Raw genomic sequence first — 57671 nt, forward strand, 5'->3', positions numbered from 1 at the left:
CAGGCTATTTAAAGAAAATGATAAAGGCAGGTAATGATAACCACATGGAGTGAAGCAATTATGCAATGTAAAGAGGTCGTCTCGACATACAGTATGAAGAGTAAAATCTCGCGAAGAGGCCTATTACCTGTTTTGCTGTTTGCGTGTTTGAGTGCTTTTATATCAAGTCGCCCCTTTGCAGCGATTAATGAAATTAATACCCCAAAATCCTTCACTGTCATTGCACATCGTGGCGCATCTGGCTACTTACCAGAGCATACGCTTGAAGCGGCAACGCTTGCGTTTTCTCTCCGGCCGGACTTTATTGAACAAGACGTGGTTATAACCAAAGACGACATACCGGTGGTTTTACATGATATCCACTTGGAAACCGTTACGGATGTTGAAGAAGTCTTTCCTACACGGCACCGGACTGATGGCAGATACTATGCGCGAGACTTTACGCTTGCAGAGTTAAGAACGTTGCGGGTTCATGAACGAACAAACAGCGATGGAACGCCAGTATTTAAAGATCGTTATCAAGGTCAGCATGCTAATTTTAAGATTGCTACTTTAGCTGAGCATTTTGAGCTTATCAGTGAACTTAACCGTCAGTTCGGCACTTCTGTAGGTGTTTATCCTGAAGTTAAATCTCCAGCCTTTCACAGCAAGGAAGGCGTCGATGCAAGTAAAAGTGTGATCTATGCCCTCAATACGTATGGCTTCGGCGAGAAGAACAGCAACAGCTATATTCAATGCTTTGATTTCAAAGAAGTGAAGCGTATTCGGGAAACGTTGGGCTATGAAGGCAAGATTGTCATGCTCATAGGCGAGAACAGCTGGGGTGAAAGTGATACTAATTATGACTGGATCCGCACTGAGGATGGCATGAGAGAGGTGGCCACTTATGCTGATGGTATTGGGCCTTGGTTAGGACACATTTTCAATAGCGAAGCAATGGCCCAAGGGAAAATAGAGGCGGCAGCATGGCTTGACTTCGCCCACAGTCACAAACTGACCATTCACCCTTATACGTACCGAGAAGATGCCCTACCAAAAGGCATGACTGGTGAACAAGTGTTAGAAGCCCTAGACAACGTGGCGGATGTTGACGGCGTTTTTACTGATCACTTGGTGCCTGTATTGTCATGGCGCGCCTATAAGCCATAGAGACAAGGGCATAAATGCGCTTCTTATCCTGCTATTAGTGAATCTAAAATAAGCAAACCGTCTCTAAGATTTAGACAGTCGCACCACTACCCGCCGGTTTTGAGCACGGCTTTCTCGCGTATCGTTTGGCGCGACATGACGTTTTTCACCATGACCGGTTAGCTTAATTCTATCTTCAGGCACACCCAAGGTCGTTAGGTAGCTTTTGACTTCACTCGCTCTTCGTATCGATAGCTGCTCGTTGTTCCAACGGCCTCCGTAGCTGTCGGTATAGCCATCTAAGAGTACCAGTTCTAACTCGCTGTCTTCTTTCAAATACTCACCAATCATAGTGAGACGTTTTTGTGAGTATTTAGTCAGTTCTGTGCTGTTATTTTGATAAGACAACACGGTGTAAGCGATATCGTCAAAATTAAAAGGAAGTAAGTTAGATACACACTTAACGAATTCACGGTACACGCCAGAAAAGTTGCTTGCGTTTAACGCGACGCTTACCTGATCGTATTTGTTGTACCAGTCTTGATAGTAGATAGTGGGCCAAAAACCCTTTTCAAGTTCCGATAGCATTGTCCAAGCTGCGTCTTGAGGGAGGTCACCGTTATATTGCTTACGGATAGACATATCTGCGATAGGCTTAGGTGCTACGCCTGGCATCCATTTAGGTGGCACAGAATAAACCGCTGCCATATCAAATTTACTGGGCAATAAATGCATGTCCAGTTCAAATTCCATATTCAGCTGTTTTGACGCGCTGCTTGTGAACATGGCTTCGCCATACCCTGGTAATTCGTGATTAAGGGTGCACTGAAGGCGCGTATCGGTTCCGATTCGCCAATTAGAACTCTCTATGGTCGCAGAATATTGCCGCATAGCTGCATGGGAAGAGAGTGATCCTACAATCCCCATCAACGCGATAAATTTTAATTTCGACACCATTTCGACACCATAACGAAAATCAAACTAACCAAGGTGCAGGTTGTGTTTATCATCAACCCACCTTTTTGCAAACCTGCCTATGCGTGTAAGCCATTAAGCACAACCCCGCACAATGTGCGTGTTCTATAACTAACGCCAAAACGTAACGCGGCGGCGTGCATTACTACCTTTAATGTAGTTATCGTCCAAAGTGTAGAAAAGTTTAGCCTCTAATACCATCCACTTTTGTGGTTTTTGTAACTCATTGACACTTCGAGTGACAGTATTCAAATTGAAACTAGTAACTAAGTAGCATCCTTGCGATAATTCGTCACTCACGTACATTTCGTATGTTGGTGTGCACGTACGCCACCAGCCAGTTTTCCCAATCTAATCTACAAGAGTGTTTATGTCTGCTAACCCGTCTCTTTTATCTCAGCGCTTTAGAGGTTATTTCCCCGTCGTTATTGACGTTGAAACAGCCGGATTTAATGCAGGTACCGACGCCATGTTAGAGCTAGCCGCGGTAACGGTAAAAATGGACGAAAACGGTATTTTGCATCCGGATCAAACATTTCATTATCATATCGAACCTTTCGAAGGCGCTAACTTAGAGCCTGCAGCGCTAGAGTTTAATGGTATCGATCCTAACTGTGCTTTACGCGGTGCTATCAATGAGAGCGACGCAATGAAAGATCTCTGCAAAGGTATTCGCAAAGCACAGAAAAATGCAGATTGTCAGCGCTCAGTCATTGTGGCGCATAACGCGACTTTCGACCAAAGCTTCGTCAACGCGGCAATAGAACGCTGTAATATTAAGCGCACGCCTTTTCACCCTTTCGTTTCATTTGATACGACAAGCCTCGCTGGATTGGCATTAGGGCAAACTGTTTTAGTAAAAGCCTGCCGAGCAGCGGGTATTGAATTTGACCAGAGTGAAGCGCATAGCGCGCTGTATGACGCGCGAAAAACTACTGAGTTATTTTGCTATATGGTGAATCGATATAAAGCGTTGGGCGGCTGGCCGATTGAGAGTGGGCAATAATCCCCAAGGTAGATATAGATATTGGTATAAGTATTTACGTTACGCCAGCTTTTTGAAAATGCATCGGACAAACAAAAACAGCGCCATCTGGCGCTGTTTTGCGTTCAACCTTACAAAGCGGACTTATAGCTTGTCAGCTTCTTCAGATAAATACTTCGCAACACCTTCAGGCGACGCATCCATACCGGCTTTACCTTCAGTCCAACCTGCTGGACACACTTCGCCATGCTCTTCATGGAACGCGAGTGCATCAACCATACGCAGCATTTCGTCAACGTTACGACCAAGTGGAAGATCATTCACTACCTGGTGACGTACCATGCCTTGTTCGTCGATAAGGAATGAGCCACGGAAAGCAACGCCATCCTCTGGATGTTCAACATCATAAGCTTGGCAGATGTCATGCTTAACATCGGCAACCAACGTATATTTAACTGGGCCTATGCCGCCTTGATTTACCGGGGTGTTTCTCCATGCATTGTGTGAGAATTGAGAGTCGATAGACACACCAATAACCTCTACACCGCGCTTTGTGAATTCGTCGAAACGCTTGTCAAAAGCAATGAGCTCAGACGGGCAAACAAATGTGAAGTCTAGCGGGTAGAAAAACACAACGGCTTTTTTACCTTTGATGGCTTCGCTTAACGTAAAGGAATCTACAATTTCACCGCTACCAAGTACTGCCGCTGCAGTAAAATCTGGCGCCGGACGCCCAACTAATACACTCATGAGTCTCTCCATTTATACGTGGATTGTAATAATAAAAATGATTACGTTGCGCAATCACTTAAGATAAATATCTATAGATTGGAAAGTAGGTACGTTTATTAAAATAACAATACTAATGATTGTTTTTTTTAACAGATCATACCAATGAGAGATAGATACCTCTCCAGCTCGTTCACTCAGTAAGCTATTTCTTAAAATTAAATTTTAATTATCTCCTTGCCAAAAGAATGAATAACAATTATTATCATTTACAGATTCATTTGGAGTACGTTTAATGTTCGTTTGTATGTGCTACGGAGTAACAGATAAAAGCATTCGCGCGGCGGTTGAAGAGAACGGCGTGGGAAATATGCGTGAGTTACGTCAACATTTAGAGCTTGGCTCTCAGTGCGGCAAGTGTATTACTATGGCACAGCAAATTATTGATCAAACAATCGTCGACGAAACGTTGTTCAAAAACGTTGGCTAAGTACTTCAGTTAGTCTGACAGCACGGCCTACCGCGCTCCTCAACAACACCCGCTACTCTTTTGAACAAAAAGATAAACGCAATTTTGCATGACGCCTTTCCACCCCTTTTAATACCTTTAGTGAATAATTACTTGAAGGCGTATTCAATCCCCGCGTAATAGAAAGCGCCATTAATACCACTTGGTGATGTAGGTGGGTAGAGTGCCCCGACCTCCCCCTGAAACGGGTTTTCCTCTGGAAGTGCGTCAAATAAATTTTGCGCCCCAAAGGTCAGTGTAGCGTGGGGCTGAATCTTCCATGCCACTTGAGCATCAAACGTCGTGAGAGCACGCCCAAAAATGTCCATGCCTGCTGAGGCATCAAGGTGATCTTCGTAAAACTCGCCGTAATAATTTAGGCGCCAAGTAAATGCCCAATCACCTTTGGACTGCTCCAGAGTAATACTGCCTCGATGGCCCGGCAGGTTATCTTCTAGCATTCTCACTCTTGCTTGCGTAAGGTTTGGTAACAGTTGTAATTCGTCATTTATAAACGTTGGATAAAGAGTAACACGCTCAACTTGCGTGTCTGTCCAGTTATAAGCAATGAGCAAAGCATTTAACCAGTCTTCGTGCGAAAAGTTATAATTGACGACAATGTCGACCCCCTGCGTTTTCGTATCGAAATCATTGGTAAAATATTTAGCAGAATTATATTTGGCCGCATCAGAACGGCCTTTTGATATTAGTGTAGCAATATCATCTTCGGTCAAGGGTATAGCTGACGTGGTACTAATTCTATCTGCGAGACGAATATTGAAATAATCGAGCGTGGCAAAGAAGGTCTCGCTGGTCTGCATCACCAAACCTAAACTGAAGTTCACCGACTCTTCTGGTGTCAGTGGCGTTGCGCCAAGCTGAAGGGATATTAAGTCGGTGGGCGGCAGCGTTGCTTGGTCCTCTAGGCCATTAATACCGTAAGCAGTGGTGACATTGATTACGTTACTTTGCCCTACCGTTGGTGCTTTAAAGCCAGTATTAATCGAGCCTCGCAATGCAAACATTTCGTTTAATTTATATCGAGTACTTAATTTTCCATCGAATGTTGAGCCAAAATCACTGAAATGCTCAACGCGCGACGCTACGCCAAACTGCCACTCATCAGAAACGAAAAACTCAACGTCGGCATACACCGCCCAATTGCTGCGACTCCAGTGACCTGCAGACTGGGGCTGATAACCAGGGAAGCCGTTTGACCCGATAGAAAAACCTTGATACAAACCTAGTGGAGGCTCAAGTGCGTAAGGGCCCGCAACATACGACGCTTCATCGCCCGCTTTCTGAAAATACGTTTCTCTGCGCCATTCAATGCCAAGGGCGACACTAATAGGGTCTTCAAAAATCGATTGAATTAACTTGTTAAAGTCAACATTAAGCGTGCGCTCTACTTGCGAAACGCCACCGGGTGAAAAAGCCGTTGGCGTTTGTGGCCCCAGCGATGGATTCACCGTGTTTGAAATGCTGTACTCTATATCGCTGTATCCAAATGTGGCGCTGGCATCCACTGCCCAGCCTTCAGGTAATTCATGCTTTATTCCCATAGCAAGAGAAGCATCCGTTATCGTTCCGCCAAATCTGGGCGTAAAGCCACCGGGAAACCATTCATTAAAGGCAAAACAGTTTGCACCAAGGTCCGTTGAGTTATCAGCTATCAATTGGTAGTCAGAATTTGATAGGACATTGCTGTTTGAAAGCGTAATGGAGGGACAGGCAATACCGCTATCCAATCCATCTAGGTCAGCAACAATAAGACGACTTTCTCCTGTATTAGGGTCAGTGCGACTAAACACGCCTTCACGGGTTTGTGGGTTTCGAAAATAAAATCCCCCGTTTATTTCCCGACGTGCAGCCGTGGCAAAGCTGTACCATTGTGATGAGGAAGAGAGGTCAGCGCCGGCATTTAATGCCAGTTTAATATCTTCATTCACATCTAACGCCCCCCAAACTTGTGAAGGTGTTTGAATGAACGTATTCCCTTGCTCGAACAGAGTTTGAGCATCACTGCGCTGAACAGAACGAGACGTGCCATTTTGCTGTCTATACTCTGCCGTCAAATTGAGAAAACCGGTTTCTCCTAGCGCAAGTCCTTTATTCGCCTGAAATTGAAACAGCTCGCCATCCCCTTCACTGTATCCACCAAGCTTCAAAGCAATGCTGCCCTCTTCCCTTTCATCTTTCAAAACAAAGTTGATGACGCCGGCAATAGCATCTGAACCGTATTGGGCAGAGGCGCCATCTCGAAGCACCTCGACTTGTTTCAATGCGTAAGCTGGAATAACTGATATATCAGGCCCTTGTGCACCGTCTGATAGTCCGCCTCCTAAGAAGGTAATAACCGCAGAGCGGTGTCTGCGTTTTCCATTAAGCAGCAGTAATGTATGATCTGACGACATACCTCTCAGGTTAGCTGGTCTTACTAAGCTACTCGCGTCATTAATAGGCTGGTCGTTTACATTGAGCGATGGAACCATCACACTTAGCATAGAAAGTACGTCGGTATTACCTTGAGAACTGAGCGCGTCAGAGCCAATCACATCTAAAGGAACCGGTGAATCCACAGCGCTTCTAGGTGAGTTTCTGGTACCAACTACCGCGATTTTCTCAAGTCCATTACTCTCTTCTTCAACCTTTTGCAGGTTGTCATCGCTTGGTTTTGGTTGAACCAAAAGTGATGAGCGAGACCGAATACTCACTGCGCCTGTTTCGTCAGTAATAACGGCAAGCTCAGTTCCCTCGAGAAGCTGAGCCAACGCTTCGTTCAATGTGAAGGTCCCTTCAAGGGCATTAGTCTTCACTTTTTTTGCTAAATCAAAGGGAAACAAAAGCGTCGTATTGGCTTGTTTAGCAAGCTCGGTAAGCGCTTCATTTGCATTTTGTGCGGGAATAGAAAACGAAAAAGCGCCAGGAGAAGCATTCAATTCTGAATGCGTATGGGATTCACTGGTACTCTGCGCAAACAGAACGCCTGTTGACCCAAGGAGTAGAAAAATGCCCGAAGCAATACGAACAGGTAAAAGCGCGCTGAATCTGAAAGGTTTAACCGTTCTTTTTAGCCAAAGACACGGAGCGGCACACTTGAGAGCGTGCCGTTTTTCATTGCTTTTTTTGATTAGCCTGCTTATCGCAAAAGTGCTGTACTGCAAGATATAAAATCGATGTGCTTATTATTTTAATTATATTGTCACATTAAATAAATTGATGCCAACTAGGAATCATAGAAAGCACCTCGCTTTCAAAAATATTTAACTTTTCGCTACGCTTAACTCAATCGTTGTTTCTGTGACTTTCTCGGCGTTGATGTTGAAACTACTCTTCAGCGCAGACAGTAAGCCGTCGATATCGCCTACCTTGAAATATCCGGCCACCCTACGTTTGTTAAGGCTGTCATCTGAAATATGAAAACGGACAGGCGTATAACGTCCAATCTCAGCGAGTACAGCGTCCAAGGGTTCGCCTTTAAATACTATCATGCCCTGCTGCCACGCTAAATCATCATCAATGTCAGTTTGAGACATACTTTCTCGCGCTTCCACTTTACCTTGAACCGTCGCTTTTTCGCCCGCAAACATAAGCAAGCCTTCTTCTGCTACCGGACGCTTTCCAAACAGCGATTCGTTTGATGATGACGCTTTAAAACGGTCTTTAACTAACACTTTTCCATCAGTCACCACTAATTCAAACGCGTTGTCGTCGACATATTGCATATTGAACGCAGTTCCGACAGCAGTGACGGTATTGTTGCCAGCAGTGACAGAAAATGGCCGCGTTTTATCATGCGCCACCTCAAAGTGCGCTTCACCTTTCAGCAGCACGATGTTCCGTGCCGAGGATGAGAAATCTACCGTGACAATAGAGTTCGTATTTAAGTGAAGTAATGAGCCATCTTCTAAGGTCACATTTTTTTGTTCACCAACCCCTGTTTGCACTTTTTGACTCACAGCGGCAAATTCAGGCGTACTGTTTAGCCAAGTGCGCTGGACAACCACACCTACGGCTATCGCTATTACTAAGAAAGAGGCCGCTATACCCCAAATGACGTTTTTTGGCAGTGCACGTTTTTTAGAAAAATGACGACCTGTTGGTTGCGGGAACAAACCACTCAATTCATTTAAGACCGACATGTCATCCCACAAGCTTGCCGCATCTAGTAAGGCAAGACGATGAGCATTGCTCTCTGACAACCACGCGTCTAGCGCTATTTTTTCGTCACTTTTTAAGCCGCGATCGAGACGGCTTATCCAAAGGCAAGCTTGCTCTTGGATATCTTCTTTGCTTGAAAACTGGCGAATATTGTTCATGTTAACTACTGCTTATGTCCTGAGTCGCGGTATCAGTGACTCGGGGGGATGCACTGTCCTTTGAAAGCTCAGCTAAATATTTAGCGCACATCATTAAACCTTTGGCGACATGCTTTTCTACGGTGCTTTCGCTCAGCCCCACAAGATCTGCAATGTCTTTTTGTCGCATGCCATATACTTTTTTAAGTAAAAATACGCGTTTTACATCAGCTGACAGGGTGTCTGTCGCTCGGCAAAAATGAATAAAGCGCTCTTTACTTTCTACGTTCTTTTCTAAACTGTGCCCCACTAGCTCGTAAGGCAACATATCCATGTCATCGAGTTGCTGCTTGTTTTTATTTTCAGCCTTCGCAACATGATTCAGCGCTAAATTACGCGCTGTTTTGAGCATGTATGTTCGCTCGTATTGTATTTCTTGTTTTAATTCTGCTTCATAGCTCTTTATAAAAGCTTCTTGAACTATATCTTCAATGTCGTCGGCGCCAACAATAGAACCTACCGCGCGCATTAACTTAGAGCGGTATTTTAAAAAGGTTTCAGCGACTGTCGACTTTCTCGTCATAATAATACAAGTTGTGTGTTTCGATTTACTTACATTGACAATAATAATGCCTGTTTCTTTGTCACTTTTCACGCAAATGATGCTCGAAAATCCAAATAAAAGGGGAGCTAATGCTCCCCTCCACTTCGAAACATTGTGAAAGTTGTTTTCGCTAGTATTAGCGATTAAAAAGAATAAACACCTCTTAGATAATAGAAGCCACCGTTAATACCGATTGGTGAGGTTGTTGGATACAACGAACCTGCAATACCGGCATACTGTGTATTCTCATCTGGGTATTCATCAAAGGCGTTTTTCGCGCCTACCGTTACGGTAAACTCTTCAGTGAAGTTATAAGCCACTTCTAAGTCCACAGTAAATTCTGAACCTACCTTGTCGATAGGTAATGCAGAATCTAAGTGATCTTCAAAAATGCTACCGTAATAGTTCAAGCGCGCAAGGAAACGCCAGTCACCGTTCGTATGATTCGCTGTAGCACTGTAACGAACTGCTGGAAGGTTATCTTCTAGCATGCGAATCCGCTCGGGTGAAATGTTTTGTGATGCACGGTCAACTTCTGTTGATGTCCAGTTATAAGCCAATGAGAACTTAGTCTCGCCGCCCATCATATCCATTGAGTAGTTCGCCACAACGTCAACGCCTTCAGTCGTTGTATCAAAGTCGTTAGTGAAGAAGCTGATCTCTTGGAAGCTAGACGCATCATTGATGCCTTGCGCAAGTAGTGCTGCGATATCGTCTTCAGTCAAGGCAATACCAGACGCCGTACTAATACGATCAGTCAGTTCAATGTTGTAGTAGTCAGCAGTAATGAACAGGCCATTTTCAAAGTCTGCAACTATACCAAACGTGATACTTTCTGATTCTTCAGGCGTTAACTGCTCGCCACCTTTCAGCTGAGATACAGGGTCTGTTGGAGGTAGCGTCGCACGGTCAATAAGTTGACCACCCGTACCGAACGCAGTGGTTACGTTACGGACGTTACTTTGACCAAGCGTAGGCGCTTTAAAGCCCGTTGAGAACGCACCACGGAACGCGATGTTCTCAAGCGCTTGCCAACGGAACGCAATCTTACCTTTCGTCGTATCGCCGAAGTCAGAGAAATCTTCGTAACGTAGCGCACCGGCTAACATGAAGTTTTCAGTGATATAGGCTTCTGCGTCAACGTAAAGTGCGATGTTGTTGCGGGACACACGACCTTGGCTATTGGCCGCCAAGCCAGGGAAACCATTTGAGCCAATGCCAAAGCCTTGTGTCGCCAGCGGACCTATTTCATAAGATGCTGTGTCACCTGCAACGCTTTCATAACTCTCGTTGCGGTATTGGAAACCTGTTGCTACGAATAGCGGTTCATATAAACCAACATCGAAAGGTTTGGTAAAATCAATGTCAAGGGTTTGCTCAGACTGCGTGTAGCGACCTGGGCTGAACGAAGTTGGCGTGTCTGGACCTAAAGATGGGTTGATAGTGTTGCTGATAGCGAAATCAACTTCGTTTTGACCCAAGTTTAAACTCACGTCATACGTAATGTCGTTATCCAACTCGCCTTTGGTACCAAAGACAAGAGACATATCCGTTACCGTACCGCCGAAGCGAGGGGTAAAACCACCAGGAAGAATTTCGTTAAACGCGAAACAATCTGGGTTGTTTGCTACTTCATTAATGTAACGTGGATTAGTAAGCACGTTATCACCAACCACGATATCAGTTGGACAGTTGCCTGACATGTCGCCAGTTAAATCACCGACAAGAAGTAGTTGCTCATTGTTTTCGTTTGTACCACCGTCGTTAACACCACCGCGATTGTGTGGGTTACGGAAATAGAAACCGCCTTCAACTTCACGTTCAGCGAAGTTACCAAACATGTACGCTTCCGACGTAGCAGACAACTCAATACCAGCGTTAGCAAAAAGCTTGATGTCGTGCTTAATCTCAGGAGAACCCCAAATTTGTGCAGGGTCTGCCACAAACGTGTTACCTGCAGCAACAAGTGCCGCAGCATCATCACGCTGTACGCTACGCGAGGTATCATCAGCTGTACGATATTCAGCTGACAAGTTAATGAAACCGTTTTCTGAAAGCGGCAAGCCTACATTACCAGACAACTGAACCATGTCACCGTCGCCTTCATAGTAAGAACCGTAACGCGCTTCAAACGTTCCGCCTTCAGAGGCATCGCTCAGTACGAAGTTAATTACACCTGCAATGGCGTCTGAACCGTATTGAGCCGCCGCACCATCACGAAGTACTTCAACTTGCTTCAAGGCTGCTGCAGGAATAACTGAGATATCTGGGCCTTGTGCACCGTCTGAAAGACCACCGCCAAGAAAGGTAATAACCGCAGAGCGGTGACGGCGCTTACCGTTAACCAATACAAGAGTATGGTCTGACGCCATACCGCGAAGGTTAGCAGGACGAACAAGCGTCGATGCGTCGTTAATTGGCTGGTCGTTCACGTTAAATGACGGAACAACGGTTTGCATCATAGATACCATATCGGTGGCACCCTGCTGCTTGAACTCTTCGTCAGAAATAATATCAATTGGCACCGCTGAGTCTGCCACAGAGCGTGGCGCTGCGCGTGAACCAACGACGGCAATTTGCTCAAAATCTTCAGCTTTTGCACTCTCTTCTGCTTCTTGTGCAAAGACTGGTGCTGTAGCCATTACTGAAAACGCGGCAGATGCAGCAAGAACGCCGCGCACGCTTCTGGTCAATAAAGACAAGGTTGTATTCATGGTGGTTTCCCGGATTTTCTCTAAAATACTTTCAGCGCTATTTACACAATAAAAAAGTATTTTGAGGAGTTGTTGTTTTATACCTTCAACACTGACTCATTTGTGGTCAGATGGCATTGTTTATAGATCGCAAGATATTAAAAAACAAACCTTTTTCGACAAAATAAAATTATTTTTTCAAGCCGTAGAGGATTTAGATTTCTGACCTGTCTATATAGATTTCGTGGGAATAAAAGTGTGTGGATTTTGGCGGTTTTTGATGAAAAAAGCCGACTAATAGCCGGCTTTTAAATCGATTTTCACAAACTTAAAATTTGTGCATTGAAACGGTATTTATTCTGCTTCTTTATACTTCGCTGCAGTTTCTTTAATAAGTGGCTGAAGCTCGTTCTGCTGAAACATTTCAATAATAATGTCGCAACCACCAACAAGCTCACCTTCTACCCATAATTGTGGAAATGTAGGCCAGTTCGCGTATTTAGGCAGTTCAGCACGGATATCAGGGTTTTGTAGAATATCTACGTACGCAAATGGTTCGCCACATGACATCAACGCTTGCGATGCTTGTGAAGAAAAGCCACAGCTAGGTAGTTTTGGTGAACCTTTCATGTACAACAAAATTGGGTTTTCTTCGATTTGCTGCTTGATTCTATCCAGCGTTGATTGATTTTCAGTATTATCCATTTGATTCCTCTGAGCACAAAAGTGTATTCCCCCTAAGATGGGAATGCATGTATGATTTATCAAGGTGGAGGGTATCATAAAATTACCTTTAATTACTCACCACCAAATTGATCTTTTCATACCCTGTATTGCTATTTACCATTACATCAGATCATTATCTACGATGACGAATTCGACTTTTTAAAAAATTTCACAATTTTGTCATTGAGTTATAGGACTTTATCCCCACATTTGGGATATGCTTCAGGGTCTAGAGTGATAATTTTCAACCAAGCGTTGATAGGCACTTATTGAACAGGCGAAGATAAGTGTGCTTTAGACTACAATACTAAACTAACATGGAGACCGTCATGGCTTTTGAATTACCAGCATTACCATACGAACAAAATGCACTAGAACCGCATATTTCTGCTGAAACGCTTGAATACCACTATGGCAAGCACCACGCTACTTATGTAACTAAGCTTAACGGCCTAGTTGAAGGTACTGACATGGAAAACAAAAGCCTAGAAGAAATCATTAAATCTTCTGAAGGCGGTGTTTTCAACAACGCAGCGCAAGTCTGGAACCACACGTTCTACTGGCACTGCCTAAGTCCAAATGGTGGCGGCGAGCCAACAGGCGCGCTTGCTGATGCGATCAATGCAAAGTGGGGCTCATTTGCGGACTTCCAAGCAGCGTTCAACGACAAAGCAGTTAACAACTTTGGCTCTAGCTGGACTTGGCTAGTAAAAACTGCTGACGGCAGCCTAGATATCGTTAACACGAGCAACGCTGAGACGCCTATTTCTGGTGATGACCTAACGCCAGTACTGACCGTTGACCTTTGGGAACACGCATACTATATCGATTACCGTAACGCGCGTCCTAAGTACCTAGAAAACTTCTGGGCACTGGTTAACTGGGAATTCGCAAGCGCCAACTTTGCGTAAGTTGGACGGTTAAGCGCTAGGCACTTTTGCGTGCAGCAGCGTTTGCTTCAAAATAACAAGCCCCGCCTTCGAGCGGGGCTTTTGTTTACAAAAAACCTTCATTAAGTGACACTAAATTCTTATTAAAGTTGCATTTTTCATTAGACGAAAAGATTAAAAACTATACACAATAATTACTATCCTTTTCCCAAATACCGACTAAGCTGAAATTACGGGGTTCCGTATTTAAGGGGTATTCATGGGTATTTTTGAACACTATCAAAGTCGCTATGAAGAGCGAAAACAGGAAGAGTTCACCATTGGGGAGTTCCTTGAAATTTGTAAAGAGGATCAAACCGCTTATGCAAATGCAGCAGAACGTTTGCTACAAGCTATCGGTGAGCCTGAATTAATCGACACTGCAAATGACCCGGCACTTAGCCGAATTTTCTCAAACCGCGTTATTTCTCGTTATCCAGCTTTCTCAGAATTCTATGGCATGGAAGAAGCCATCGAACAAATTGTGTCCTACCTTAAACATGCCGCACAAGGCTTGGAAGAAAAGAAACAAATTCTCTATTTGCTCGGTCCTGTAGGAGGCGGTAAATCGTCACTGGCGGAAAGGCTTAAAGAGCTTATGCAGCATGTACCTATATACATGCTGAAAGGCTCACCCGTAAATGATCATCCTTTCTGCCTGTTTGACGTCAAAGAGGATGGCGATATTTTGCAAAAAGAGTACGGTATTCCAAAGCGTTACCTGAAAACTATCATGTCACCTTGGGCACGCAAACGCCTGCATGAATTTAACGGTGATATCACTCAGTTTAAAGTGGTTCGCGTGTACCCATCAGTGCTCGACCAAGTAGGTATTGCTAAAACCGAACCAGGTGATGAAAACAACCAGGACATTTCATCACTCGTGGGGAAAGTGGATATTCGCCGGCTAGAGCAATATGCACAAAATGACCCTGACGCGTACAGCTATTCCGGCTCACTGTGTAAAGCCAATCAGGGCTTGATGGAATTTGTTGAAATGTTTAAAGCACCGATTAAGGTGCTTCATCCACTATTAACCGCTACACAAGAAGGTAACTACAATCCGACAGAGGGTTTTTCTGCCTTACCCTTCGATGGTTTAATTTTGGCGCATTCTAACGAATCTGAATGGCAAACATTTAGGAACAATAAAAACAACGAAGCCTTCCTTGATCGTGTTTATATTGTAAAAGTGCCCTATTGCTTGCGGGTACGTGAAGAAATTAAAATTTACAAAAAGCTTTTGGATAGCAGTGAACTCAACGGTGCGCCCTGTGCTCCTGATACGCTAGAGTGTTTAGCGCAATTTACCGTGCTTTCGCGCCTGAAAGAGCCTGAAAACTCTAGCTTATTTTCAAAAATGCGCGTGTATGACGGTGAGAGCCTTAAAGACACCGACCCAAAGGCCAAGTCATATCAAGAATACCGCGATTACGCTGGTGTTGATGAAGGCATGGAAGGCTTATCCACGCGTTTTGCATTCAAGATCCTCTCTCGAGTGTTTAACTTCGACCATCAAGAAGTGGCCGCTAACCCGGTTCATTTATTTTATGTATTAGAACGTCAAATAGAACGGGAGCAGTTCCCGCAGGAGACCGCTGATAAGTATTTGGAATTCTTAAAAGGTTACTTAATTCCTCGTTATGTGGAATTTATTGGCAAAGAAATTCAAACCGCTTATTTGGAGTCATATTCTGAGTATGGACAAAATTTATTTGATCGCTACGTCACCTATGCTGACTTCTGGATTCAGGACCAAGAGTATCGAGACCCTGAAACAGGTCAACTGTTCGATAGAGCCTCGCTTAATGCCGAGTTAGAAAAAACAGAAAAACCTGCGGGTATTAGTAACCCGAAAGACTTCCGCAATGAAATAGTTAACTTTGTATTGAGAGCCCGAGCCAATAACGGTGGGAAAAACCCTTCGTGGACGAGTTACGAGAAACTCCGCACTGTAATTGAAAAGAAAATGTTCTCTAACACAGAGGACCTACTGCCGGTTATTTCTTTTAACACCAAAGGCTCTGCAGAGGAGCAAAGAAAGCATGACGACTTTGTTAATCGTATGACTGAGAAAGGTTATACGCAAAAGCAAGTACGATTGCTTTGTGAATGGTACCTGCGCGTCCGTAAAGCGTCTTGACGCAAGAAGGCGCGTCCTGCTAAAGCGCGCTTCGCGCTCTAGCAGGGGTATTGTTAATTCACAACAAGATAAGCAGGTGGGTATGGCGCATTTTATTGACCGAAGGTTAAACAGCAAAGGTAAGAGCACGGTGAACCGCCAGCGCTTTATCAAACGCTATAAACAGCAGATAAAGCGCGCGGTGTCTGATGCAGTGGGCAACCGCTCTGTCACAGACGTAGATTCTGGCGAACAAATCAGCATTCCAGCAAGAGACATTTCCGAACCTATTTTTCATACCGGACGAGGCGGTAGCAGAGATATCATCCATCCTGGTAACGATCAATTTATTGCTGGCGACAAAATTGACAGACCGCCGGGCGGTGGAGGCAAAGGTGCAGGTGAAGGTGACGCCAGCAATAAAGGTGAAGGCCAAGACGAGTTTGTGTTTTCGATATCTAAAGACGAATATTTAGACTTACTATTTGAAGACCTAGCACTACCAAATTTAAAGAAAAATCAGTTTGATAAAGTCACCCAATTTGAAACCTATCGCGCCGGTTACCAGACCGATGGCGTCCCGAGTAACTTAGACATTGTTCGTTCACTTAAAGGTTCTGTAGCTAGACGTATAGCCCTTACTGGAAGTGATAGAAAAGCACTTAGGGAGCTTGAAGAAAAACTCGCGCTACTTGTTGAAGATAAGCATGACAACACGCTCGCCATTGGCTACTTGTTGAAGATAAGCATGACAACACGCTCGCCATTGTCGCACTTGAGAAAGAAATAGGTGCTCTAAAAGCAAAAATCGCGCGGGTGCCGTTTATTGATACCTTCGATTTACGTTTTAAAAATTATGACAAGCGCCCGCTTCCCTCAAGTAAAGCGGTCATGTTTTGCTTGATGGATGTGTCTGGCTCAATGGACCAAGCCACTAAAGACATGGCAAAACGGTTCTATGTGTTGCTGTATCTGTTTTTAACACGAACCTACGAAAATGTGGATGTCGTCTATATTCGTCACCATACCCAAGCCAAAGAAGTAGACGAACAAGAGTTTTTCTATTCTCAGGAAACCGGAGGCACCATTGTTTCAAGTGCGCTGAAATTAATGGATGACGTTGTTCGTGAGCGGTACAGCGATGGGAATTGGAACATCTACGCAGCTCAAGCGTCAGACGGCGACAACTGGGCAGACGACTCACCACAATGTCGCGATTTATTGACCGCTAAATTACTGCCTGCCGCTCGCTATTATGCCTATATTGAAATAACCGAGAGACAGCATCAAAGCTTGTGGCGTGAATATGAAAAAGTAGCAGCCACCCACGACAATTTCGTTTGTAAGCACATACAAACACAGGCCGACATCTATCCAGTATTCAGAGAGCTATTCAAACGCTCTGAAAAAGATGCGCAGCAAGGAGCCTAATATGACAAACGACGTTTTAGCAAAAGAAAGCCGCAAACCAGAATCTCCAAAACGTTTTTTATTGAGCGACGGCCCCGATTGGACGTTCCCGCTAATTGAAGAATATGAGCAGCACATCGACCGCATTGCCAAGAAATTCAAGCTAGACACCTACCCCAATCAAATTGAAGTGATCACAGCTGAGCAGATGATGGATGCCTATGCCAGCATAGGTATGCCGCTTAACTACACGCACTGGAGCTTTGGTAAAAAGTTTATTCAAACCGAGCAGCAGTACCGTCGTGGGCAAATGGGGCTGGCTTATGAAATCGTAATTAACTCTGACCCCTGCATTGCATATTTAATGGAAGAGAACACCATTACTATGCAAGCCTTGGTCATGGCTCACGCATGCTATGGTCACAACTCATTTTTTAAAGGTAACTATTTATTTAAGACGTGGACTGACGCGAGCTCCATCATCGATTACTTGGTTTTCGCCAAAAACTACATTGCCAAGTGCGAACAGAAATACGGCTATGAAGACGTTGAGAATGTGCTCGACTCCTGTCATGCGCTGATGAACTACGGTGTTGACCGCTACAAACGCCCGCAGAAGATTTCTTTACAAGAAGAGAAAAACAGGCAGGAAGAGCGCGAGGCCTACCTGCAATCACAAGTAAACGAACTTTGGCGAACATTACCTAATAACCCACATAGCAAACACAAAGAAAAAATTCGTTTTCCCCAAGAGCCCCAAGAGAACCTGCTTTATTTTATAGAGAAAAACGCGCCGTTGCTTGAGCCGTGGCAACGTGAAATTGTGCGTATCGTAAGGAAAATTTCACAGTATTTTTATCCGCAGAAGCAAACGCAAGTGATGAATGAAGGCTGGGCGTGTTTTTGGCACTATCACATTTTAAACGAGATGTACGATGAAGGATTGGTGAGCGACCGCTTCATGATGGAGTTTTTACATAGTCACTCCAGTGTGGTCATGCAGCCGGAATACAATAGCCCGTATTATTCAGGTATCAACCCATATGCCCTTGGGTTCTCTATGTTTATGGACATTAAACGGGTATGTCAGTCTCCCACCGAGGAAGACTACCAATACTTACCCAGCATTGCAGGAAAAGATTGGCTGCAAACCGTCCACTTTGCTATGGAGAACTTTAAAGATGAAAGCTTCATCAGTCAGTTTTTATCGCCCAAAGTTATTCGCGATTTTAAGTTGTTCGCTCTCGAAGATGACACCACAAAGCCCTTTATCGCGGTGAGTGCTATCCATGATGAAATGGGGTATCAAATTATTAAGGAAAAGCTTTCTGCCCAGTACAATTTGAGTAATTTAGAACCTAACATTCAGGTACACAATGTGGATGTTAGGGGTGACCGTTCACTAACCCTTCGCTACATTCCACAACGGGGTATCCCACTTGGCGAATCAAAAGATGAAGTGATGCGCCACCTGCACAGGCTATGGAAGTTTGATGTACGATTAGAACAAGACAATGGTGATGATGGCGTTGAAGTGATATCGGAATGCAAGCGTGCTGCGCAGGCTTGACGCCTGCGCTCAGCATTTGCTAACTGTTTGAAAGCGCTTTAGCGCTTTCCATGTCTTTTCTTGAGCACAGCAATAAAGATAAAGCACCGATCGTCGCAAAAACGGCAGCGGTAACAAATGTTTCATAGGCGTTAGTGCCCTGCTGCCACTGCTGCCCCGCCATATAGTTCCCAAATGCCCCACCCAGTCCAAATGCCACGCTTATGTATACCGCTTGTCCTCGGCTTTGATATGCCTTTGGCAAAAACTGATGAATAAAGTGCACCGATACCGCATGGGTTAACCCAAAGCTTAAAGCATGAATAAGCTGACTTAAAACGATCACAATAAAACTATCAGCAAATGCCGCCATCACATACCAGCGAACTCCGGTCAGCGCGATGCTCACAAACAATAATTTCCACACGCCAAACTGGCAAATAAGTCTACGGGCGATAAGAAATATCCCCACCTCTGCAAGGACACCTAGCGCAATGAAAATACCGGTCTGCTGACCGCTGTAATCAAGATCGCGCATGTAAAGCGCGAAAAAGCCATAGTACGCACCGAAGCTAATCTGCAAACACGCGGAAGAGAAAATAAATACGGCGAAGGGCTTTTGCTTTGCGTATTTCCAGATACTTCCTGCCGCAGCGCTCTCATGAACAGCTTCTTTTGGTGCCCGTATGAATAAAGTACTCATAAATAACAGTGCGAGCACACCAATACTGGCATGAACGGGCGTGTCGGTAGAAAAAATATCGAGGGCTTTCCCGACGCTTACCGTAAGACAAATAAAACCAACGCTCCCCCATAGCCTTATTTGCCCGTACGTGGCTTTACTCTTCGCCACTGTATTCATGGTAATGACTTCAAGTTGCGGCAGCACCGCAGTCCAAAACATCATCATAAGGCCGAAAGCCAGCGTCAGTCCCCAAAAGCTGGTGAAGTAAAGAACGGAACTGAAAGTAAGGACGGTAAGCAAGCATCCTAGACGCATAACGCCTAGCGCGTTACCTGTTTTATCGGCGACGCCAGCCCACAATCCTGGTCCTAAAATTCTGGCAAGGGTTATAACTGCAAAAAGCTCGCCGATCTCCGCTGAAGAAAATCCCCGCCCATCAAGAAAGATCCCAAGATACGGTACAAGCACGCCAAGCTGCCCGAAATAAAGCCAGTAGGTAATAGCGAGTATTAACAGTGCGGTTTTGCTGCTTGTGGCAGTTTCTGTGTTAGTTGCGCCCTTCAGTGACAATTTCCATCTCCGTATGCAAAAACGCCACTACCCAAGATAGGTAGTGGCGAGTCGTTAAAGTAGTAAGCACAGAGCCTCAAGCATGCTGCGCTTTTAAAGTGCTGGGCGTGTTTAGCGTAAAACACCTAGCCTCAAGCGCTTGTAAAAAGGCTTACCTCAATGACGATAAGCCGACACATAACGACTAGGCTTGGCCTGCAATAGGCTTGGTCGTCGATAGCACGCCTGCGTTTTGTGCACGGTGACGTAGCAAGTGGTCCATTAATACAAGCGCGAGCATGGCTTCCGCGATAGGCACAGCACGAATGCCCACACAAGGGTCATGGCGCCCTTTGGTGACAATATCAATTTCTTCGTTGTCTTTGTTAATGGTTTTACCCGGCACAGAAATACTGGACGTAGGTTTTAATGCCATATGGACTTCAATATCCTGGCCCGTAGAAATGCCGCCTAATACACCACCTGCATGGTTAGAGGTAAAGCCATCAGGAGTAAGCGTATCGCGGTGTTCACTGCCTTTTTGATTGATTACATCAAAGCCATCGCCAATCTCAACACCTTTCACGGCATTAATCCCCATCATGGCGTGGGCGATTTCCGCATCTAATCTGTCAAAGACGGGTTCGCCAAGACCGACAGGTACATTTTTTGCCACGACTGATACTTTCGCGCCAATACTGTCGCCTGACTTCTTCAGGTCGCGCATGTACTCGTCCAACGCATCTAGCTTAGATTCGTCCGGACAAAAGAACGGATTCGTATTGGTTACGCTGTGATCCACAGTCTCTACCTCAATAGGGCCAAGCTGAGACAAATACCCTAGCACTTCAATGCCGTGCACTTCTTTAAGGTACTTTTTTGCAATTCCACCCGCAGCTACGCGAATAGCCGTTTCACGGGCAGACGAACGTCCACCACCGCGGTAATCTCGGCTACCGTACTTTTGATCGTAGGTATAGTCAGCGTGGCCTGGGCGAAAACGGTCTTTAATATTGCCGTAATCTTGGCTTCGCTGGTCTTTATTTTTAATCAATAAACCAATGCTTGTGCCCGTGGTTTTACCTTCAAACACACCAGATAAAATTTGTACTTCGTCGTCTTCTCTTCGCGCCGTGGTGTAGCGAGAAGTACCAGGCTTACGTCTGTCTAAATCAACCTGAAGATCTTCCTCTGTGATCTCAAGCCCTGGAGGGCAACCGTCTACAACACCGCCAATTGCAATGCCGTGGCTTTCACCAAACGTGGTTACAGTGAAAAGTTTTCCGAAGCTGTTACCTGACATAATTAACTATTAATCCTTACTACTAAAATACTGTACTAGCGTGTCTTTCTTCACGGCGAAAATGCCTGAACCGCCGTTTTCAAACTCGAGCCATATTACTTCTAATCCAGGGAATCTTTCACTCATATGCACTTCACTATTTCCCACTTCGACAAATAACCAACCGCCGTCGTTAAGGTAAGTTGGCGCTTCTTTAAGCATGATGTCGACTAATTCTAGGCCGTCTTCACCAGCGGCAAGAGCAAGCTCGGGCTCGTGATGATATTCTTCTGGCAGGTCAGCCATATCCTCTGCATCAACGTAAGGTGGGTTAGACACGATAAGATCGTACTTTTGCCCTTCTAAACTTGAAAACAGATCTGACTGGATAGGATAAACACGGTGGCTTAGCCCGTGTTCTTGAATATTAATGTCAGCCACCTCTAATGCATCAGTGCTGATATCTACCGCATCCACCTGGGCTTGGGGATATGCATGGGCAAGGGCAATAGCAATACACGCACCGCCTGTACACATATCAAGAATACTTGCTGGCGTTGATTCAACAAAAGGTGCAAATTCTTTTTGGATAAGTTCGGCAAACGGCGAGCGGGGTATAAGCACTCGTTCATCCACATAGAATGGCATACCGCAGAACCACGCCTCGTTAGTGATATAAGGCAGAGGCATACGTGTTTGAACTCGCTTCAAAACAAGCTCAGCAATTTTCTCACGTTCACTTTTGGTCAAACGCGAGTTAAACATATGTTCGCCCACCTGCTCAATCATCGGGTGAGGTAAATGAAGCGCTTGCATGACAAGGCTCGTCGCCTCGTCCCACGCATTGTCTGTACCATGACCAAAATACAATGCAGCATCATTGAAACGGCTGGTCGCCCATCGCGTCATATCTAGCAATGTATGTAGATCTTCAATGGCTTCTTCGAGGTAAAACTTATCAGTCATGGTGTTTGGGTACATCAAAAATTTCAAAGCTGGTATCATACCCAAACTTAATACTGATTCACATAATTAACTACCCTGTGAAGCGCACCAATCGTTATAAATTAGGCGTTTTAGTTCGTTCAACCTTTGTTTGACTACCTAGCTATTGTTGATGAAAACTTTCAAAAAAGAACTCAAAGCATTAAAAAAACAGCTTTCTGAACCTAAACGTCAAACAGGGCAGGCTAGACTGAGGGGGAAAAGTGATGTCATTGATGAGGAAGATACCCTTTCTTTTGCCGATGCTATGCAGGGGGTTACGCCTTTGTCCCAAGATAAAGTAGCGCCCGATACACAAGTTGAGTTATTTAAAAAATCGAAGCAGGTTAAAGGCAAACATCTCAAACACAGCAAGCAATTGGCGGCGAGCTTCGACTTTTCCGATATGTATCAAGCTGCACTTCCCCAGGAAGGCCCTATGCGCTTTTGTAAAGAAGGCGAATCGACACACATAGTAAAGCAGCTGCGTCGCGGCGACTACTCGCCAGAAATGACCCTTGATTTACACGGCTTGACCCGTGAAATGGCGAAGGCTGAACTTGCAGCCCTTATTTACACGGCAAGAAAAGAAATGATTGATTGTGTATGCGTAATGCATGGGTTTGGACAGGGTGTATTAAAAGCCGCCCTGCCCCATTATTTAGTTCAACATCCACACGTACGAGCGTTTCATCAGGCTCCCCTTGAATACGGTGGACAAGCAGCACTTTTGGTGCTTATCGACATACCGCTTCAAAACAACAAACGTTAAACGATGTGAGCGAAGCCCTAAAACGCCGTTTATTTGTCTTCATCTGCACTGTTGTGCATAAACAAATAGGTGTAATACATCATCATCGCTACAATAATCCCAATGCCTAACAGTGAGCCCCATACCACTGGGTCTTTCATCATAGTCCACAACATAATTTGTTCTCCTCTTAAACTGAGTTAATAGTAAAAGAGAGTTGAAGTCGGCATGATGATCTAGATCAATAGCCATTTTTAGCGTGCAAAAGGCCTGATGTTTTGTTGATCCAAGTCAAAAACGTGTATTCGCAAGCAGAGCTTTGACAACCAAACGAGCACCACGCTCCCTAACATTGTATGTGTTATTGGATAACTAGTTATAACGATTGAATAGGTTCAGGTTTCCTTCTCTGCCAAGCAGGAGTTCAGCATTTCGACAGAGCTCTTCCATCGACTCACTAACTTGAATAGAGAAATTCGGAGGTGTTGCTCGGTATATCAAATAGCACATTATTGACATTGAAAAAGCGATATTGGTGCTGACTTCCTACCATGGCGACCTCCTGTTATGCCTACAAAATAGTTAAGGGGTGTATCTTAACTAAGATCAACATCTGTTGGTTTTATCGAGTCTTTCTATGTTTCTTGGGTGCGTATTTACCTTTTAGCCTGAACTAATTGCTCGATTTTATGGGCCTGCGTAGAAGCGAGTATTTTCCGGCTCAGCCACTCTGCCGCTTCTTCAGTATTGTCAAAATATTGATAAGGAAGAGAAGTAGATGCATAAACTCTAGACCAAAATACTTCCTGCATTGCTTTTCCTTCCGGCTCATGGAGCACAATCGCAGTAGCAATTAAACCGACAGATACCGCCTTTGTGACGATGGCTTTGCCTGAATTCGTCGCTTCCATTGGAGCAAGCGCTAAACCATGTACGTTTACCAAACTTCCCCAACATGGAATGTCGATTTTCTCTCTTTCGGATCCAACGACGTCTTCGTACTTTTGCATGAATTCAAGATTAAACGGACCGACTAGGTCGATGAACAAAATTCCCTGTTTCTCTGAAAATCGCGCGTGAACTTCTCCATGCGCCAAAAATTTCTGTCTATCCATACTTACCTCCATACAAAAGTATAAGACATGAATTCGTTTTTTGCTGAGCTCTTTGATATCAAAAAACTTTAAATTTAGTATTGCAAATAATTCTCATTTGCAATATCTTGAGTATGCCTGTTCGACGTGAGTTAAAAAAACGGTCTTGGCTTAGCGTCGCTGAGGGATAGACGCCCGTCTATCCCTCTTTTTTTTTGTAAAACCAGCCTTTTTTATCGCTTTTTTTCATTTTTCTAAACGCATAAAAAAAGCGACGATAACGTCGCTTTTTGTCGGGAATAATGCGCTAACTAAATAACTTCATAAACCAGCCTTTTTGCAAGTCCTCTTCGCAGGTTTTAAGCTGAGTTGCGTAGCGTAGCGAACGCGCTTTCACCTTTGCCGCCACTTTCTTAAGCCATGGCTTTCTTTCATAGCTTTTGCGTTTATATCCGCCCCAGCCTTCATGATAGTTTAAATACTGTGCGTAAGCGTCCCACTTCGAAATACCGTTTACTTTTTGTGATTTGTAGATAAACCAACCCATAAAGTCGATAGCGTCTTCAAAATCATCCCTGTCTGCGCCACTATTATCCGTCTCTCTCATATAGTCTGCCCATGTCGGCGTTTTAGCTTGAGAGTACCCATAGGCCGAACTCACACGCCCCCAAGGAATAAGCCCGAAAAACACGTAATCGCGAGGTGGGAGCGCATCGTGACGGAAAGAGCTTTCCTGATACATCATGGCCATGGGCACGTGAATAGGGACCCCCCATTTATCACGGGCATCAGCAGCTGCATCATACCAATCGTTCTTTTCGTGAAAAATTTCGCACAAATTACTGATGTCTTTAGGAGGCGTAGTTGCACACCCTGCGATAAGCAGAGGAAAAAGAACGATGAGAGTTGATAAAAAAATAACCAATTTTTTGAACTTTTGGTTCATAACTTGTCTTAACTAATGTTCTAGTAAAATGTGTGTTTCCCTGGAACCCTTCGATGCCTGACCTATGTCAGGCATTTTTTTTTGCCGGGGCTTCCGCGAAATAATCACGAATGAATGTATCAAAGTCTTTTACATCAGCCGCTTCTATTTCTTTTTGAGCAGCAAATGACCGTTCAGCCTGCGCTGTGAATCCCGCAGCATCTGTATCGTTATATGCAAAAGACTTCATCTCCGTTTGATACGCACGGGCTAGCTCTAACCCCAACGCGCCATTATCCTTATCACCCTCTAATAAGGAAGCAAGCAGCTTTCCTGAAGGTGTTAAATCTGAGTTCTGCACTTTCTCGAATTCTGTTTTAACCGCTTGTGAATAACGAGACGTCTCGTTAGCTAAATCGAGTAGTTCAGCCGCTTGTTCGAAGGACTTAAATAGCGAACCACACCAGTCAGGTAACGAAATATTTTCACCGGCATTTTGCAGCAGCAAATCAGGGCTTCGCCCCTCTAATACCACTTTGTTCATGTTCTCTTTCGCTTCTTTAAGCTGCGCTTCATCTAATTCAGGACTTGGCATCAGCAAGCACGTTACTAAAAACACATCTAAGAAATCGAACTGCGTCTGTGAAATACCTATGGCTGAAAACGGATTGACGTCTAAAGCACGAACTTCAATATAACTGATACCGCGACGCACTAAAGCGTCTGTTGGTTTTTCCATAGACTGAGTAGGCTGTTTTGGACGAATTGGTGAATACAGTTCATTTTCAATTTGAATAATGTTGCGACTCAGTTGCTGATAGTTCCCCTCTTCTCCAGCAGCGAACTGGCTAAAACGCGAAGATGGTGTATTCATCGCATCGCGCAATAAAGTGACATAGTTGTCTAGCTTGTTGTAACAAATTTTAAGCGACGACTGCTCTGCACTGGTGTAGCCTAAATCACTCATGCGCAGTGATGTTGCATGTGGCATATAAACAGTGCCTTTACCTACCTTCTTAAAAGGTAGCGCATGCTGCTTTCCTTTTAAGAACGAACCGCATAGTGCTGGAGATGCTCCATAAAGATAAGGAATAAGCCAACAAAGACGACGGTAGTTGCGGATCAAACCAAAGTAGTCGGCTGAAGTTTGCTCTTGAGAATGTTCTTTGCCGTTTAATTCCGCCCACAGCTTCCAAAAAGATTCGGGCAGAGAAAAATTGAAATGCACACCAGCAATTGCCTGCATCATGCTACCGTAACGGTTTTTCAGGCCAATCCGGTATACACGCTTCATCTTACCCACATTTGATTCACCAAAATAGGCGATGGGAATGTGTGCTTCATCATCAATGAAGCATGGCATGCTAAGAGGCCAAATTTGCTCGTCGCCGATATTATCGATAACGAATTTATGGATATCTTTTAACTGAGAAATCGTTTTGGCGGCACTATTCTCTGGCGGCGTAATAAACTCAAGCAATGATTCAGAAAAGTCGGTGGTGATCGAATCATGGGTTAGCGCCGAACCTAATGGCTTCGGATGAGGTGTTTGTGCCAACGTACCATTTGGATTTATACGAAGGGCTTCGCGCTCAACACCACGCTTAATATCTTTTAGCGCAGCGAGAAATTCGGGTGACTTTAGCGCGGTAACACGCGCTTCAAAACGGGAAGAGTCTACAGTCAAAATGGTGGTCCGTTATGTCAATATTGCCCCCATTTATGGGGGGCAATAATATAAATTCAACAAAAATTAATCTATCAGTTTAACGTTTCTCGAGAGTTATTCTCTACTGACAACTCGATAATTGGCATTGATAGCGCGTTTAACTGGGGCAAAATTTTTGCTTTGTCGCCCACTACAATAATTTGCATCTTGTCGAGATTCAAATATTGCTTTGCCAGTTCATCCATCGTTTTCTTATCAATGTGATTGATAATAGCAAGCTGCTCTTCTCGATAGCCTTTCTCTAGACCATAGCTCAGTAGTTGTCTTAAAAAACGTGCTTTACTGGTTGGCGTTTCAAATTCAAGTGCATCGCTTAAAGTAAATGCATTGCGCATAAACGCAATCTCATCCTCGGTTACGCCCTCGGTGCGGTAGCGAGTAATCTCTTTTAAAATTTCCGCAATACCCTCAGCTGTATTGGCAGCGGTAAGATCAGTACTGACTTCAAACCAACCTAACGTTTTACCGCCAACGAAACCACTGTTCGCACCGTAAGTGAAACCTTTGTCTTCCCGCAGGTTTAAATTAATACGGCTATTAAATGCCCCCCCTAACGGGAAGTTCATGAGGCGAGATTTAAAGTGATCACCCGTTGCATCAAAGGGTAAACTTTTATCAACAATATAAACTACTGACTGCACCGCTTCAGGGCTATCGACTAAGAAAATTTGATTTTCGTCATATTTGGGAAAATCACTGTAATCAGCAAAATCATAAGTGTTGCCCTGCCATTGACCAATAAAATCTAGCGTATGCACCATGGCTTGTTTGGACAGGTTGCCAACAGCCACAATGCTCGCCTTGTCTGGTGAGTAGTATTTGGTGTAAAAGTTTTTTACATCTTCTAATTTAATATTTTGCACCGTCTCTAACGTGCCTTCGTCAGGCAAGCTAACACGGTTTTCTTCGCCAAATAAAATAAGGTCTCGTGCTCGTCGCGCCAAGCTAGACGGCGTTTTGGCTTGTTGCTGTAGCCCTTGTATCACACGCTCTTTCATACGCGCGAAATCTTCTTCGTTGAACGCCGGATTGAACAACTTCTCTTTCAACAATGCTAACGTTTTGTCTAAATGCTTGGTAAGTGTCGACACATAAACTTGTGAATATCGACCTGCTGTGCTGAAACGAATGGCACTTCCTAACTTTGCAAGTTCGCTGGCCAGCGCTTCGTTACTGTAATTTTTCGTTGTTTCATTCATCAGCAACGCAGTAAGGTAAGCGGTACCCGCTTTACCTTCAGGGTCCAATAGCATACCGCCATCCATTCCTATGGTAAGCGTTACGGTGGGTGTCTCAGTACTGGTTACGCCCAGCACCTCAATACCATTAGCGAGCTCAGCTTCCCAAAAATCAGGGACTTCAACAACTGGCGCTTCACCCGCTTCAGGCATTACGCTTCTATCAAAGCTTGAGGGCGCGCTGGTAAACACCTCCTCATCGTTCACTTCAGTCGGTGCAATCTCAATTTTTCGAACGGGGCGTTCAAAGGTTTGCTCAGCTGCAGCCAGTTGAACTTGCCCTTTGGGTACGACACTTAACACCACGCTATTCGCATCTTTAATATATTTATTGTATACACGCATTACATCATCGGCCGTCACCGCGTTATAGCGCTCAATGTCTTCAGCAATCAAGTCAGGTGTTTGATAAAAAGTTTCATTTGCTGCAAGCGCCGACACTTTGCCCGACACACTCTGTAAACCAAATACCGTTCGCGCTTCAATTTGCCCTTTAGTACGGGCTAAATCATCTGGTGTCACACCCCGAGTTTCAAACTCTTTTAGCGTTTCATTCAGCACATTCTCAAGTGTTGACAGCGAAGTGATTTTGGCCGGGTTAGCCAAGGCGAGTAACTGAAATTCACAAGCAAGTTCGCGGCAAGGATGGGACACTACCGCTTGCACCGCGATGCCTTCTTTTACTAAGTTTTTGTAAAACAGTGATGTTTTTCCACCGCCCAGAATATCGGCAAGAACGTCCAACGGCGCTTCGTCTTCATGGCGCCCATAAACGGTAGGAAAAGTAATTTGTAAGAGCGGTAAATGCACTTTGTCTTCTAAGGTAATGTAGCGCGTTTCTTCAAGCATCGCTGGCTGAGGTTTGGGCTCCTCTACTTCTGGACCTGCTGGAATTTCGCCGAAGTATTTTTCAACCCATGCTTTCGTTTTTGCGACATTGATATCACCACCAATGGTAAGCACGGCGTTATTAGGGCCATACCAGCGTTTAAAAAACGCTTTTAGGTCGTTAACGTTTACCCGGTCAAGGTCTTCTACGTAGCCTATGGTCATCCATGAATACGGGTGTCCTTCTGGATAAAGCGCCTCTCCATTGAGTTCAAAACGAAGCCCATAGGGCTGGTTATCCACCCGCTGTGCGCGTTCATTCTTAACCGTCTCTCTTTGGTTTTCAAACTTGGTTTGGTCTACCGCTTCAAGAAGGTAACCCATTCGGTCCGACTCTAGCCATAGCACCTTTTCTAACTGATTAGCCGGCACCGTCTCAAAATAGTTAGTACGATCGGTATTGGTTGTCCCATTTAAGTTACCGCCAGATTCGGTAATCACTTTGAAATGCTGCTCGTCGGCGACGTGTTTCGAACCTTGAAACATCATGTGCTCAAAGAAGTGAGCAAAGCCAGATTTTCCTACCTCTTCTCTTGCCGAACCTACGTGATAGGTAACATCTACGTGAACAAGGGGATCAGAATGATCTTCGTGAAGTATCACGGTCAATCCGTTCTCCAATTTGTACTTTTCATAGGGTATGGAAACGGCATTTGACGCGATGTCCTGAGTCGCAGCGTCGCTCTGTGCGCGCTCTATTGACGCGTGCTGACATGCAGCGACAAACATAACACCTATAATAAGGCTAAGAGTACGTAGGGTCAGTTTTCCTGACATGATGATTCCTTTTAAAATAACAACGTATTTTCGCTAGGCACGTTTTCATTAGCAGTTTGAGTGCTAGAGGCATTGATAACGTCAGCCACTTTTTTGCTGTCGCGAATTGTCGAAGATTACCAGACTTTTTAGCGCTTTACCTGTTTGGACTTTGCTATGATTGTATTAATTTATGTATTTCTGAAATACACTTGCGCGACAAAGTCTTCATAATTTAGGTTTTGACCCTTTTATCAAGGCAATAAGTAGGTATGGAATAACGAATGGTTTCCATTTGAAATTGAAAACAAGCAGCTTAAAAGGATAGGTGCATGGATCAGTCAACAACAGTCCTCGATATTGATTTCGGGATGTCTCAGTTAAGCGGTAACAAAAAGCTTTTGTTTACCTTACTAGGCAAGTTCACCGATGAATACCGTACTCTTGATGCTAGTCTGCAAGCCCATATTGCTAAAGGCGACTTCAACGAGGCCTACTCTCTTGTTCATACGCTCAAGGGTGTAACAGGTAATCTGGGGTTATTTGCTTTGCACAACGCCAGCAAGCCAATAGAAAGCGCTTTTAGAAATGAAAAGCGCGTGGCTGATGAGTATCCAGCTTTTTTGGCTTTACTCAATGAAACCATCACGGCTGTAGATACACTTATTCAAGAACCCGAGGCTGGTGTATCTTCTCAAACTTCGGCAACGGGGGCCGCTGCAGAACAAGCTCGAAAACAGTTAATGGCGGCTTTAAAAGCTAGCGAATTCATTGCGCAAGATAAACTGGACGCGTGGCTCGACGCGCTTTCATTACCCCAAGAAAAGCGCGCCGCCATCGTAGATGCAGTTGATGAACTTGACTACGAAGAAGCCATTTCTGAGTTAGAAAATAGCTAGTGCAATCTATTCCTATTATCTTTGAGGACAATAACGTTCTCATTGTAAACAAGCCTGTAGGCATAGCTATGCACGACGTCGTTGATGAAAACGGCGCAGATCAAGATGGTGTCAAGAATACAACAGAAAGCGACCGCTCAGGTTTCAGAACAGACGGCATCGTGTCTATTCTAAAAAAACAGGTTTCATTGGAAGAGTTGCACCTATGCCATCGCTTAGATACCGGTACGTCGGGCTGTTTGTGTCTTGCTAAAAACGCGACCGTGGCCGCAGAGATTGGCGAACTGTTCTCATCAAGGCGTGTCAGCAAATACTACTTAGCGCTAAGCAATCACAAGCCGAAAAAGAAACAAGGCTTAATAATAGGCGATATGAAAAATCGCCGAGGCGGCCAGCGTATTTTGCTCAAAACCCAAGAAAATCCGGCTATCACTCAGTTTTTTAGTCGCGCGGCTAAACCAGGAACGCGAGGCTTTATCGTTAAGCCTCACTCTGGGAAAACGCATCAAATTCGTGTTGCGCTTAAAAGCATTGGCGCTCCCATTTTAGGTGATATGCTTTATGGCGGTGCGACGTCAGACAGATTGTATCTTCATTCGTGGCATATGCGCCTTCCTTTGTCTTCTGGTGAAGTATCGGTTACTGCACCTTTCGATACAGGTGAAGTGATTAACGATGAAGAGGTGCAGGATTGGTATCACGGGCTCAATGCGCCAGAGACTTACCCATGGCCTTCCCTGCCCGCACGCTTTTTGCTCGTTTCCTAAAAGAAAGTGTTCTGTTGTGATTAGCCAGATACACGTAAATAACCCAATTAAATAATAACCAAATATAGTGTTTGATAGAGACTTATGGGTAAACTTCACATAGTCGGTGGCGGTGCCATAGGTAGCCTAATTGCTGCGAGCGCCCAGAAAAACGGCGTTCCGTATGAGTGCTACCCTAGAGATAGGAAAACCATGCCTACCTACGCCCACTGGCTAGATGGCCAAACCATTACGCTGAAACCTGCCACACCTTCGCCTTGTTTGCTAACCCAAAGTGACGTGCTGATCTTTCCTCTCAAGGTCTATCAACTTAACGCTGCCCTATTGCAGTGGCTTCCCCATCTCACACAGAAACCTACGGTTATACTGCTTCACAATGGTATGGGTGGGCACGAAGTCGCAAAAGATCTATTAGGCGGCGATTATCCGCTGCTTCTTGCCACAACGAGTCACGGCGCGTTAAAAGTTAGTACATCGAGCGGTGGTTTTCATGTGAAGTATACTGGCGTTGGTGCAACGCAAATTGGCGCGCCTAATTTAGACAAGCCTATATCTCAAACGCTGTCTGCCCTTTCAAAGGAAGCGCCTCAGCTTGCCAACGCGATAGCTACGTTAGATAAAACTCTTCCCCCAGTGCAATACCAACGTAATATTCTAAAAGCATTGTGGACGAAGCTTTCCATTAATGCCGTAATTAACCCATTGACGGCGATTTACAATATTCAAAATAAATTTATTGTTAACTCTGAATTTGAACAAAGCCGCAACGCAATCTGTAATGAGTTCACCCAAGTGGCGAATGCGTATGGGTTAGATTTTGATGCACAAACAGTGCATGAAAACGTGCTGTCGGTAGCCAACGCCACCGGAGAGAACTACTCGAGCATGCATCAGGACGTGGCTCACGGTAGGCAGACAGAAATAGACGCCATTAACGGTTACATCGTAGATATGGCAATGAAAAAGGGTATTCCCGTTCCCGAGAATACCCTTTTAGTGAAGCGTGTTAAGGCCCTTAGCGTCTAAACGAGGCGCAGACGTACTTTTTAACAAGCAGGTCAACGCTCTTGTTTATTTACTCTTGTTCACCCGCTTCTTGCGCTTCTTTTGGCGCTTGAGGCTTCATGTGCGGGAACAAGATAACGTCTTTAATCGTAGAGCTATCGGTAAATAGCATTGCTAGACGGTCAATCCCGATACCTTCACCCGCCGTTGGCGGTAAGCCATATTCAAGAGCGCGGATGTAATCGTCGTCAAAGTGCATGGCTTCATCATCGCCAGCGTCTTTTTCTTCAACCTGCTTTGCAAAACGCTCCGCCTGATCTTCAGGGTCGTTAAGCTCGCTAAAACCATTCGCTAATTCACGTCCACCTACGAAGAACTCAAAGCGGTCAGTAATGAATGGGTTGTTGTCGTTACGACGTGCAAGCGGCGATACTTCCCACGGATATTCTGTAATAAACGTAGGTTGAATAAGCTTCTCTTCCGCTGTCGCTTCGAAGATTTCGCAAAGGTACTTACCCGCACCCCATATACCGTCAACGTCAGGCTCTTTAATGTGAAGCTGTTTTGCCATTGCTTTTAGCGCGTCAAGGTTCGCCTCTGGGTCGCGGATAGCTTCCTCATTCGCTTCTGGCCAGTACTTAAGAATAGCTTCGCCCATGCTAAGGCGGTCAAACGGCTTACCAAAATCGTATTCAACTTCAGACGTGACATTACCTTCAGCGTCTTTTGTTGTGTTTTTGATGATGCTTGTGCCAAGAATATCTTCCGCCAACGTGCGCAGCATATCTTCTGTAAGGTTCATCAGGTCATTGTAGTCAGCATACGCTTGGTAGAACTCAAGCATGGTGAACTCTGGGTTATGACGTGTTGATAAGCCTTCATTACGGAAGTTACGGTTAATTTCGAACACGCGCTCAAAACCACCAACCACTAAACGCTTAAGGTAAAGCTCAGGGGCTATACGTAGATACATATCAATATCTAACGCATTGTGGTGGGTTACAAACGGCTTTGCCGTCGCGCCACCAGGAATAACCTGCAGCATTGGCGTTTCTACTTCTAAGTAGTCACGCTTCGTGAGGTAGTTGCGAATGCCATTCACGATCTTGCTGCGGATCATAAAAGTTTTGCGGGTTTGTTCGCTTGTGATCAAATCAACATAACGCTGGCGATACTTGGTTTCCTGGTCGCTCAAACCGTGGAATTTTTCAGGCAATGGACGAAGTGCTTTGGTTAGCAACTCGTATTGCTCCATGTTCACGTAAAGGTCGCCTTTACCTGACTTATGCAGGTCACCCGCCACGCCAATAATGTCACCAATATCTAGAGCACCATATTTTGCTTTAAGGTTTTTTTGCGTGTCTTTATCTGCGTATGCCTGAATTCGGCCAGTCATATCTTGAAGCAGCATGAAAGGACCACGCTTTGCCATAATACGGCCAGCGATGCTTACCTTGTTACCCTGCTCTTGCAACGTTTCTTTGTCGAATTCACCGAACTTAGCTTGAAGCTCATCCGCATAGTTTTCGCGACGGAAGCTGTTTGGGAAACCGTTTGCACGGCACTGCTCGCGAATAGCTTTTAGCTTAGCACGGCGCTCTGCAATCAATTTGTTATCGTCTGTTTGTTGGTCAGTCATAACCTTTCACTTCGTTGTTCGGTTTACAGCCCTGATTTCAGGCTGGCTTCAATAAATTTGTCCAAGTCGCCATCTAGCACGGCTTGAGTGTTGCGTGTTTCCACGCCAGTACGCAAATCTTTTATGCGAGAGTCGTCCAATACGTAAGAACGTATTTGACTTCCCCAGCCGATATCAGACTTGCTGTCTTCCATCGCTTGTTTTTCGGCGTTTTGTTTTTGCAGCTCAAACTCATAAAGTTTAGCTTTTAACTGCTTCATCGCCTGATCTTTGTTTTTGTGCTGCGAGCGATCGTTCTGACACTGCACCACTATGCCTGTCGGTTCGTGAGTAATTCGCACCGCAGAGTCTGTTCTGTTTACGTGCTGACCACCCGCGCCTGATGCGCGATAGGTATCTATACGTAAATCAGACGGGTTAATTTCAATATCGATATCGTCATCAATTTCAGGGTATACAAACGCTGATGAAAACGAAGTATGACGACGGTTGCCCGAGTCAAACGGCGATTTACGTACCAAGCGGTGCACGCCCGTTTCCGTACGCAGCCATCCAAATGCGTAGTCGCCTTGTACTCGCAACGTTGCACTTTTAATGCCTGCGACTTCACCTTCAGACAATTCAATGAGCTCGGTTTTGAAGCCGTGGGCTTCGCCCCAACGCAAATACATGCGCAACAGCATATTGGCCCAATCTTGGGCTTCTGTACCGCCTGAACCCGACTGTATATCAATATAACAATCGTTTTCATCATTCGGGCCAGAAAACATGCGACGGAACTCAAGCACTTCTAATTGCTCAATCAAGCCTTCAAGTTCACTTTGGGCCTCAACGAAAGTATCTTCATCTTCGGCTTCAACAGCGAGTTCTACAAGACCTTCAACGTCTTCGGTGCCCTGGTCGAGCTTGTGGATCGTTTCTACAATTTGCTCTAGGGCCACTTTCTCTTTACCAAGGGCCTGCGCTCTGTCTGGCTCGTTCCAAACGTCAGGACTCTCTAACTCTCGGCTAACTTCTTCTAAACGCTCTGACTTTGCATCAAAGTCAAAGATACCCCCTAAGCGCTTCAGTGCGCTCGCGGATATCTTTTATCGCATTCATAACGGGGTTTATTTCAAACATAGTCCGCTTATTTCGTTAAAAATTTAAGACCGCGGATAGTACCGAATTTGAAGGAATTTTGATAGGGGTTGGCGCAAATATTGCGACAGTCGTTTTACTTGATTTAACGAACACTTTTTCAGCACTAAAGATGAAGTGGACAATTTGGCGGTTCAATCGCTTGCTAAAAGCATTGGTTATTCAGTTTATGCCCATAAACGTATAAAAGTAGGGTGTTATGCCTTTGAACGTCCCTTGATCCTGCACTGATTTAGCGCAGCTGTGCTCTCTCTGAGAGTGTATGAGCAGCCTTGGGATGGTTCTAAAGGAAAAATGGAAAAACAATTGGAAAAGTATGTCGCTCAATAATTTATCTTATGCCGTTATCGGCGTACTGCTTGGCCTTTTGGTACTGGCTTTAGGCCAACTCGTTGACTGTCAGAATTTAGCCGGCGCTACGATGGCATTGCAATGCCCTAATGGCACGCCGATTTCAAAGCTATGGGTAGTAACTTCAATGCTGATAGCAGGAAGCGGAATAGCCATGTGGCTATATCGAAATCGCGACCAATAAGCACTACTACTTACTTATAACTTATCGAGACAGGCTTCTCATAAACGTGACAGGCACCGTAATTTACCTATCGAGACAGTGACTGTTAACATGACAGGCATTATTCAGATAAAAGCCAAAAATGTGCTCGAAAGTGGTGAAATTAGCGAATATTGATAAAAGTTATCTGCCAAAATGAATACAGCAATCGGAAATGCAATAAAAAGTAACTTTTTAGCGCTGAGATAGAGGTATGATAAAACCAGTGAATGCAATGAACAATCGTGACAAAGTGTAGTTACGTTAAAAGATGTGTCTTAAAGGCTTAACCTAGTAAACGAAGTGCATTTTGCCGACCGTGGACTCTTTGAAGGTTTTGATTATGCGCATACTGTTCAAGGTGCACCACCCTTCCAGCGGCATGCTTGAAGCAATGTTCAAATTGCGTGGTTAACGTCAACCAGTGTTCCTGTTCAATGTTTAAACGGGTGAGAATAGGCGGCACGTTAGAAGTCACTTTGCCCCGTTTGTTCGACTGAATCGTTCGGCTCGATGTGTCAACAAGCTGAAGATAATCAATAAAAGAAAAAGGTAAACTATTTGGCCTATCACTCTCTGAGTTCTCCGCAAAAGGCATTAATCTTTTAGGCTTTTTACCTACTCTGGCCGCCTGAATTCGATATCTTATACTAGTGTGGCTAGATGTTTCAGGTGTTTTCGCCAACTTAGCCCTTACTGGATTTAAATCGACGTAAGCCATACAGGCAGCAAGCGCTGACTCATCTAAAAGCGCTTGAGACTTAAATCGCCCTTCCCAGAAATGCCCTGTACAGTCGTCTTCCTTATTGGCCGCTCTGGCAATATATTCATTCAATGCGCGCATGAACCAACTAATATCAAATAATCGTTTACGCCACACTTCGGCTATTCCACGAACCGTATTGATATGCTCTTCATTCAAATCTTTTCTCGTCGCTGGTGACAAGTATCGCTGTGTTAGCAAGGTACCTTTAAACAAGCAATGCCAGCGCCGAATAACATCTTCTGTACTAAGTGTTACTGCTTGATTTCTACATACATGGAGCACTAAATGAGTATGATTGCTCATTACTGCATAAGCACATACATCAATAGCAAAGACAGTAGTCAAAAAGTGAATGCGGTCCTCTACCCATTGACGGCGATGCTCGAAGCTTTTTCCATTTTCCTCACCACAAAGAAACGCTCGGCGGACACAACGTGAAACGCAATGATAATAAGGCGTATCATTTAGACTAATCTGCGACTTTCTGGCTGTAGGCATGGCGGCTCTCTAACGTGATTGACGGTATCAGTATTCTGAATTGCTGTTCATGTTAAAAAAAGTGTACAGAGGTACAGTTTCAAGCGTTGCAGTTCAGTGATTCATTGCCTGTCTCAATTATTTTATGCCTGTCTAACTAACCATTTGCCTGTCTCAATAATTTTATGCCTGTCTCAATAACTCCATTTTTCACTGACTTAACGACCGTTTTGCCGACGTTTACACATTTATCGCTACTCTTCTCTTGACGCGAATAAATTTAAGCTTACACTTGTTCGCTGTAACAGCGTACACTTGTACGCTTAAATTACGTCTTCGTTAAATGAAGATAGTTGGACAAACCTTTAGGTGTGATTTCTACATTGAAACTATTACTTGATAAATTAGCTGATCGCTTTCTTCACTACGGCTCTTGGAAAGGGTATTGGGAAGTGCTGATGCAGCAATTTAAACCCGCATGGCGCGATGGCTATTTCAGAGCCCGGCTTGTATCTGTGAAAAACCTAAGCTCAGATATGCTTGAGGTGTTACTGAAACCTGAGGTGTCATGGCCAACACATGTTGCAGGTCAGCATATCGCGTTGACCATAGAACTCGATGGTAAGCTCACCACACGCATATTTACGATAGCAACGGGGGCCAATACCCACCAACGAACCAAGCACATTCGTTTAGTGACCAAAGTTAAAGCCCATGGTGTGCTAACTCCCAATCTCCATTCTTTTGTGCCCAACCAATGGGTGAATATTTCAGCACCCATGGGAAAATTTGTATGGCCGACGACGGAAAAGCCCTTACTCATGATAGCTGGCGGCTCTGGTATTACCCCTTTTATTGCGATGCTTGACGACGCTATTAACAATGCACAGGTAAATCACAGACCGGTGCATTTACTTTACTTTGCTAAGCCAAACGAACACGTATTGCTTAACGAGTTATCAGCTTTCAGCAAGCGCTGTGAAAACTTCACTTATGATGTTTTAACTAAGCAAAAAGATGGCGACGTAGAAGCATATTTGTCTTACTTTGCAAGTGCGCACTGGTTAGTATGTGGTCCACATACTATGTTCGACCAAGTTGAGCGTTGTGCAAAGATGATCAACGTACCCGTCTCGAGCGAACACTTTGCAGCACTCCCTGTAGTTAGCAATACAAGCCTTACCCAAAACGAAACTTTCGCTTTGGTACACAATGGCCAATCTTTCACTATCGACAATCAGCAAACCCTTCTTTTACAACTTCAGCAAGCAGAACAACCTGTGACCTACGGGTGTGGAATGGGAATTTGTCACCAATGCCAATGCGTCAAAAAACGCGGCGTGGTGCGAGATACCCGCACTGGCGAACTTTCAGATAGCGCAGAGCAACTCATTCAGTTATGCGTGTCACAAGCCGTTACAGATTTGGAGATCCAACTATGAACACCAGTGTTGCAATAGACAAACAACACCGTGAAGAAGCGATTGAACAAGCACACTTACCAATGCGTGACACTTCGGCAACGCGCACTGAAACTAAACCTAATTATGAGCTGCTTGCCGCTCAGCTCGATGAAATTAAAGCCGACATTAAACAGAAAATAGGCGCTGAAGATGCCGCTTACATTCGACGTATTATTCTTATTCAGCGCATTTGCGAGTGGAGCGGACGTTTATTTTTGATGCTGGGATTCATTCAACCGCTGCTCTGGGTTATCGGTGTATTGAGTTTAGCTACAGCAAAAATTCTCGATAATATGGAAATTGGCCACAATGTAATGCACGGTCAGTACGACTGGATGAACGATAAGAACATAAATTCAAAGCGCTATGAATGGGACATTGCCTGTGATGGCGCAAGCTGGAACCGCGTGCACAATTATGAGCACCACACCTATACCAATATCATTGGTAAAGACCGAGACTTTGGTTATGGTTTGCTTCGCTTATCTAACGATTTCAGGTGGAGAGTAAAAAACGTATGGCAATTCGCCACTTATATTGCCCTTAGTATTTTGTTCCAGTGGGGAGTGTCTTATCACGAGATGGCCGCTGAGCGAGTCTTTTTCGGTAAGAAAAAAGACAACCGCAAAAATCAGGTTACTCATAGCGAACTTAAACAACGCTTTTTTAGCAAAGGTGCACGCCAATTAGTAAAAGATTATGTGCTATTTCCTCTGTTAGCAGGGCCGTTTTTCCTTTGGGTATTAGTTGGCAACCTCATTGCCAACTTATTACGGAACTTATGGACATCTACCATTATCTTTTGCGGACATTTCACTGGCGACGTAGAAACCTTTAAAGAGGAAGATTGTGTCAATGAAACACGAGGACAATGGTATTACCGACAAGCGCTAGGTTCGTCGAATATTAAAGGTGGAAAACTCTTTCACGTACTTACAGGGCATTTAAGCTTTCAGATTGAGCACCACTTGTTTCCTGACATCCCTGCCAAACGTTATCGGGAAATGGCACCCAAAGTACAGGCCGTATTTAAACAACACGGCATGCACTACAATACGGGAAGTTTTTTAAAACAATACGCCAGCGTGTTAAAGCGAATTATTCGCTACTCTTTCCCCTAACCATTTGAAATCCTAACCAGCCAGCCATAGCGCTTGCGCTGGTTAGGCAAGTTCCCCATGCCCAATCAATCAGCATGATGAACAAAGTAAAACCTTCAATAATGCTATACGCCGTTAAATTGTAAGCACCATAGCTAGCTAATCCCAATAGGGCTCCGTCTATACCCGCGTAAAGTAAAGACTTGTCTCTGTTTGCGACAACCGCAAGTACAAACACCACACCGCCATACATAAGGTAAAACACCACCCAAGGCCAGGTGATAAATTGACGTCTAAGCAGTGGTGCCATCTCACTTTGGTACCATCCATCTGCTATGACACCGAGCCACAAGAAATCGAGTACGCCAAAACACACAAAGATTGCAAGTAACGATATGATGATGTTTTTTGCGAAGCGAATGACGTTGGAAATCATGAGGCCTATCCCTGTTAATGTTGCGTAGCTTTAAAGAATTTACTCTTTTCTCATCAAATAAAAGTCAGTGCGGCTCAAGTAGCGTTAGCTTCCTTAGCAGCACTATTCTACCAAAGTTTTGGCTCTTCCCGTTTTTTTAGCTTCGTACAAAAGGTGATCTGCACGCTCTAATACTGAGTCTATCTTATCAGTGCTCTTAAATGTGACAATACCAGCGGAGAAACTAACGTTAAATGCAACGCCCTGTTCCCCCCACCGTTCAATACTTTCAAATTCTTGTCGAATGGCATGTATTATTGCTTTTGCTTCAGGGATCTCCGTTGCTTGAACAACCAAAAAGAACTCTTCCCCACCATACCGACATAAGCGATCTATTTTCCTGATACGTTTTATGATGATTTGGCTTAGTGTTCTAAGCACTTCATCTCCTATGTTGTGCCCGTAGTTATCATTAATTTTTTTGAAGTAATCAATATCCAAAAGAACCGCACAATTAACTTGTTCAGGTGAGATAAAGGTTAGCCAGCTGTTGATAGCTCTTCTTGTATAAGCTCCCGTCAAAGAATCTACATCCGCCAATGCTTTTGCAACATTGTGACGGCGTCTGTACCACAGTGTTGTCATTCCGAGAAAAATAGCCAACCCGCCAAATAATATACTTTTAAGAAAATTGGCTTGGCTGGTTAATTGGTCTTTTTCCCTATTTATTTTTATATTCCTAAGCTTGTTAAATTCTACTTCTTTTGAAAGGAAGTCATTACCGAGATCAAGACTTTTAGACGAGATAAGCTGATTTCTATCCAATTTTAGCGAGCGATATTTTTTAGCAAATTGGTAGGCTTTTTCATAGTTTCCATTTGCTTCATAGATTCTCTGGAGGTTTTGGTAAAGCCTAAGGTTAATATCCGCTGCCGATGGATACTGCGATGCCCACGCCTCATATTTTTGGGTAAGACTATCAACCTCCTCCGCGAGCCTAATGGGCTCATTTCCATCTAGCGCTTCTATTAACGTTAAAGCAGTCTGAATATATGCCTCAATCATTGGCGAAGAACCAGTGCTCATGCTTGTTTCAACCACTTGTTCTATTCGTCCAACCAAACCTCTTATTTTATCGATTTCAGCTTCATTTATGTTATGGGTATACACGGATAAATTCAGAATTAGCGCAACAATAAGATTATCGGCATTTCCCATATCTGTTGCTAGCTTAACAGCTGATTCTGCTCTTGCTAAAGCTTCCGAAAAGCGCCCTAATTGTGTCAATGCTTGAACTGAGGCAATGTAGTCTACGGAATATCGATCGGTTAACGGCACTATTGATAAAATATAGTCTGCGTAAAGTAATGCTTCAGAGTAAAGCTGAAGTTCTAAAAGTATATTCGCTATGTAAGCAGCAATCTCTCTCTGACTTAACATAGCCTTAAATGAATCTTCTTTCTCAACCTTTAAATAGTTGAACGAATATTTAAATTCGACTAATGCGTCAATATGCGATTTTGATTGAAACTCATTACCTAACCATGCACTTACAAGAGCGACCGCCTCGCTCTCTGACGCTTCTAGCATTTCCGCTTTTAAACGTCTAAGTTTCTCTATCGCTGTGTTTACGTGCGCTCCATTTCCTTTAGCCGCGCTCGAGTAAATATAGTAAGAGCGAACACCAGCATACAGTTCAGAGTCTAGTCGTTTAAGGACATCCCAATCATTTCGATTGATTAGCCTGGCTGGAAAACTAAACCAGTTTTCAACTGCTTTATCTCCGTTAAACCCCTCCCAAAGTAGATGTTTAAAAATAAGTCCCAGCGATGAATCATCTTTAGCGAGACCTGACGCTAAAACATGATTGCTTAACTCCTTATTCAGTGGGTCGTTGTTATTCGACCAGAGAGTAATAGCTCTATACGTTACCTCATCGTAATGCCTTAACTTCGATAAATCGTCACCACTAACTTTACTCACATGAAATGCGAAAAATGGCAATATTGCGTATGTAAGTATCGTTAATTTATTCAACGGTATTAGCTATGTTTCAATTTTGTATCTTTTAAAAGTATGTCTTGATTTAAAAATTTCCATTGAACTTTGGTATTCAACAAAAATGAAGGTGACAGAAAGGCCAGTAACACTTTACTTAAAACTTACACTGGATGTTGCAACTTAACGGTCCTTCGACTCTCAAAGTAATGTGGTTCAAATAAGCCTAAAATAAAATGAAAAAAACATTCTTAGTGATAACAACGTCTTTAATGGTCAGTGCATGCGCTCATCGACCACCACCTTTAGATATGGATGAAATACTTTTTGAAACTAAGATCAAGCAAGATGGTACAAAGCTCTTCGCATTTAGCATTCCGTTGATGCATCAGCGAGATGGCGCCAAAGACGGCGGCAGAGGCAGCCGTGCTCAAGGAAACGATGGCGGTGGACGTGGCAATCGTGGAGGGCAGGAAAATCGTGGAGGCTCATCACGCAAAATGTCAGATAACGCCGATAGAATGGCGGAGCGACTCTATGCATCGCTTGATAGAAAATTCGATGAAACCAGTTACTGCCAATCTGGCTATATCGAAATAGATACACATCAAACCGAAGATAGGATTCATCTATTAGGTGAATGTAATGAGACGGCGAGTAAAATGGACAGGCTTGATTTCCCTAACGTTAATTGACTATTGATTTATGAAGCGCACGGCCGGAGGCACGCGCTTAAGTCATCACACACTCAGTCAACACAGAGAGTATGCTCCACAACACCTTTAGACACATAGGCTCTACACCCAAATAAGTCGGTGCTTTCTAAACACACGCCGCTGGCCCTTTGTTCGGCGCCTACCGAATTGTTCTCTGTCACACAGGCCACTTCGCATTCGCTGCTGTCGTTGCACACATTACCCGCATCCTTTGCCGGTAACACGCAAGCATATGCCTGTTGTCGACCTACTTTCTTCCAGCTACCACCTTGTTTGTCACACACTTTTTCAGACTCAATGGAATAAGCTTGCTGTACCAAAGGCAAGGAGGTATCAACAACTTGCGCTAGTTTTTCAACCTCTTCAACGCTCGCAACAGGCGTATCGACAGATTCTATGGGCTGAGCACCACAGGCATATAATGATGCGCTCACGCCAATGACTAACACCCTTTTCAAACACAAAACCGCTTTATCCATTACTCTTTTCATTTCTATCTCAGCTTATTTATCCGTTTTTCTGGTGACGTAAACGTTATTTCTCTATCTTTTCACTCCACGAAACTTGGCCTCTACTCATCTTGCGTCAGCGACAAGCTCACCCATACTAACCGGTGGTCTGAACTGGCTTCACGGTTTTTGACTAATCGATACAACTCACTGGTTTTAGCAGGCCAAAATACACCGGCATCATTGACATTAAAGCCATAACGAGAAGGCAAGACGTAGTCGGCTCTGGCCCCCCAATAGGCAGTAAACCGATTACTAAATTCGGCACTTGACGCCCCAGCACCACCTGCACTAATTGGAATAATGTCGTTATTAACCAAAGGGTGGTTGGTTAACTGTTCGATTACGCCCTCGCGATGTTTATCCCCAATATCTGCCGCATTGAAGTCACCAACGAGTACAAACCGCGAGTTCTCCGACAAGCTTACTTTGTCGCCATTATCGTCGTAGATGTATGCTCCTTTGTCGGGAGAGAGGTAATCTGCCATGAGTCTGATCTCGTCAAAATTACGTTTGCCATTTCGGTCCTCTCTCCCATCGAAGTTTGGTGGTGTGGGATGCATTGCAAGTATGTGAACGGTTTTATTTCCCACTATTACAGGTACATCCCAGTGCGATTTCGAACTCAACCTAAGCGCCGCCCACTCTTCAACACTGTACCAGGGTGTACCGCTGTCAATACGCCCCATTTCATCAGGAACGATAGGCACTTGTGGATGAGGCATGTGATGCCATTTGAATGTCTGAAAAGTACGAATGTTATCAACATCAATGGGGTATTTTGATAAAAGCGCCATGCCATACTGACCTGGGTAAAGCCCATAGCCATATGCGTCACCACCAAAGCCCTCTGCTCTTCCATTATTGTCTAAATCAAATTTTGTCGGCTCGCCGGTATTCACACTCGCAACATAGGTATAGGGATAATTCACCGGCTTAAGATCACGTTGAGAGACGTTCAGGTAGTTTTGAACAAACGCTTCTACCCCTTTACTCTTGTCAGCTATATAGTCAAATTCGTTCAACAGTAAGATGTCGGGGTTAACACGCTGAATGATTTCAGCAACATTTTTTACCTGACTATGCTCGCCCGTTGATAGGACGTGTTGAAGCACTTTATCGCTTGGCTTCATACCCAATGCTTTGTAGTTAGTGGCTTCCATACTGACATTGAACGTAGCGACTTTGAGCGTCTGTTCTTCTTGCGCACTGTTCGGGGTGGATACAAGTAATGGGGGTAAAAAAGCAATGGCGAAGAAAAGCCCTCTGTTTTTCATGGTGCTACCTTTGAGTAAAAGCGATACCCAAAGATAGCAACATCGACGTCTTATCTGAACTTTTTGTTTTGCTAGAGAGCTGTATCGACAAGGCAATATCTCTCTTGCTCTCCGCAAACACGCAAACACGCAAACACGCAAACACGCAAACACGCAAACACGCAAACACGCAAACACGCAAACACGCAAAAATATTTTATAAAAAGATAAAATAAAGAATTAATTATTCACGATAAGCCAAGTGTATAAAAATAATAGAATCAATTACTCGCTCTTCACTGGTATTCTCGTTTTGTCTTATTCAATTTACGTTACGCACACTACGCATAACGTTCGTCTATTAGATATTCCGCTCAAGATGGCGTATTTTAAGTGAAAGAGAGATGAGTTATGAAAAGCTGGGTTTCAAAAGCGATTAATATTATTAATGCCGATTATCAACGCTCGGCGGATACGCACTTAATAAAGTTAGAGCAAATCGCGTTTAACGATATCGATATCTATCTTAAAGATGAAAGTACGCATCCAACGGGTAGCCTAAAGCACCGATTGGCCCGGTCTCTTTTTCTCTATGCCCTTTGTAATGGAAAAATTGTAGAGGGAACCACTGTCGTTGAAGCTTCTTCAGGCAGTACTGCCGTGTCAGAAGCTTACTTTGCTAAAATGATTGGCGTACCTTTTGTTGCGGTAATGCCCAAATCTACCGCCCAGAGTAAAATCGCCTTGATTGAACGTTATGGTGGACGCTGCCATTTTGTCGACTGCCCTACACAGATGCACAGCGAAGCAACAAAGGTGGCAGACGAACTAGGCGGCTATTTTATGGACCAGTTTCTCTTCGCCGAACGCGCTACAGACTGGCGTGGAAACAATAATATTGCAGAAAGTATCTTTGAACAAATGAAAGCAGAGCCCCACCCTGTGCCGCATACCATCGTTATGAGTGCTGGAACAGGGGGAACGTCAGCCACTATTGGACGCTACATTCGGTATAAAGGACTTTCCTCTCAGCTAGTCGTCGTAGATCCGGAATTCAGTGTTTTTTTTGATAGCTTTAAACGAAAAGACCATACGCTTACCGCCGCGCGCGGAAGCCGTATAGAGGGCATCGGACGCCCTAAGGTGGAAGCCTCTTTTCAACACGATGTTATAGACGACATGATTGCGGTTCCCGATGCGGCCAGCATTGCAACCATGCATTGGTTAAACAACACCATGGGGATAAAGGCGGGCCCTTCTACTGGTACTAACTTATGGGGCGCATTAAGCATTGCCAAACTCATGAAAGAGCGCGGTGAGGCTGGCTCTATTGTAACGCTCATGTGCGACAGCGGAGAAAGATATAGTGATACTTACTATAATGCTTCCTGGGTAGCAAAGACCATTGGTTCCTTCGATGAATATACCGTCAAACTAGAGGGCATCGGCGCTACTGCGTAAAGATTAAGTAGCCCTTTACTGACGTTTAAGGTGCAGGAACGTGATGTGTCGCACAGCACTTTATTCAAGACGATCATCGCTATACAGTAGTGAACTACTTATCATTGATATAGCGCATAATTTTATGACCAAAATAAAGAGTTTTGTTAGCTGTGCAGTTGCATTGGCTTAATGTTGGATTGGGCAAAAATCGTACGTAACGAGGAATTTGAAGCGCTATTGACTTCTAGGGTGAAAGACTACTATCTGGCCGACACTCAATGTCCTTTGATCTATGAGCCCTCTGGCCAAGACTTTCTGTCGCCTTGCTTAGCTGAAGCCGATTTAATGCGTCGGGTAATGTCAAAAAAGGACTATAGCCTTTGGCTTAAAGCGTTCTTTCCCAATTTAACCGAGAACACCTCAGGCTGGCTATTACCTGCTACGGTAACGGATAAAACAGATGGTAAACTCGCTCACTTGGACGGACTGAACATTAGCCGAGCGTGGATGATAGAAGGCATTATGCAGGCGTTACCAGACAATGATACACGCGTACCTGTGCTTGAAGAGGCACTTAAAGCACATCGTGAAGCGGGGCTCAGTGCAGTCTTTGGTGATATGCACTATATGGGAAGCCACTGGCTTGGCAGCTTTGCCAGTTATTTGGAAACGAAGCGCGGATTGAATTAATGCACTAAGATATAAGCGTAACATGATGTTAGCCAGCCGCAGCTAATCCACGGCTAGCTAGTGGTTTTCATAGCGCTAACGAGGCCTGGTAATTTATCTGCCTCTATTGGCTTAGAGAAATAAAAGCCCTGCAAATACCTGCAGCCGTTTCTTTGAAAAAATTCGACTTGCTCTGAGGTTTCTATTCCTTCCGCCACACACTCAATATCAAGACTTTCGGCCATACGTAATGTCGCTAGAATTATGGCTTCATTACCACTATTAATACCAATGCCCTGAACAAAACTTTTGTCAATTTTAAGAACGTCAATTGGAAAATCTTTTAAATATTTTAATGACGAGTAGCCAGTACCAAAGTCGTCCAGCGCTATCGTAAATCCTTTCGATTTCAATGTCCCAATAACATGCATGGCGCTGTGGTAATCTTCCATCAGAGCGCTCTCAGTAATTTCAAAACATATGTTTTGCGCTGGCACACCGTTAGACTCCAGTATTCTCAACATTTCATTTAATGAGAATTCATCTATCAGATGTTTTGCACTTAAATTAATGGATAAATAGGTCCGATTGTTTTCAGCATAAAGTTGCTTGTGAACCTGCGAAGCTCGTTCGATAAGCTGTATTGTCATTTCGGCTATCATGCCAATGTTTTCAGCAACGGGAATGAAGATATCGGGTGAAATCATCTCTTTACCTTCTTGCCACCTCATCAGCACCTCGAAGCCTTCGATAGCCCCTGTAGTACAACACACAATGGGCTGATAATAGTTTGAAAAAGATTTATTGATACAGGCATGCTTCAATTTGTTTTCTAATTGAAGTTTTGATCGCGCCTGCTCATTCATGTGCTCGGTGAAGAACTGAAAATTGTTGCTGCCTGCTTCTTTAGCATGGTACATGGCTATATCGGCATTTTTGAGCAATTCGGTTGGAAGTTGAGCATCGTCTGGATAAAGCGAAATACCGATACTCGCCGATACGCTTACCTCCTGATTAGAAAGTGTAATAGGTTGCCCTAACGCTTGTATAATGTCGTTCGCTATATGGCCAAGATCCTGAACATTACCAACACTCTCGAGAAGAACGACAAATTCATCACCTCCAAGTCTAGCTACCGTATCAGATTTTCTGATTAACTTTTCCAGGCGTTTGCTAACCGTTACGAGCAGCTCGTCACCGGCTTCGTGTCCAAGACTATCGTTAACTTGTTTAAAACGGTCTAAATCAATGAAGAACAACCCAATTCTACTTTGTTGCTGCGCTGCTTGATAAAAGGCGTGCTGCAGCCGATCGAGTAAAAGTGTGCGGTTGGGCAGCCCTGTTAAATTGTCATAATTTGCTAGCTGAACAAGCGCATTTTGCGCGTCTTTTTGCTGTGTTATATCGGACAGTATCACCAGATATCGGTCAATTTCCTGCCCATTGCGCTCACTAGAAACCGCGGTGATTCTAATACTGACCACATAGCGCTGCTCAGTGAAACTACTTATATTAGCTTCACCACTCCAATGTTCATTTGGATTGAGCCTACGCATTTCAGTATAGACTTCTTCAAGCTGATGCTTCTGCTCCCGATATAACCGATTGAGCTCTTCTATTAAATTCGCGTCTTTGCGCAAGCCCAGTGCACCTTTGAAAGACTGATTAACAACAATAGCTTGAAAGTTATTATCAAAGACCACAACCCAATCTCGAGTATACTGAAATGCTTCACCGAATAATCGCGCTTTGAATTCAGCATTCACCGAATCGGTGATATTGGAGTACGTACCAACTAATCTTTTACAGCTATCTGTTTGGTTATTAACAACCAGAGAGCCTACGTCTCTAAACCATTCATAATGACCGTCTTTCGCTTTCATGCGATAGCTGATATCAATACCTTTAGCACTTTCGTTAGTCGCGTTTTCCCACTGCTCTAAGAAAGCATTAAGATCGTGTTTATGGATGAGGGATATATGTTCCCTAAAGGACAACCTTGTTCCCGTTTCTGAATAACCAAGGTCATCTACAATACGATCTTGAGTAATTTTGTCTGAATCTTCATACCAAGCCCACACTTTGGTGTTACTTGCTGTTAGGGCCATCGATAATCTGTTTTTATGTTTTAGCGCCTCTAAATGTGCAGCGCGAAGCGCTTCGCTGTTTTGTTTACGGCGTGTATAAATCACTAAGGTAACAACAAGGAAAATGAGAAAATAAACAGAATAAGCCAAAGGTGATGCATAGATGGGATATGCCACCTTGATTCTCAATTTTGCGCGAGGACCATACACATTATTGACGGGGTCAACTCGACCAACACTAAATTCGTATTCACCTGGCTCCAACTGAGGAAATGTGACTTCTGTTGACTTGGTAGGTGGGTATACGACAGAAACGTCTCCCATTAATTCATATTGATAGTAGGAAGCTGAGGTCTTCTTAAACCGCATATCAGAGTAGTGAATAGTTAGCCCTACATCGTCGTAACCTAATAGTAGAGAACGGTTGTTAATGCTGCCAATGCCTAAGTGCAGCGGCTGACTGAGTAAACTTGCATCTGTGATGAACGTCGAAGACGCAACGTTGTCTTGCTCACCAAACCGTTCTGGTGATAACACAGTGAAACCTTTTTGCGAACCGAATACTATTTTTCCATCGTTCAGACCTGCTTTGGCGCCCCAGATGAACTCACCTGTAGCTAAGCCATCTGTAACGCTATATTGCGATAATTTAATGGCTTTCGGGTCGAGCTTAAGGAGCCCTTGATGACTCCCAATCCAGATATCACCTTTTTGATCTTTCTCTAAACTCACGACGAGGTTAGTTGGCAGTAGGTTGCTCGTATCAAAAAAGTATTTTTGCTCGTTTGTTTTCGCATCAATACCATAAAGCCCGTGACCGGGGTAAGTAATCCACAAAATACCGTTGTCATCCAACACGGTGTCGGTGGGATGAATGGCATACTCCGATTGAGACTTTCGAGCTTGATGTAACTTATCTAAGTTTCCAGTTGCCGCGTTAAATCGCCACAATTCTCCTATCATCGCTATGAGTATTGAATTGTCTGTCGTGCCGTGGTCAGGCAAAAAAGTGTAAAGCTGATCGTAATCTAGGTTAGACGAAAGTGTTTCGGAGAGGGACACCTCTCCCTTCTCGTCGTTAAAATTCCAAAACTTGCCATCAGCGGCGACGATGTAACGGCCTTTTGAAATGCGGATTAAGTCGTACGCTTTGTTTGAATTTAATAATTTGTCTTGCTGGCTTCCAAGTGGGTAAGAGATAGGACGTTTAGTAGCCGTATCAAATTTTACAATGGCACCGTGCGTAAGCAACCAAACCCGACCTTTTTCGGCGGGCCTTATTGTAAATATTGTGCCCGAAGAAATAACAGCTTTATTATCTTCGTTCACTAAAAATTGCTCTACCTGACCTGTGTTAGCGTGATATAGATTAAGGCCGTTATTTGTTCCTACCCATAATTTTTGGGCGTCGTCCTGATAAAAGCTGTAGACAGTATTGTTACTCAACTTCTCACTGCTTTTCCCATCACCCATAACGTTTTTAAATAACGTCGATTGAGGTGACCACAGTAACACGCCAGACGTTCCGGTGGAGAGCCACACCTGCTCGTCTGCCGTTATTGCGACTTTGTACAAATCATCGTCAGTTATCTGTAGGCGAGAGTCTGACGGTTTAAATAAATGCTTTAGTTCATTGGATAACAAGTCAATGGTATATAGCCCTTGATCCGTCGACATGTAATAAAGAGAACCTTCCAATCGCTCAAGATTCCAGATATTTAGGGATTCGACAATTTGCTTTGAGGATGGCTGTTCGCCATCATATTTCACAAAATCTATTAATTCAGCAAAATCAAATTGATAGAGCCCTTCAACCGTGCCGAGCCAAAACTTCTGATGCTCATCTACGACGATAAGCTTGGTGTTAATATTGTTTCTATTGGCTCTATCTTCACTCGTATGAGCAATTTTCTTAATATCGCCCGACTGCAAATTCTTAGCGTAGAGCCCTACAGAAGTGGCAACAAATAGCACGTCGTCGGACAGATGGATGTAACGTATGACATCATCATTTGAAAGGTCAGCAATAGATGAAAAAAGGTCAAAAACGGTTTCTTTCTTCTCTGTTACTAAATTCAATTTGATAATAAGGTGGTCAAGCGCCACATATATGACATCGCCGGGCGCAGAGATAAAGTGGGAAGCATACTGATACCACGAAGGCTGTTCTTTATAGGGGACATTTATCAGCCTTTTTGATTTTCCAGTTCGCCGATTGATGCGATAAATACCACTACTGTAAGTACTTACCCACAAATCCCCTCTTTGGTCTTCAAATAGTGTGTAGATGCCATCATCAGCGAATTCATTGTCTTGCCCTAAATATTGCTTATTTTGACTTCCGTCAAAGCGATTAAGCCCGGCTTCTGTCGCAATCCACAGTAATCCCTCTTTATCTATGAGCATGTCGTTAACTGTGTTTTGGCTTAAACCTTGTTCAGTAGAAAGTACTCTAAAGGAAGGCGTTGCAACAATAGGTTCTGCAGCAGCGACAAAAGCAGATAACGCGAAAAAAAACACTATTATGCTCAATAACTGGAGCATGAATAAGTGAAAGGCTGCTCCTCGGTTTTGCTTTAACATCAATAAATGGGAACCTAAGTGTGAGTTTTATTATTTGCGTCGTCTTCGCTATCTAGAATCATAACTTAAAGCCCGATTATAACCATTGTACTTTAGCAGACTTAATAGGCCATGCGCATTTATCTATCCGAAAACGACAAACTCATCTTAACTAAACTTACTTCCCATCAAATGCTATGTCACGAAATGACATCAGCATTTTTTTGTTTTGTAGAACTATCTTTAGACAACTTATGAATTAACGCTAAAAGAAGCAAATTCTGAAACTCAGGTTCACTAAAAATAGAAAAACCCTTTGTTGAAAGTATGCTATCAAAAAGAGAGACAATGTTGAGGATCACAAGAAACCAGAATGCGAAATAGCTATATTTTTTTCTATCCATGATGATTAACTTTGTATGTTTAATTAAAAGGTGAAAAAGCAGGCCCAAAGCCTGCCCGGGTTCAATCAAGGAATTTGTGGTTCATGAGCCCCATCGTAAAACCCATTGCCGAGTCCTCGGCCGATATCATAGGCGAAATCAATTAACGTCATGTAAGTCAGTACATGCTGCCAATAGCCACCACTACATTGATTTATCTCTTCTAGGTTTAACTCTTCCATAAAATGACTCCTCAACGCAAAACGAAGTCAGCAACATCATCTAGCCATCGGTTCGATGTCATTACGTGGCTGTAAAAATATCCACCCGCGTAGCCAGCTCCGTAACCGATACCATACATAATATCGCCGATAAGCCCCGCTCCAGACACTTCGTTCAGTTCATTAATACTCAGTTCTTCCATAAATAAGCTCCTTTTAAAGTAAAGTAACGTGCTAATGCACTTCGCTAGATTATGACATCAAAGCAACATTGACGACTGGCCATGAGTTGGGTTTTACGTTGTTTTGTGAACTTAAGCTTATTTTTAAGGCGAGGCAATGAAGGGGCTTGATGGTGCTATCTGTTTCTAGTATTTACTAAAGCAATATCCAATCGAGGCAATTAAAAAAGCCTATTCAGTTAGCATCGACACGAAATCTTCAGTATAGATAGCTAGAGTGCCGCCAGCCTACTCTAGCTACCTTATTTACATGTATCAGGCAAGCTTACCAGCCAACTCAGCAGTTTCTCTCCCCAGGGTTTTAAGCTGTTTTATGGTTTTTTCGTCGGTAATTTCGCCATCATCCATAAGCGTGTTTACTTTTGCGATAGCTTTTTGATTGGGTAGCACCATTGTACCTAAGTTTTCAAGTAACATTCTCATTACCACAAGCACGCGCATGCCGCCTAATCCACCGGCTGATGCCGCCATAATCCCAGCCACTTTCCCGCGATAGGCTTGTAATGGTTTTTCACCTTCTCCCATGCGAGACGCCCAATCAATGGCATTTTTAAGCAGCGCCGGGTAGCTTGAATTATATTCCGGAGAAGCAATCAAAAAGCCGTCATGACTTATTAATAACTCTTTGAACGCCTGCGCTTTTTCGGGCATACCAAACTCTGCTTCTTCGTCTTCATTAAAAATTGGCATCTGAAAATCTGCCAAATCAATGACGGTGACTTCTGCGCCGGCCTCGCGAGCGCCCTCAGCGGCTACGTTCACAATGGCTTGGTTAAATGAACCTTTACGGGTACTTCCTGCAAATGCAAGGATCTTAGTCATGAGTGTTTCCTGTCGTTAATTTAAAATGTTGTTATTAATTAATTTATAAGAATCTGTTGCTCTTTTGGTTCTAATTGAAGTGTAAGAATAACCACTTATACCAGTCCGCTTAGTTAAATACTCGCTCAGCGAGACTTAAAATGTTCGTAATCGCGGCGTGTTATTGCAGGTATAGTGGCTCTGCATCAAAGTGACGCAACATAGAGTACGGACATGTTAAACTCGCATAAAAAAAGGCTGACAGTCGATGTCAGCCTTTTTCAATCTCAATAAGTATTGTTGTACAGTGAACACTACATTTTTTCTAGTGTTTCGATACCTAATAAGGTCAATCCTTTCTCTAGCGTTTTGGCAACCAGAGCTGACAACGCTAATCGACTGTTACGTACATTTGGTTCAATACCTTCTTTAAGCATTGGGCACGCTTCGTAGAATGTCATGAACGCTGATGCGACATCATATAAGTACGCACACAAGACATGCGGTGTAGCTTCTCGCGATACCATGCCAATCACTTCTTCAAATTGCATCAGCAACACAGCTAGCGCATGCTCTTGTTTCTCAACAATATTGATATCTACCGACATAGTTGCCATATCAACATCAGCCTTTCTGAACAAGCTTTTCACACGGGTATAGGCATATTGAAGATAGGGCGCGGTGTTACCTTCAAAGCTTAACATTGAGTCCCAATTGAACATGTAATCAGTTGTGCGGTTTTTAGATAGGTCAGCGTATTTCACGGCGCCAATGCCTACTTTACGTGCAACTTCTTTAAGCTCTGCTTCACTTAAATCATTGTCGCGCTCGGCAATGAGTTTACCCGCACGCTCAACCGCTTCATCAAGCAATTCAACCAGTTTAACCGTGCCGCCGGTGCGCGTTTTAAATGGTTTTCCATCACTGCCAAGCATCATACCGAACGGGCAATGCTCGTACGTTTGCTCTTCTTTCATAAATCCAGCCTTGCGGCCAACGATTTCCGTTTGCTTGAAGTGCAACGCCTGACGTGCATCTGTCAAGATCAGCGTACGATCAGCGTTAAGCTTGCCGCTGCGATAGCGCATTGCCGCAAGGTCAGTCGTTGCGTACAAATAGCCGCCACCCGATTTTTGAACGATGTAAACCGCAGGGTTACCTTCCTTATCGGCAAGCTCAGGAATAAATACCACCTGCGCACCTTGATCTTCTACAGCAATGCCCTTCGCTTTTAGCTCACTAATCACATTGGCTAAATCATCGTTATACGCAGACTCACCCATAATATCTTTACGCGTAAGGCTTACGTTTAGCTTATCGTACACTTCTTCAGAGTGGGCAATAGACACATCAATGAACTTTTCCCACAGCGCTAGACACTGAGCGTCCCCCCCTTGTAGCTTTACTACATATTCACGGGCGCGGTCGGCAAAACCTTCTTCTTCATCAAAGCGTACTTTGGCTTCTCGGTAAAAATCTTCAAGGTCAGACAGCGCGGTTTCAGCCATTTCATCTTGAAGCTTGTCTGAAAGATGCGCGAGCAGCATACCAAACTGTGTACCCCAGTCGCCCATGTGGTTTTGACGGATAACATTGTGCCCCAAGAACTCAAGCACTTTTACCACTGCATCGCCAATAATAGTGGTGCGCAGGTGACCTACGTGCATTTCTTTAGCCAAATTTGGCGATGAATAATCTACGACAATATTTTGTTCTTCAGACTTAGCAATGCCCAAACGCGGATCAGTCAGCGAAAGTTCACACTGGTTTGACAGCCATTCGTCATTAAGGTGTACATTGATAAAGCCAGGACCCGCTACTTCTAGTTTGCTGGCTATATCGTCAAGCTTAACAGTCTCAACAATTTTATCTGCAATATCACGCGGTTTCTGTTTTAGCTGTTTGGCTAGCGCCATTGCGCCGTTAAACTGATACTCACCGAACTCTGGTCGAGCACTGCGCGAAACAGGTACTGGCGCATTTTCAACGCCCATTTCTTGTAGCGCTTCTGTGAAACGGTTAACTAGTAGTGCATGTATATTCATAATGTTTCTTTCTTTAATTTTCGCGCGTATTCGTAAACTGGATGTCTGGGTAGCGCTCTTGCGCAAGTTGTAAATTAACCATAGTCGGTGCGATATACGTCAGGTTATCACCACCATCCAGCGCGAGGTTTTGCTCGCCTTTGCGGCGGAATTCATCAAGCTTTTTCTCGTCATTTGAATAAACCCAGCGAGCAGTGCTCACGTTAATATGCTCGTAAAGTGCATCAACGTTGTACTCTGACTTAAGTCGCGCAACAACCACATCAAACTGAAGTACACCCACTGCACCAACAATCAAATCGTTGTTTGCTAGTGGTCTAAACACCTGAACCGCACCTTCTTCAGAAAGCTGGATTAGGCCTTTTAGTAATTGTTTTTGCTTAAGCGGATCTTTCAAGCGAATGCGCTTAAATAGCTCAGGCGCAAAGTTTGGAATACCAGTAAAACGATAGTTATCGCCTGACGTGAAAGTGTCACCGATACGGATTGTACCGTGGTTATGCAAGCCAATAATATCACCAGCATATGCTTCTTCTAACAGCGAGCGGTCACCCGCCAAAAACGTCAAGGCATCAGAGATACGCACGTCTTTACCTAAACGGCTGTTGCGCATTTTCATGCCTTTCTCGTATTTACCCGACACAATGCGACAAAACGCGATCCGGTCACGGTGTTTCGGGTCCATGTTGGCCTGGATCTTAAATACGAAACCACTGAACTTACCATCAGTACTTTCGATTGTGCCTTCTTCGGTTTCACGACCCAGTGGCGCAGGCGCCCATTCCACCAACCCATCAAGCATATGGTCAACGCCAAAGTTACCCAACGCAGTACCAAAGAATACCGGCGTGAGTTGGCCTTCCAAGAAAAGCTCTCGGTCAAACTCATTAGACGCGCCACGCACAAGTTCAAGCTCATCACGTAAGTTTCCAGCAAGATCGCTTCCTACGGCAGTATCGAGCTCTGGGTTATCTAACCCTTTAATGATACGTACATCTTGAATTGTGTGGCCTTGGCCGCTTTGGTACAAAATAGTTTCGTCGCGGTGAAGGTGATATACCCCTTTGAAGCTTTTCCCACAGCCAATTGGCCAGGTAATTGGTGCGCAAAGAATATCAAGCTCTGTCTCAACTTCATCAAGCAGTTCCATCGGATCACGAATATCGCGGTCAAGCTTGTTCATGAAGGTAATAATGGGTGTATCACGCAGACGAGTGACTTCCATTAACTTACGAGTTCTGTCTTCTACACCTTTAGCGGCGTCAATAACCATAAGACAAGAGTCAACAGCCGTCAGCGTACGGTATGTATCTTCAGAGAAATCTTCGTGTCCTGGGGTATCAAGCAAATTAACTAGGTGATCGCTGTAAGGAAACTGCATGACAGACGTGGTAACCGAGATACCACGCTCTTTTTCCATTTCCATCCAGTCAGACTTAGCGTGCTGACCCGATTTTTTACCTTTTACAGTGCCGGCGGTTTGCAGGGCGCGTCCAAACAACAATACTTTTTCAGTAATGGTGGTTTTACCCGCATCCGGGTGCGATATGATTGCGAACGTGCGTCGCTTTTTAATCTCTTCTAACAGCTTCTTATCTGACATCAATACTTATCTTCGTTATCTATTATCCCTGTAAACCAATTACTTACAGGCGCGTTTTATAACGGATAAGCAAAGCTTTTCCGCGCAAATTCAGTATTGCGGTAAAACGCTGGATACGGCTTGGTAATTAATTGCGCGGATTTTAGCATTTTACTGGGCGTAACAGTAGAGCGAAATTACAGTACACACATTGCTCGTGTTGAAATGGAGAATTTCTTTAAGCACTCCATTCTTCTCAGTACAAAACTCCGATACATCACTTCCAATGCTACCTTCAATACCAGCAAAACTCTCCAAAAAACAATTTCTTAAATTTTCGGGCTACATTCTATTGAAAATGTACAAATTTTATGCGAAGAATATTAAGTGTTCAAAAAACACACTAAAAATAATTAAAGAAAAAAATCAAAGTCAAGGGAGACTAGAATGTTTTCAAACCACAAACTGGCCAAGTCGGTACGACTGGCTTGCGCGTTTGGCGCTGCTGCATCAATGGCATTTTCTGCCAATATCCACGCCCAAGAAGAAGACGAATCAGAAAAAGAAACCGTTGAGAAAATCGAAGTTACGGGTTCGCGTCTACTTTCCAATCCCAATGTTGCAGCGGCTACACCTGTTTTGAGTGTATCAGGTGCCGAAGCAGCGGCTCGCGGTAACTTACGTGTAGAAGATTTTGTTAACGTGCTTCCGCAGGTTTTCGCAGGTCAAGCATCGGAAGTTTCAAATGGTTCAACGGGTACTGCAACGCTGAACCTTCGTGGTTTAGGTGCAAATAGAACATTAGTGCTTATTGACGGCAAACGTCTTCCATATGGCTCCTCAGGAACCAGTGCGGCCAACGTTGACTTAGTCCCTACGCAAATGTTGGAGCGCGTTGACATCCTTACTGGTGGTGCGTCAGCGGTATACGGGTCTGATGCGGTTGGTGGTGTTGCAAACTTTATTCTTCGCGACGACTTTGAAGGTGTCGAGTTTGGTGGTCAGTTCAGCACGAACTATGCTGACAACGATAACGGTCTGTATGAGGGCGTGCTAAACGCGGCGCAGCAACCCGTCCCTGGGTCAACAATGGATGGTGACGAAACGCTAATTTATACGATGTTTGGCGCATCATCTGCTGACGGCAAAGGCAACGTAACCATTTACGCTTCTTACGAGGATCGCCAAGAAATCGTTCAGGCCGATAGAATTTTCTCTGCATGTACCTTGGGCCAAAGTAACGGCGCATCAAGCTTCGAAGGCTTTGGCTGTGTAGGTTCAGCGAACTTTCGGTTATTTGGCGGTCCTGGCGGGTTTGCGTTCCAAGAGGAAAACGGCAATATCATCTCTTATGCTGGTGGTCCAACACAGACCTATAACTTCGGTGCAACCAACT

44 protein-coding genes and 2 pseudogenes (1 of these 46 only partly in view) are annotated in these 57671 nt (G+C 44.1%); 18 read left to right on the forward strand and 28 right to left on the reverse strand.

From position 1 onward, the window contains the following. The first annotated feature begins 33 nt into the window (after positions 1–33). Positions 34–1149: a glycerophosphodiester phosphodiesterase gene (gene glpQ / locus GVO63_RS06950; protein ID WP_236552077.1), complete on the forward strand. Its 1116-nt coding sequence runs from the start codon at positions 34–36 to the stop codon at positions 1147–1149. 63 nt (positions 1150–1212) lie between these two features. Here glpQ and GVO63_RS06955 read toward each other — a convergent pair whose 3' ends face one another. Beyond that, positions 1213–2085: an OmpA family protein gene (locus GVO63_RS06955; RefSeq protein ID WP_159578743.1), complete on the reverse strand. Its 873-nt coding sequence runs from the start codon at positions 2083–2085 to the stop codon at positions 1213–1215. A gap of 388 nt (positions 2086–2473) precedes the next feature. On the opposite strand from GVO63_RS06955, the gene rnt reads away from it, so the two are divergent. Next, on the forward strand, positions 2474–3109 hold the full coding sequence (gene rnt / locus GVO63_RS06960) for a ribonuclease T (protein WP_159578745.1): 636 nt from the start codon (positions 2474–2476) through the stop codon (positions 3107–3109). A gap of 123 nt (positions 3110–3232) precedes the next feature. Here the strand turns inward: rnt and GVO63_RS06965 are convergent, their stop codons facing one another. Then, the gene (locus GVO63_RS06965; RefSeq protein ID WP_159493408.1) at positions 3233–3838 is read right to left on the reverse strand and encodes a peroxiredoxin; all 606 of its coding nucleotides are present in this window, start codon (positions 3836–3838) and stop codon (positions 3233–3235) included. Positions 3839–4112: 274 nt separating this feature from the next. On the opposite strand from GVO63_RS06965, the gene GVO63_RS06970 reads away from it, so the two are divergent. Beyond that, positions 4113–4307: a bacterioferritin-associated ferredoxin gene (locus GVO63_RS06970; RefSeq protein WP_159493409.1), complete on the forward strand. Its 195-nt coding sequence runs from the start codon at positions 4113–4115 to the stop codon at positions 4305–4307. A 128-nt stretch (positions 4308–4435) separates the two neighbouring features. On the opposite strand, the gene GVO63_RS06975 is transcribed toward GVO63_RS06970, so the two are convergent. The 5 genes from GVO63_RS06975 to GVO63_RS06995 form a co-directional block, all read right to left on the reverse strand. Then, positions 4436–7306 carry a TonB-dependent receptor gene (locus GVO63_RS06975; protein ID WP_236552085.1) on the reverse strand — a complete coding sequence of 957 codons (2871 nt, stop codon included), beginning with the start codon at positions 7304–7306 and terminating at the stop codon, positions 4436–4438. 282 nt (positions 7307–7588) lie between these two features. Continuing rightward, a complete protein-coding gene (locus GVO63_RS06980; RefSeq protein ID WP_159578749.1) occupies positions 7589–8644 on the reverse strand; it encodes a FecR domain-containing protein in 1056 nt (351 codons plus the stop codon). Between the two features lies 1 nt (position 8645). Beyond that, a complete protein-coding gene (locus tag GVO63_RS06985; protein ID WP_159578751.1) occupies positions 8646–9278 on the reverse strand; it encodes an RNA polymerase sigma factor in 633 nt (210 codons plus the stop codon). A gap of 92 nt (positions 9279–9370) precedes the next feature. Then, complete coding sequence (locus GVO63_RS06990; protein WP_159578753.1) at positions 9371–11941, reverse strand: TonB-dependent siderophore receptor; 2571 nt, start codon at positions 11939–11941, stop codon at positions 9371–9373. Positions 11942–12274: 333 nt separating this feature from the next. Further along, positions 12275–12625 (reverse strand): Grx4 family monothiol glutaredoxin, encoded by a 351-nt coding sequence (locus tag GVO63_RS06995; RefSeq protein ID WP_014948765.1) that lies wholly within the window; start codon positions 12623–12625, stop codon positions 12275–12277. A 350-nt stretch (positions 12626–12975) separates the two neighbouring features. On the opposite strand from GVO63_RS06995, the gene sodB reads away from it, so the two are divergent. The 4 genes and pseudogenes from sodB to GVO63_RS07015 all read left to right on the forward strand — a co-directional run bounded on the left by sodB (position 12976) and on the right by GVO63_RS07015 (position 18677). Further along, positions 12976–13557, forward strand: coding sequence for a superoxide dismutase [Fe] (gene sodB / locus GVO63_RS07000; RefSeq protein WP_159493414.1), 582 nt, complete (start codon positions 12976–12978; stop codon positions 13555–13557). A 238-nt stretch (positions 13558–13795) separates the two neighbouring features. Continuing rightward, the gene (locus tag GVO63_RS07005; RefSeq protein WP_159493415.1) at positions 13796–15718 is read left to right on the forward strand and encodes a PrkA family serine protein kinase; all 1923 of its coding nucleotides are present in this window, start codon (positions 13796–13798) and stop codon (positions 15716–15718) included. An 82-nt stretch (positions 15719–15800) separates the two neighbouring features. After that, positions 15801–17128: pseudogene (locus GVO63_RS07010) on the forward strand (YeaH/YhbH family protein). A 1-nt stretch (position 17129) separates the two neighbouring features. Beyond that, positions 17130–18677, forward strand: a complete 1548-nt coding sequence (locus GVO63_RS07015; protein ID WP_159578755.1) for a SpoVR family protein — start codon at positions 17130–17132, stop codon at positions 18675–18677. A 19-nt stretch (positions 18678–18696) separates the two neighbouring features. Here GVO63_RS07015 and GVO63_RS07020 read toward each other — a convergent pair whose 3' ends face one another. The 3 genes from GVO63_RS07020 to prmB form a co-directional block, all read right to left on the reverse strand. Beyond that, a complete protein-coding gene (locus GVO63_RS07020; protein WP_159578757.1) occupies positions 18697–19911 on the reverse strand; it encodes an MFS transporter in 1215 nt (404 codons plus the stop codon). A 184-nt stretch (positions 19912–20095) separates the two neighbouring features. Next, positions 20096–21193 carry a chorismate synthase gene (gene aroC, locus GVO63_RS07025; RefSeq protein ID WP_159493419.1) on the reverse strand — a complete coding sequence of 366 codons (1098 nt, stop codon included), beginning with the start codon at positions 21191–21193 and terminating at the stop codon, positions 20096–20098. A 9-nt stretch (positions 21194–21202) separates the two neighbouring features. Beyond that, positions 21203–22138: a 50S ribosomal protein L3 N(5)-glutamine methyltransferase gene (prmB, locus tag GVO63_RS07030; RefSeq protein ID WP_159578759.1), complete on the reverse strand. Its 936-nt coding sequence runs from the start codon at positions 22136–22138 to the stop codon at positions 21203–21205. 151 nt (positions 22139–22289) lie between these two features. Here prmB and smrB point away from each other — a divergent pair, with 151 nt between their 5' ends. Further along, positions 22290–22928: an endonuclease SmrB gene (gene smrB, locus GVO63_RS07035; RefSeq protein ID WP_159578761.1), complete on the forward strand. Its 639-nt coding sequence runs from the start codon at positions 22290–22292 to the stop codon at positions 22926–22928. A 29-nt stretch (positions 22929–22957) separates the two neighbouring features. On the opposite strand, the gene GVO63_RS19755 is transcribed toward smrB, so the two are convergent. From GVO63_RS19755 to GVO63_RS07060, 5 genes are all read right to left on the reverse strand, one after another. Then, complete coding sequence (locus GVO63_RS19755) at positions 22958–23083, reverse strand: hypothetical protein (protein ID WP_012517787.1); 126 nt, start codon at positions 23081–23083, stop codon at positions 22958–22960. Between the two features lie 480 nt (positions 23084–23563). Continuing rightward, the gene (locus GVO63_RS07045) at positions 23564–24022 is read right to left on the reverse strand and encodes a hypothetical protein (protein ID WP_159493422.1); all 459 of its coding nucleotides are present in this window, start codon (positions 24020–24022) and stop codon (positions 23564–23566) included. Positions 24023–24308: 286 nt separating this feature from the next. Beyond that, positions 24309–24947 carry a hypothetical protein gene (locus tag GVO63_RS07050; protein WP_159493423.1) on the reverse strand — a complete coding sequence of 213 codons (639 nt, stop codon included), beginning with the start codon at positions 24945–24947 and terminating at the stop codon, positions 24309–24311. Positions 24948–25014: 67 nt separating this feature from the next. Further along, positions 25015–26613, reverse strand: coding sequence for a glutamate--cysteine ligase (gene gshA, locus GVO63_RS07055; protein WP_159578763.1), 1599 nt, complete (start codon positions 26611–26613; stop codon positions 25015–25017). A gap of 74 nt (positions 26614–26687) precedes the next feature. Beyond that, complete coding sequence (locus GVO63_RS07060) at positions 26688–29558, reverse strand: pitrilysin family protein (RefSeq protein ID WP_159578765.1); 2871 nt, start codon at positions 29556–29558, stop codon at positions 26688–26690. Between the two features lie 311 nt (positions 29559–29869). On the opposite strand from GVO63_RS07060, the gene GVO63_RS07065 reads away from it, so the two are divergent. From GVO63_RS07065 to GVO63_RS07075, 3 genes are all read left to right on the forward strand, one after another. Next, entirely contained in the window at positions 29870–30436 is a 567-nt protein-coding gene (locus tag GVO63_RS07065; RefSeq protein WP_159578767.1) for an Hpt domain-containing protein, read from the forward strand. Continuing rightward, positions 30436–31203, forward strand: a complete 768-nt coding sequence (locus tag GVO63_RS07070) for a pseudouridine synthase (RefSeq protein WP_159578769.1) — start codon at positions 30436–30438, stop codon at positions 31201–31203. The genes GVO63_RS07065 and GVO63_RS07070 overlap by 1 nt, the downstream gene beginning before the upstream one ends. A gap of 84 nt (positions 31204–31287) precedes the next feature. Next, positions 31288–32229, forward strand: a complete 942-nt coding sequence (locus GVO63_RS07075) for a ketopantoate reductase family protein (protein ID WP_159578771.1) — start codon at positions 31288–31290, stop codon at positions 32227–32229. Between the two features lie 49 nt (positions 32230–32278). On the opposite strand, the gene lysS is transcribed toward GVO63_RS07075, so the two are convergent. Then, positions 32279–33847: a lysine--tRNA ligase gene (gene lysS / locus GVO63_RS07080; protein ID WP_159578773.1), complete on the reverse strand. Its 1569-nt coding sequence runs from the start codon at positions 33845–33847 to the stop codon at positions 32279–32281. 23 nt (positions 33848–33870) lie between these two features. Then, positions 33871–34969, reverse strand: a protein-coding gene (gene prfB / locus GVO63_RS07085; protein ID WP_159493430.1) for a peptide chain release factor 2 whose coding sequence is annotated in 2 segments (ribosomal slippage) — positions 33871–34893 and positions 34895–34969 — 1098 coding nt in all. Because the reading frame shifts where the segments join, the coding sequence is not laid out codon by codon here. Positions 34970–35249: 280 nt separating this feature from the next. Between prfB and GVO63_RS07090 the strand changes: the two genes are divergently transcribed. Then, a complete protein-coding gene (locus GVO63_RS07090) occupies positions 35250–35522 on the forward strand; it encodes a hypothetical protein (RefSeq protein ID WP_201284773.1) in 273 nt (90 codons plus the stop codon). A 304-nt stretch (positions 35523–35826) separates the two neighbouring features. Here the strand turns inward: GVO63_RS07090 and GVO63_RS07095 are convergent, their stop codons facing one another. After that, positions 35827–36804, reverse strand: a complete 978-nt coding sequence (locus tag GVO63_RS07095) for a transposase (RefSeq protein WP_159578775.1) — start codon at positions 36802–36804, stop codon at positions 35827–35829. 332 nt (positions 36805–37136) lie between these two features. Between GVO63_RS07095 and GVO63_RS07100 the strand changes: the two genes are divergently transcribed. Both GVO63_RS07100 and GVO63_RS07105 read left to right on the forward strand, forming a co-directional pair. Next, complete coding sequence (locus tag GVO63_RS07100; RefSeq protein WP_236552078.1) at positions 37137–38225, forward strand: flavin reductase family protein; 1089 nt, start codon at positions 37137–37139, stop codon at positions 38223–38225. Next, complete coding sequence (locus GVO63_RS07105; protein ID WP_159578777.1) at positions 38222–39367, forward strand: acyl-CoA desaturase; 1146 nt, start codon at positions 38222–38224, stop codon at positions 39365–39367. Before GVO63_RS07100 ends, GVO63_RS07105 begins: the two co-directional genes overlap by 4 nt. Here the strand turns inward: GVO63_RS07105 and GVO63_RS07110 are convergent. Both GVO63_RS07110 and GVO63_RS07115 read right to left on the reverse strand, forming a co-directional pair. Further along, positions 39345–39782, reverse strand: coding sequence for a DUF2177 family protein (locus GVO63_RS07110; RefSeq protein ID WP_159578779.1), 438 nt, complete (start codon positions 39780–39782; stop codon positions 39345–39347). The two genes, GVO63_RS07105 and GVO63_RS07110, sit on opposite strands and share 23 nt — an antisense overlap. Positions 39783–39884: 102 nt before the next feature. After that, the gene (locus tag GVO63_RS07115) at positions 39885–41744 is read right to left on the reverse strand and encodes a GGDEF domain-containing protein (RefSeq protein ID WP_159578781.1); all 1860 of its coding nucleotides are present in this window, start codon (positions 41742–41744) and stop codon (positions 39885–39887) included. A gap of 251 nt (positions 41745–41995) precedes the next feature. Here GVO63_RS07115 and GVO63_RS07120 point away from each other — a divergent pair, with 251 nt between their 5' ends. Then, positions 41996–42454, forward strand: a complete 459-nt coding sequence (locus GVO63_RS07120; protein ID WP_236552079.1) for a hypothetical protein — start codon at positions 41996–41998, stop codon at positions 42452–42454. Positions 42455–42507: 53 nt separating this feature from the next. Here the strand turns inward: GVO63_RS07120 and GVO63_RS07125 are convergent, their stop codons facing one another. After that, positions 42508–42954: a hypothetical protein gene (locus GVO63_RS07125; protein ID WP_236552080.1), complete on the reverse strand. Its 447-nt coding sequence runs from the start codon at positions 42952–42954 to the stop codon at positions 42508–42510. Positions 42955–43046: 92 nt separating this feature from the next. Then, positions 43047–44261, reverse strand: a complete 1215-nt coding sequence (locus GVO63_RS07130; RefSeq protein ID WP_159578785.1) for an endonuclease/exonuclease/phosphatase family protein — start codon at positions 44259–44261, stop codon at positions 43047–43049. Positions 44262–44651: 390 nt separating this feature from the next. Here GVO63_RS07130 and GVO63_RS07135 point away from each other — a divergent pair, with 390 nt between their 5' ends. Together GVO63_RS07135 and GVO63_RS07140 are read left to right on the forward strand one after the other, a co-directional pair. After that, a complete protein-coding gene (locus GVO63_RS07135) occupies positions 44652–45701 on the forward strand; it encodes a PLP-dependent cysteine synthase family protein (protein ID WP_159578787.1) in 1050 nt (349 codons plus the stop codon). Between the two features lie 165 nt (positions 45702–45866). Further along, positions 45867–46373 (forward strand): annotated as a pseudogene (locus GVO63_RS07140) (DUF2891 family protein); the annotation flags it as partial. Between the two features lie 53 nt (positions 46374–46426). Here GVO63_RS07140 and GVO63_RS07145 read toward each other — a convergent pair. From GVO63_RS07145 to prfC, 6 genes are all read right to left on the reverse strand, one after another. Next, complete coding sequence (locus GVO63_RS07145) at positions 46427–50959, reverse strand: EAL domain-containing protein (protein ID WP_236552081.1); 4533 nt, start codon at positions 50957–50959, stop codon at positions 46427–46429. 511 nt (positions 50960–51470) lie between these two features. Then, complete coding sequence (locus tag GVO63_RS07150; protein ID WP_159493439.1) at positions 51471–51626, reverse strand: hypothetical protein; 156 nt, start codon at positions 51624–51626, stop codon at positions 51471–51473. A gap of 11 nt (positions 51627–51637) precedes the next feature. Next, positions 51638–51808 carry a hypothetical protein gene (locus GVO63_RS07155; protein ID WP_159493440.1) on the reverse strand — a complete coding sequence of 57 codons (171 nt, stop codon included), beginning with the start codon at positions 51806–51808 and terminating at the stop codon, positions 51638–51640. A 294-nt stretch (positions 51809–52102) separates the two neighbouring features. After that, a complete protein-coding gene (locus tag GVO63_RS07160) occupies positions 52103–52669 on the reverse strand; it encodes an NADPH-dependent FMN reductase (RefSeq protein WP_159578791.1) in 567 nt (188 codons plus the stop codon). Between the two features lie 293 nt (positions 52670–52962). Further along, complete coding sequence (gene argS, locus GVO63_RS07165) at positions 52963–54693, reverse strand: arginine--tRNA ligase (protein WP_159578793.1); 1731 nt, start codon at positions 54691–54693, stop codon at positions 52963–52965. Positions 54694–54706: 13 nt separating this feature from the next. Continuing rightward, a complete protein-coding gene (gene prfC / locus GVO63_RS07170) occupies positions 54707–56296 on the reverse strand; it encodes a peptide chain release factor 3 (protein ID WP_159493452.1) in 1590 nt (529 codons plus the stop codon). Between the two features lie 426 nt (positions 56297–56722). Between prfC and GVO63_RS07175 the strand changes: the two genes are divergently transcribed. After that, positions 56723–57671, forward strand: partial view of a TonB-dependent siderophore receptor gene (locus GVO63_RS07175; protein ID WP_159578795.1) — the 5' end (the start) only. It continues 2036 nt past the right edge of the window; only the first 949 of its 2985 coding nucleotides appear in the window; its start codon is at positions 56723–56725; its stop codon lies off the right edge, out of view.

The organism is Alteromonas sp. KUL106, from assembly GCF_009811415.1.
Taxonomy (GTDB): domain Bacteria; phylum Pseudomonadota; class Gammaproteobacteria; order Enterobacterales; family Alteromonadaceae; genus Alteromonas.

Coding starts and splice junctions, on each gene's coding strand:
- GVO63_RS07060 (WP_159578765.1), bottom strand. CDS start 29,558: ATGTCAGGAAAACTGACCCTACGTACTCTTAGCCTTATTATAGGTGTT.
- GVO63_RS06980 (WP_159578749.1), bottom strand. CDS start 8,644: ATGAACAATATTCGCCAGTTTTCAAGCAAAGAAGATATCCAAGAGCAA.
- GVO63_RS07110 (WP_159578779.1), bottom strand. CDS start 39,782: ATGATTTCCAACGTCATTCGCTTCGCAAAAAACATCATCATATCGTTA.
- rnt (WP_159578745.1), top strand. CDS start 2,474: ATGTCTGCTAACCCGTCTCTTTTATCTCAGCGCTTTAGAGGTTATTTC.
- GVO63_RS07075 (WP_159578771.1), top strand. CDS start 31,288: ATGGGTAAACTTCACATAGTCGGTGGCGGTGCCATAGGTAGCCTAATT.
- GVO63_RS06970 (WP_159493409.1), top strand. CDS start 4,113: ATGTTCGTTTGTATGTGCTACGGAGTAACAGATAAAAGCATTCGCGCG.
- sodB (WP_159493414.1), top strand. CDS start 12,976: ATGGCTTTTGAATTACCAGCATTACCATACGAACAAAATGCACTAGAA.
- prmB (WP_159578759.1), bottom strand. CDS start 22,138: ATGACTGATAAGTTTTACCTCGAAGAAGCCATTGAAGATCTACATACA.
- GVO63_RS19755 (WP_012517787.1), bottom strand. CDS start 23,083: ATGTTGTGGACTATGATGAAAGACCCAGTGGTATGGGGCTCACTGTTA.
- GVO63_RS07050 (WP_159493423.1), bottom strand. CDS start 24,947: ATGAACCAAAAGTTCAAAAAATTGGTTATTTTTTTATCAACTCTCATC.
- prfC (WP_159493452.1), bottom strand. CDS start 56,296: ATGTCAGATAAGAAGCTGTTAGAAGAGATTAAAAAGCGACGCACGTTC.
- glpQ (WP_236552077.1), top strand. CDS start 34: ATGATAACCACATGGAGTGAAGCAATTATGCAATGTAAAGAGGTCGTC.
- GVO63_RS06955 (WP_159578743.1), bottom strand. CDS start 2,085: ATGGTGTCGAAATTAAAATTTATCGCGTTGATGGGGATTGTAGGATCA.
- aroC (WP_159493419.1), bottom strand. CDS start 21,193: ATGTCAGGTAACAGCTTCGGAAAACTTTTCACTGTAACCACGTTTGGT.
- GVO63_RS07135 (WP_159578787.1), top strand. CDS start 44,652: ATGAAAAGCTGGGTTTCAAAAGCGATTAATATTATTAATGCCGATTAT.
- GVO63_RS06990 (WP_159578753.1), bottom strand. CDS start 11,941: ATGAATACAACCTTGTCTTTATTGACCAGAAGCGTGCGCGGCGTTCTT.
- GVO63_RS07130 (WP_159578785.1), bottom strand. CDS start 44,261: ATGAAAAACAGAGGGCTTTTCTTCGCCATTGCTTTTTTACCCCCATTA.
- GVO63_RS07005 (WP_159493415.1), top strand. CDS start 13,796: ATGGGTATTTTTGAACACTATCAAAGTCGCTATGAAGAGCGAAAACAG.
- GVO63_RS06995 (WP_014948765.1), bottom strand. CDS start 12,625: ATGGATAATACTGAAAATCAATCAACGCTGGATAGAATCAAGCAGCAA.
- GVO63_RS07090 (WP_201284773.1), top strand. CDS start 35,250: ATGAGCAGCCTTGGGATGGTTCTAAAGGAAAAATGGAAAAACAATTGG.
- GVO63_RS07150 (WP_159493439.1), bottom strand. CDS start 51,626: ATGGAAGAGTTAAACCTAGAAGAGATAAATCAATGTAGTGGTGGCTAT.
- GVO63_RS07065 (WP_159578767.1), top strand. CDS start 29,870: ATGGATCAGTCAACAACAGTCCTCGATATTGATTTCGGGATGTCTCAG.
- GVO63_RS07015 (WP_159578755.1), top strand. CDS start 17,130: ATGACAAACGACGTTTTAGCAAAAGAAAGCCGCAAACCAGAATCTCCA.
- lysS (WP_159578773.1), bottom strand. CDS start 33,847: ATGACTGACCAACAAACAGACGATAACAAATTGATTGCAGAGCGCCGT.
- GVO63_RS07160 (WP_159578791.1), bottom strand. CDS start 52,669: ATGACTAAGATCCTTGCATTTGCAGGAAGTACCCGTAAAGGTTCATTT.
- GVO63_RS07045 (WP_159493422.1), bottom strand. CDS start 24,022: ATGGATAGACAGAAATTTTTGGCGCATGGAGAAGTTCACGCGCGATTT.
- GVO63_RS07120 (WP_236552079.1), top strand. CDS start 41,996: ATGAAAAAAACATTCTTAGTGATAACAACGTCTTTAATGGTCAGTGCA.
- GVO63_RS07155 (WP_159493440.1), bottom strand. CDS start 51,808: ATGGAAGAACTGAGTATTAATGAACTGAACGAAGTGTCTGGAGCGGGG.
- GVO63_RS07095 (WP_159578775.1), bottom strand. CDS start 36,804: ATGCCTACAGCCAGAAAGTCGCAGATTAGTCTAAATGATACGCCTTAT.
- GVO63_RS06965 (WP_159493408.1), bottom strand. CDS start 3,838: ATGAGTGTATTAGTTGGGCGTCCGGCGCCAGATTTTACTGCAGCGGCA.
- smrB (WP_159578761.1), top strand. CDS start 22,290: ATGAAAACTTTCAAAAAAGAACTCAAAGCATTAAAAAAACAGCTTTCT.
- GVO63_RS07105 (WP_159578777.1), top strand. CDS start 38,222: ATGAACACCAGTGTTGCAATAGACAAACAACACCGTGAAGAAGCGATT.
- argS (WP_159578793.1), bottom strand. CDS start 54,693: ATGAATATACATGCACTACTAGTTAACCGTTTCACAGAAGCGCTACAA.
- GVO63_RS07125 (WP_236552080.1), bottom strand. CDS start 42,954: ATGGATAAAGCGGTTTTGTGTTTGAAAAGGGTGTTAGTCATTGGCGTG.